The organism is Variovorax boronicumulans (assembly GCF_040544675.1).
Classification (GTDB): Bacteria; Pseudomonadota; Gammaproteobacteria; order Burkholderiales; family Burkholderiaceae_C; genus Variovorax; species Variovorax boronicumulans_D.
Window position 1 is genome coordinate 1 of sequence record NZ_JBEPKK010000010.1, and the last position, 53,602, is coordinate 53,602.

At 66.5% G+C, this 53,602-nt stretch carries 57 protein-coding genes (1 of these 57 cut by a window edge); 39 read left to right on the plus strand and 18 right to left on the minus strand.

What is annotated here, in order from left to right; genetic code table 11:
- Positions 1–107: 107 nt before the first annotated feature.
- From ABIC90_RS17800 to smpB, 3 genes are all read right to left on the minus strand, one after another.
- Positions 108–1,550 carry a hypothetical protein gene (locus tag ABIC90_RS17800; RefSeq protein WP_354356262.1) on the minus strand — a complete coding sequence of 481 codons (1,443 nt, stop codon included), beginning with the start codon at positions 1,548–1,550 and terminating at the stop codon, positions 108–110.
- A gap of 89 nt (positions 1,551–1,639) precedes the next feature.
- Entirely contained in the window at positions 1,640–2,032 is a 393-nt protein-coding gene (locus ABIC90_RS17805) for a COG4315 family predicted lipoprotein (protein WP_354356264.1), read from the minus strand.
- Positions 2,033–2,227: 195 nt separating this feature from the next.
- A complete protein-coding gene (smpB, locus tag ABIC90_RS17810; protein ID WP_198784005.1) occupies positions 2,228–2,704 on the minus strand; it encodes an SsrA-binding protein SmpB in 477 nt (158 codons plus the stop codon).
- 62 nt (positions 2,705–2,766) lie between these two features.
- Between smpB and ABIC90_RS17815 the strand changes: the two genes are divergently transcribed.
- Positions 2,767–3,213 carry a type II toxin-antitoxin system RatA family toxin gene (locus ABIC90_RS17815; protein ID WP_354356266.1) on the plus strand — a complete coding sequence of 149 codons (447 nt, stop codon included), beginning with the start codon at positions 2,767–2,769 and terminating at the stop codon, positions 3,211–3,213.
- Positions 3,213–3,548, plus strand: a complete 336-nt coding sequence (locus ABIC90_RS17820; RefSeq protein WP_354356680.1) for an RnfH family protein — start codon at positions 3,213–3,215, stop codon at positions 3,546–3,548. The genes ABIC90_RS17815 and ABIC90_RS17820 overlap by 1 nt, the downstream gene beginning before the upstream one ends.
- Before the next feature lie 10 nt (positions 3,549–3,558).
- Here the strand turns inward: ABIC90_RS17820 and ABIC90_RS17825 are convergent, their stop codons facing one another.
- Positions 3,559–4,083 (minus strand): DUF4124 domain-containing protein, encoded by a 525-nt coding sequence (locus tag ABIC90_RS17825; RefSeq protein WP_354356268.1) that lies wholly within the window; start codon positions 4,081–4,083, stop codon positions 3,559–3,561.
- 129 nt (positions 4,084–4,212) lie between these two features.
- On the opposite strand from ABIC90_RS17825, the gene guaB reads away from it, so the two are divergent.
- The 4 genes from guaB (at position 4,213) to guaA (ending at position 8,067) form a co-directional block, all read left to right on the plus strand.
- Positions 4,213–5,682 carry an IMP dehydrogenase gene (guaB, locus tag ABIC90_RS17830; RefSeq protein WP_354356270.1) on the plus strand — a complete coding sequence of 490 codons (1,470 nt, stop codon included), beginning with the start codon at positions 4,213–4,215 and terminating at the stop codon, positions 5,680–5,682.
- Between the two features lie 77 nt (positions 5,683–5,759).
- Complete coding sequence (locus ABIC90_RS17835; protein WP_307599618.1) at positions 5,760–6,008, plus strand: type II toxin-antitoxin system Phd/YefM family antitoxin; 249 nt, start codon at positions 5,760–5,762, stop codon at positions 6,006–6,008.
- 11 nt (positions 6,009–6,019) lie between these two features.
- Entirely contained in the window at positions 6,020–6,439 is a 420-nt protein-coding gene (locus ABIC90_RS17840; protein ID WP_354356682.1) for a type II toxin-antitoxin system VapC family toxin, read from the plus strand.
- A gap of 11 nt (positions 6,440–6,450) precedes the next feature.
- A complete protein-coding gene (guaA, locus tag ABIC90_RS17845; RefSeq protein ID WP_354356273.1) occupies positions 6,451–8,067 on the plus strand; it encodes a glutamine-hydrolyzing GMP synthase in 1,617 nt (538 codons plus the stop codon).
- A gap of 154 nt (positions 8,068–8,221) precedes the next feature.
- Here guaA and ABIC90_RS17850 read toward each other — a convergent pair whose 3' ends face one another.
- The 3 genes from ABIC90_RS17850 to ABIC90_RS17860 all read right to left on the minus strand — a co-directional run bounded on the left by ABIC90_RS17850 (position 8,222) and on the right by ABIC90_RS17860 (position 10,643).
- Positions 8,222–9,037, minus strand: coding sequence for a TatD family hydrolase (locus tag ABIC90_RS17850; RefSeq protein WP_354356276.1), 816 nt, complete (start codon positions 9,035–9,037; stop codon positions 8,222–8,224).
- A 152-nt stretch (positions 9,038–9,189) separates the two neighbouring features.
- Positions 9,190–10,035, minus strand: coding sequence for a nucleotidyl transferase AbiEii/AbiGii toxin family protein (locus ABIC90_RS17855; RefSeq protein ID WP_354356278.1), 846 nt, complete (start codon positions 10,033–10,035; stop codon positions 9,190–9,192).
- A complete protein-coding gene (locus tag ABIC90_RS17860) occupies positions 10,032–10,643 on the minus strand; it encodes a type IV toxin-antitoxin system AbiEi family antitoxin domain-containing protein (RefSeq protein WP_354356684.1) in 612 nt (203 codons plus the stop codon). The genes ABIC90_RS17855 and ABIC90_RS17860 overlap by 4 nt, the downstream gene beginning before the upstream one ends.
- A 682-nt stretch (positions 10,644–11,325) precedes the next feature.
- Between ABIC90_RS17860 and ABIC90_RS17865 the strand changes: the two genes are divergently transcribed.
- The 4 genes from ABIC90_RS17865 to ABIC90_RS17880 all read left to right on the plus strand — a co-directional run bounded on the left by ABIC90_RS17865 (position 11,326) and on the right by ABIC90_RS17880 (position 14,929).
- Entirely contained in the window at positions 11,326–11,877 is a 552-nt protein-coding gene (locus tag ABIC90_RS17865; RefSeq protein ID WP_354356280.1) for a hypothetical protein, read from the plus strand.
- Positions 11,861–14,227 carry a TOTE conflict system archaeo-eukaryotic primase domain-containing protein gene (locus tag ABIC90_RS17870; RefSeq protein ID WP_354356282.1) on the plus strand — a complete coding sequence of 789 codons (2,367 nt, stop codon included), beginning with the start codon at positions 11,861–11,863 and terminating at the stop codon, positions 14,225–14,227. Before ABIC90_RS17865 ends, ABIC90_RS17870 begins: the two co-directional genes overlap by 17 nt.
- 127 nt (positions 14,228–14,354) lie before the next feature.
- Positions 14,355–14,648 carry an antitoxin of toxin-antitoxin stability system gene (locus tag ABIC90_RS17875; protein WP_354356284.1) on the plus strand — a complete coding sequence of 98 codons (294 nt, stop codon included), beginning with the start codon at positions 14,355–14,357 and terminating at the stop codon, positions 14,646–14,648.
- A complete protein-coding gene (locus tag ABIC90_RS17880) occupies positions 14,645–14,929 on the plus strand; it encodes a type II toxin-antitoxin system RelE/ParE family toxin (protein WP_354356286.1) in 285 nt (94 codons plus the stop codon). Before ABIC90_RS17875 ends, ABIC90_RS17880 begins: the two co-directional genes overlap by 4 nt.
- 109 nt (positions 14,930–15,038) lie before the next feature.
- Here the strand turns inward: ABIC90_RS17880 and ABIC90_RS17885 are convergent, their stop codons facing one another.
- Complete coding sequence (locus ABIC90_RS17885) at positions 15,039–15,986, minus strand: NADP-dependent oxidoreductase (protein ID WP_354356288.1); 948 nt, start codon at positions 15,984–15,986, stop codon at positions 15,039–15,041.
- 59 nt (positions 15,987–16,045) lie between these two features.
- Between ABIC90_RS17885 and ABIC90_RS17890 the strand changes: the two genes are divergently transcribed.
- Positions 16,046–16,651, plus strand: a complete 606-nt coding sequence (locus ABIC90_RS17890; RefSeq protein WP_354356290.1) for a 2'-5' RNA ligase family protein — start codon at positions 16,046–16,048, stop codon at positions 16,649–16,651.
- 38 nt (positions 16,652–16,689) lie between these two features.
- On the opposite strand, the gene ABIC90_RS17895 is transcribed toward ABIC90_RS17890, so the two are convergent.
- Entirely contained in the window at positions 16,690–17,604 is a 915-nt protein-coding gene (locus tag ABIC90_RS17895; RefSeq protein WP_354356292.1) for a LysR family transcriptional regulator, read from the minus strand.
- Positions 17,605–17,739: 135 nt separating this feature from the next.
- Here ABIC90_RS17895 and ABIC90_RS17900 point away from each other — a divergent pair, with 135 nt between their 5' ends.
- The 7 genes from ABIC90_RS17900 (at position 17,740) to ABIC90_RS17930 (ending at position 22,854) form a co-directional block, all read left to right on the plus strand.
- The gene (locus tag ABIC90_RS17900; RefSeq protein WP_354356294.1) at positions 17,740–18,729 is read left to right on the plus strand and encodes a 2Fe-2S iron-sulfur cluster-binding protein; all 990 of its coding nucleotides are present in this window, start codon (positions 17,740–17,742) and stop codon (positions 18,727–18,729) included.
- 35 nt (positions 18,730–18,764) lie between these two features.
- Complete coding sequence (locus ABIC90_RS17905) at positions 18,765–20,024, plus strand: aromatic ring-hydroxylating dioxygenase subunit alpha (protein WP_354356296.1); 1,260 nt, start codon at positions 18,765–18,767, stop codon at positions 20,022–20,024.
- Positions 20,021–20,506 carry an aromatic-ring-hydroxylating dioxygenase subunit beta gene (locus tag ABIC90_RS17910; protein WP_354356298.1) on the plus strand — a complete coding sequence of 162 codons (486 nt, stop codon included), beginning with the start codon at positions 20,021–20,023 and terminating at the stop codon, positions 20,504–20,506. The genes ABIC90_RS17905 and ABIC90_RS17910 overlap by 4 nt, the downstream gene beginning before the upstream one ends.
- Before the next feature lie 128 nt (positions 20,507–20,634).
- Entirely contained in the window at positions 20,635–21,000 is a 366-nt protein-coding gene (locus tag ABIC90_RS17915) for a chorismate mutase (protein WP_354356300.1), read from the plus strand.
- Positions 20,997–21,956 (plus strand): Bug family tripartite tricarboxylate transporter substrate binding protein, encoded by a 960-nt coding sequence (locus ABIC90_RS17920; RefSeq protein WP_354356302.1) that lies wholly within the window; start codon positions 20,997–20,999, stop codon positions 21,954–21,956. The genes ABIC90_RS17915 and ABIC90_RS17920 overlap by 4 nt, the downstream gene beginning before the upstream one ends.
- Positions 21,957–21,975: 19 nt before the next feature.
- On the plus strand, positions 21,976–22,296 hold the full coding sequence (locus tag ABIC90_RS17925; protein ID WP_354356304.1) for a non-heme iron oxygenase ferredoxin subunit: 321 nt from the start codon (positions 21,976–21,978) through the stop codon (positions 22,294–22,296).
- A gap of 93 nt (positions 22,297–22,389) precedes the next feature.
- A complete protein-coding gene (locus ABIC90_RS17930; protein ID WP_354356306.1) occupies positions 22,390–22,854 on the plus strand; it encodes a RidA family protein in 465 nt (154 codons plus the stop codon).
- A gap of 3 nt (positions 22,855–22,857) precedes the next feature.
- On the opposite strand, the gene ABIC90_RS17935 is transcribed toward ABIC90_RS17930, so the two are convergent.
- Complete coding sequence (locus tag ABIC90_RS17935) at positions 22,858–23,385, minus strand: DinB family protein (RefSeq protein ID WP_354356308.1); 528 nt, start codon at positions 23,383–23,385, stop codon at positions 22,858–22,860.
- 55 nt (positions 23,386–23,440) lie between these two features.
- Complete coding sequence (locus ABIC90_RS17940) at positions 23,441–24,520, minus strand: DUF72 domain-containing protein (RefSeq protein WP_354356310.1); 1,080 nt, start codon at positions 24,518–24,520, stop codon at positions 23,441–23,443.
- Between the two features lie 61 nt (positions 24,521–24,581).
- Between ABIC90_RS17940 and ABIC90_RS17945 the strand changes: the two genes are divergently transcribed.
- The 8 genes from ABIC90_RS17945 (at position 24,582) to ABIC90_RS17980 (ending at position 31,021) form a co-directional block, all read left to right on the plus strand.
- A complete protein-coding gene (locus ABIC90_RS17945) occupies positions 24,582–26,060 on the plus strand; it encodes a sensor histidine kinase (RefSeq protein ID WP_354356312.1) in 1,479 nt (492 codons plus the stop codon).
- On the plus strand, positions 26,057–26,695 hold the full coding sequence (locus tag ABIC90_RS17950; RefSeq protein ID WP_354356314.1) for a response regulator transcription factor: 639 nt from the start codon (positions 26,057–26,059) through the stop codon (positions 26,693–26,695). The genes ABIC90_RS17945 and ABIC90_RS17950 overlap by 4 nt, the downstream gene beginning before the upstream one ends.
- A gap of 144 nt (positions 26,696–26,839) precedes the next feature.
- Positions 26,840–27,334, plus strand: a complete 495-nt coding sequence (locus ABIC90_RS17955) for a GlcG/HbpS family heme-binding protein (protein ID WP_354356316.1) — start codon at positions 26,840–26,842, stop codon at positions 27,332–27,334.
- Between the two features lie 5 nt (positions 27,335–27,339).
- Positions 27,340–28,035, plus strand: coding sequence for an ankyrin repeat domain-containing protein (locus ABIC90_RS17960; protein ID WP_436318221.1), 696 nt, complete (start codon positions 27,340–27,342; stop codon positions 28,033–28,035).
- Between the two features lie 42 nt (positions 28,036–28,077).
- The gene (locus ABIC90_RS17965; RefSeq protein ID WP_354356318.1) at positions 28,078–28,722 is read left to right on the plus strand and encodes an FMN-binding negative transcriptional regulator; all 645 of its coding nucleotides are present in this window, start codon (positions 28,078–28,080) and stop codon (positions 28,720–28,722) included.
- A 1-nt stretch (position 28,723) separates the two neighbouring features.
- Positions 28,724–28,960: a hypothetical protein gene (locus ABIC90_RS17970; protein ID WP_354356320.1), complete on the plus strand. Its 237-nt coding sequence runs from the start codon at positions 28,724–28,726 to the stop codon at positions 28,958–28,960.
- Positions 28,950–30,071, plus strand: coding sequence for a tRNA adenosine(34) deaminase TadA (gene tadA, locus ABIC90_RS17975; protein WP_354356322.1), 1,122 nt, complete (start codon positions 28,950–28,952; stop codon positions 30,069–30,071). Before ABIC90_RS17970 ends, tadA begins: the two co-directional genes overlap by 11 nt.
- Positions 30,068–31,021 carry an LD-carboxypeptidase gene (locus tag ABIC90_RS17980; protein ID WP_354356324.1) on the plus strand — a complete coding sequence of 318 codons (954 nt, stop codon included), beginning with the start codon at positions 30,068–30,070 and terminating at the stop codon, positions 31,019–31,021. The genes tadA and ABIC90_RS17980 overlap by 4 nt, the downstream gene beginning before the upstream one ends.
- 28 nt (positions 31,022–31,049) lie before the next feature.
- On the opposite strand, the gene ABIC90_RS17985 is transcribed toward ABIC90_RS17980, so the two are convergent.
- Positions 31,050–31,394 carry a hypothetical protein gene (locus ABIC90_RS17985; protein WP_354356326.1) on the minus strand — a complete coding sequence of 115 codons (345 nt, stop codon included), beginning with the start codon at positions 31,392–31,394 and terminating at the stop codon, positions 31,050–31,052.
- A gap of 307 nt (positions 31,395–31,701) precedes the next feature.
- Between ABIC90_RS17985 and ABIC90_RS17990 the strand changes: the two genes are divergently transcribed.
- The 5 genes from ABIC90_RS17990 (at position 31,702) to ABIC90_RS18010 (ending at position 37,136) form a co-directional block, all read left to right on the plus strand.
- Positions 31,702–32,652, plus strand: coding sequence for an adenylate/guanylate cyclase domain-containing protein (locus ABIC90_RS17990; protein WP_354356328.1), 951 nt, complete (start codon positions 31,702–31,704; stop codon positions 32,650–32,652).
- A 189-nt stretch (positions 32,653–32,841) separates the two neighbouring features.
- Positions 32,842–34,722, plus strand: a complete 1,881-nt coding sequence (locus ABIC90_RS17995; RefSeq protein ID WP_354356330.1) for a DUF1800 domain-containing protein — start codon at positions 32,842–32,844, stop codon at positions 34,720–34,722.
- A gap of 21 nt (positions 34,723–34,743) precedes the next feature.
- Positions 34,744–36,219, plus strand: coding sequence for a DUF1501 domain-containing protein (locus tag ABIC90_RS18000; protein WP_354356332.1), 1,476 nt, complete (start codon positions 34,744–34,746; stop codon positions 36,217–36,219).
- On the plus strand, positions 36,216–36,440 hold the full coding sequence (locus ABIC90_RS18005) for a hypothetical protein (protein ID WP_354356334.1): 225 nt from the start codon (positions 36,216–36,218) through the stop codon (positions 36,438–36,440). The genes ABIC90_RS18000 and ABIC90_RS18005 overlap by 4 nt, the downstream gene beginning before the upstream one ends.
- A 48-nt stretch (positions 36,441–36,488) precedes the next feature.
- Positions 36,489–37,136 carry a CAP domain-containing protein gene (locus ABIC90_RS18010; RefSeq protein WP_354356336.1) on the plus strand — a complete coding sequence of 216 codons (648 nt, stop codon included), beginning with the start codon at positions 36,489–36,491 and terminating at the stop codon, positions 37,134–37,136.
- Positions 37,137–37,154: 18 nt separating this feature from the next.
- Here the strand turns inward: ABIC90_RS18010 and ABIC90_RS18015 are convergent, their stop codons facing one another.
- The 6 genes from ABIC90_RS18015 to ABIC90_RS18040 form a co-directional block, all read right to left on the minus strand.
- Positions 37,155–37,682, minus strand: coding sequence for a hypothetical protein (locus ABIC90_RS18015; RefSeq protein ID WP_354356338.1), 528 nt, complete (start codon positions 37,680–37,682; stop codon positions 37,155–37,157).
- A gap of 29 nt (positions 37,683–37,711) precedes the next feature.
- Positions 37,712–38,074, minus strand: a complete 363-nt coding sequence (locus ABIC90_RS18020; RefSeq protein WP_354356340.1) for a response regulator — start codon at positions 38,072–38,074, stop codon at positions 37,712–37,714.
- A 74-nt stretch (positions 38,075–38,148) separates the two neighbouring features.
- Positions 38,149–39,396: a hybrid sensor histidine kinase/response regulator gene (locus ABIC90_RS18025; protein ID WP_354356342.1), complete on the minus strand. Its 1,248-nt coding sequence runs from the start codon at positions 39,394–39,396 to the stop codon at positions 38,149–38,151.
- Positions 39,386–39,991: a chemotaxis protein CheB gene (locus tag ABIC90_RS18030; protein ID WP_354356344.1), complete on the minus strand. Its 606-nt coding sequence runs from the start codon at positions 39,989–39,991 to the stop codon at positions 39,386–39,388. The genes ABIC90_RS18025 and ABIC90_RS18030 overlap by 11 nt, the downstream gene beginning before the upstream one ends.
- On the minus strand, positions 39,988–40,770 hold the full coding sequence (locus ABIC90_RS18035) for a CheR family methyltransferase (protein ID WP_354356688.1): 783 nt from the start codon (positions 40,768–40,770) through the stop codon (positions 39,988–39,990). The genes ABIC90_RS18030 and ABIC90_RS18035 overlap by 4 nt, the downstream gene beginning before the upstream one ends.
- A gap of 62 nt (positions 40,771–40,832) precedes the next feature.
- Positions 40,833–44,321: a response regulator gene (locus tag ABIC90_RS18040; protein ID WP_354356345.1), complete on the minus strand. Its 3,489-nt coding sequence runs from the start codon at positions 44,319–44,321 to the stop codon at positions 40,833–40,835.
- A 156-nt stretch (positions 44,322–44,477) separates the two neighbouring features.
- On the opposite strand from ABIC90_RS18040, the gene ABIC90_RS18045 reads away from it, so the two are divergent.
- From ABIC90_RS18045 to ABIC90_RS18080, 8 genes are all read left to right on the plus strand, one after another.
- Positions 44,478–46,823: an ATP-dependent DNA helicase gene (locus ABIC90_RS18045; protein WP_354356346.1), complete on the plus strand. Its 2,346-nt coding sequence runs from the start codon at positions 44,478–44,480 to the stop codon at positions 46,821–46,823.
- A complete protein-coding gene (locus ABIC90_RS18050) occupies positions 46,810–47,100 on the plus strand; it encodes a hypothetical protein (RefSeq protein ID WP_354356347.1) in 291 nt (96 codons plus the stop codon). Before ABIC90_RS18045 ends, ABIC90_RS18050 begins: the two co-directional genes overlap by 14 nt.
- A gap of 152 nt (positions 47,101–47,252) precedes the next feature.
- On the plus strand, positions 47,253–48,143 hold the full coding sequence (locus tag ABIC90_RS18055; protein WP_354356348.1) for a nitrilase family protein: 891 nt from the start codon (positions 47,253–47,255) through the stop codon (positions 48,141–48,143).
- Between the two features lie 67 nt (positions 48,144–48,210).
- Positions 48,211–49,371 (plus strand): substrate-binding protein, encoded by a 1,161-nt coding sequence (locus ABIC90_RS18060; protein ID WP_436318222.1) that lies wholly within the window; start codon positions 48,211–48,213, stop codon positions 49,369–49,371.
- A 33-nt stretch (positions 49,372–49,404) separates the two neighbouring features.
- Complete coding sequence (locus ABIC90_RS18065) at positions 49,405–50,238, plus strand: branched-chain amino acid ABC transporter permease (protein ID WP_354356349.1); 834 nt, start codon at positions 49,405–49,407, stop codon at positions 50,236–50,238.
- Positions 50,239–50,308: 70 nt separating this feature from the next.
- Entirely contained in the window at positions 50,309–52,042 is a 1,734-nt protein-coding gene (locus ABIC90_RS18070) for a branched-chain amino acid ABC transporter ATP-binding protein/permease (protein WP_354356692.1), read from the plus strand.
- Positions 52,039–52,755: a branched-chain amino acid ABC transporter ATP-binding protein gene (locus ABIC90_RS18075; RefSeq protein WP_354356350.1), complete on the plus strand. Its 717-nt coding sequence runs from the start codon at positions 52,039–52,041 to the stop codon at positions 52,753–52,755. Before ABIC90_RS18070 ends, ABIC90_RS18075 begins: the two co-directional genes overlap by 4 nt.
- A gap of 90 nt (positions 52,756–52,845) precedes the next feature.
- Positions 52,846–53,602 carry the 5' portion of a transporter substrate-binding domain-containing protein gene (locus ABIC90_RS18080; protein WP_354356351.1) on the plus strand. It continues 392 nt past the right edge of the window, so 757 of the gene's 1,149 nt are visible here — the first part of the coding sequence; its start codon is at positions 52,846–52,848; the stop codon falls past the right edge of the window.

Here is a 53,602-nt window from a genome sequence, read left to right on the forward strand (position 1 = left end):
CAGTGCGTACGTGGGCGTTGGGCATGGCAGCATCTCCAAGGATGCCTCACCACAAGCAGTTCTCGTGCCTACGAATTAACGGGACAGGACACTAGGCGCCCGAAGACCTACTCCGGTACCGCAACGGCGTCTGTCACGCCCAAACCGATCAGCCGGGCTTCCGTCACTGCACGGGTAAAGCGCCTTGCGAAGTCGTCGCTCATGCGCCAATTGCCGTTGTCCTGAACAAAGGTGAATTCGCCTCTCAGCGGCAGCGACTGCGCGCGGCCGATGGTGACCAACAGGCTGTCGTTGTATTCGACGACCAGCGGACAGACCTGGCTCTTGCCGTCTTCATGCACACGGCAGGGACCGGTAGGCTCAAAGTCGGCGATCTCGCGTTCGCGGTCGGCGTCAGCGATCACGAGGCCGGCGGTGGAACGTTGGCGCGCGCGCTGGCGTTCGAGCTGGCGTTGGAGCATCGCCGCTGCGGGCGAGCTCGACTGCAGGGCGGTCACGCCGTCACGGAAGGCCTTCTCCGCCGCCACGCGCCCGATGGGCTCGGCGTCGTAGAGCGGTTTGCCTTTGGCATCCAGATTGCCGAAGCGAGCCTCCACGATGACCGGGTCGGCGCCGCGCACCGTCATCTTGTCGTCCTCAGCAGAGGCCGGGCCAATCGTGTACGCAATCGGCTTGGTCTCGTCGCCCCGTGTCATTGTCGCCATGCAACCGCGGATGCGTTCGTCCTTGCGGTAGCCGATTTCGCGCAGGCCGCTCAGGCTTGGGATGCCGACCTCGCGCAGGCCCTGGGTGCGTGCGTCGATCGATACGCGGAGCATCAAGCCCTGCAGCGTCTTGCGCGTGGCGTCGGCATCGCAGGCCGGCACGCCCGCCGACGCGAAGAGGTACCAGCCCAGTCCGCCGACGATCGCCAGCGTGACCAGCCCGGAGGTCCACGCACCCCGGCGGTGCTTGCCTTGCGCGGTGGCCCGCCACGCGCTGACGGCCTTTTCGTCGGCCACGATTTTTTCTTGCGCCTCAGCCACGATGCGGGCCCGGTCCGCCGCCATGGCAAAGGCCGGCTCGGCCGCGACCTCTGCGCGTGTGGCCTCGAACAGTTCTTTGTCAAGTGGCCCGTCGGTCACCATCCAGGCCAGCGTGGCGGCCGGTGCGGCGGGCACGCTGCCGACCAGCGGCGTTTCCTCGAGGGCCATGTCCCGCGTCTCGGCATCGACGAGGCCATCGGCGAAGAGCGCGTTCACCGCTTCGTGCGTGATACCGCGATCGCCGAGTTCCACGAACTCTTCGGCGTCGTAGGCGATGTCGGCCGCATCATCGGCGGTGGCGACGGGCGGCGAGGCCTCCTCGAGCCGTTCGACGGTGGCGTCTATTTCTTCCTGGGTGACCAGGCCCTTCACGCACATCCAGGCCAGTGCATGTGCGGGGCGGGGAATCGGCGGGAGCTTGGCGGTTTCGGGATGAGCGAGCACCGCGTCGTGCTGCGCGTCGGTGATCAGGCCGTGAGAGAGAAGGGCGAGGAACGCATCCGGATTCGCAGCTGCAGTATTCATGCGGCGATTCTGCCGTGGCGCACGCGCCAACAAAAAAGGCCCCGGCAGTTGCCGGAGCCTTTGCGATCAAGCGATCACGGTGCAGTCGCTCAGGGGCGGGCGATCTTCCATGCGCCGCCGACGCCGTCGCCGGTCTTGTCCCCGGCCTTCATGTCTTTCACCCAGTAGTACAGCGGCCAGCCCTTGTAGGCCCACTGGCGCTTGCCGTCTTCGCGAATGATGATGGTGTAGCCGCCCATGGGCTTGGCTGCGTCGGCCACCGGCAACGGCGGCCAGTTGGCGGCGCACTGCGCATTGCAGGCGGAAGTGCCGGCACCGGCCGTGTCCTTGTTGAAGGTGTAGAGCGTCATGCCGTTCGGGCCGACGAGCACGCCGTCGGCCGTGCGCGTGGGGGTGTCAGGTGCGCTGGCGGTCTTGTTGGACATGCCACCGCAGCCGGCAAGCAAGGCCGCCGCGAGGATCGAGGCGCTGAGCAATTTCATGCAGTTTCTCCTTCAGTTGAAAAATCGCGAAAACAAGCCATGTGGTTGCGCGATCCGGCAGTTTATGCCGGGCTTGCGACAAATCGCGGTAGGCGAGCGTCGCCAATTCAGCAAAACATCACGTGGCAGGCTTGCCGGCCACCGCACAACCGCCGGCAGTTTGCGATTCACTCCATGCTGGGCAACGAACAGGCGCTATCGGCTGCGGCTCTTCATCGCGCGTTCGACCTCGCGCTTGCCTTCGCGGTCCTTGATGGTGTCGCGCTTGTCGTGCTCGGCCTTGCCCTTGGCCAGGGCGATGTCGCATTTGACCTTGCCGGCCTTCCAGTGCAGGTTGAGCGGCACCAGCGTGTAGCCCTTTTGCTCGACCTTGCCGACCAGGCGGCGGATTTCTTCCTTGTGCAGCAGCAGTTTCTTGGTGCGGATCGAGTCGGGGTTGACGTGCGTCGACGCGCTCTTCAGCGGGTTGATCTGCAGGCCCACCACGTACAGTTCGCCGTCGCGGATCACCACGTAGCCGTCGGTGAGCTGCACCTTGCCTTCGCGCAGCGATTTGACTTCCCAGCCCTCGAGCACCATGCCGGCCTCGAAGCGTTCTTCGAAGAAATAGTTGTACGCGGCCTTCTTGTTGTCGGCAATGCGGGAGGAGTTATCTTGTTTCTTTGTGGCCATGGCTCGAAAAGGTGGGGGCGCATGGCTTCAATACAATCCGTCGCGCACGCTGCACCGATTCTATGAAAACAGTCAACAAGTCCGTCCTCATCTGGTACAGCGCCGAAGAGATGTACGCGCTCGTCACCGATGTGGCGAAATATCCGCAGTTCCTTCCGTGGTGCGACAAGGCCCGCATCCTCGAGGAGGACGAGGCCGGCATGACCGCCGAGGTCGGCCTCGCATTCGGCGGCTTTCACCAGAGCTTCACCACCCGCAACACCCATGTGCCGGGGCGCGAGGTGCAGCTCAAGCTGGTCGACGGGCCGTTCTCCAACCTCGACGGCCAATGGAAGTTCGTGCCCGTGGGCGAGCAGGGCGAGCGCGCCTGCCGCGTCGAGCTGCACATGAGCTATGGCTTCAGCAACTTCGCCCTGCAGGCGATCGTGGGGCCGGTGTTCGACACCATCGCGTCCAGCCTGGTCGAGGCCTTCGTCAAACGCGCCGAACAGGTCTACGGCAGCGCTTGATGATCCAGGTCACGCTGAGCTGCTCGCCCGCGGCGCGCGAGGTGTTCGAGCAGGTCCTCTGCGTTGAACCCGATGCCACCGTGCTCGGTGCGGTGCTGGCCAGCGGTCTGCGCGAGCGCTTTCCCGATCTGGACTGGCGGCACGCCATGACGCCGGGCGTCTGGGGCAGGGCGGTCGAATGGGAGCAGGCGCTGAAGGATGGCGATCGGGTCGAGTTGTGCCGCTCGCTGACGGTCGATCCGAAGGTGGCACGCCGCGAGCGCTTCCAGCGCCAGGGCGCGCGGGGCACAGGCCTCTTCGCCAACCGCCGCAAGGGCGGGAAGGCCGGCTACTGACGCCGCTGGTTTATTTGCAGTCGCTGTCGATGACCGACTGAACGCGCTTCTGCTCGGCGGCGCGGGCGGTGTCGTCCATGATCTCGCGCTCGCCCTTTGAATTCACCTTTGCAATGCGAATGCCGCTGTCGAACGTGGCCTTGCCTTCGCGGGCACGGGCGCAGTTGTCGGCCTTGGCCTTGGCGACCTTGGCCTCTTCGGCCGCGCGCTTGGCCTTCTCGTCGGCCTCGGCCTTCTTGGTTTTCTCCTCGAGTTCCTTGTCGACGCCGCTCGGCTTGGGCGAGGCGGCGCTGTCGCGCGACTTGGGCGCTGCCGCTTCGGTGCCGTCGGCCGCGGGAGCATCCGTCGCACCGGTGGCGGACCGCGGCGGCGGCGTGCCCGAGCGGCGCAGGATGTTCTTCTCGGGAACATCGGGCGGCGGCGCCTGGTCGCTGAAGACCTTCTTGCCGTTCTTGTCGATCCATTGCCATTGCGCGCTCGCCGACAGCGGCAACGCAACGACACATCCCACCAGCAGCCAGTGCATCAATTTCATCCCCGAAGTTTAGCCGGGCCTTACGTTTTGCAACATACACAAAGGGTGCTTTTGCAACGATCCTAAAAAGCCGGTCGCCAGCGAACGGCTCGGGAGCCTCGTTACAATCCGTCTTTTGGAGCTTCACCCATGCGCCTTCTCGGCAAAGCGCTCACCTTCGACGACGTGTTGTTGGTGCCAGCGTTCTCCCAGGTCCTGCCTAAGGACACCTCTCTCGCCACCAAACTCTCCCGCAACATCACGCTGAACCTGCCGCTCGTCTCGGCGGCCATGGACACCGTGACGGAAGCCCGCCTCGCGATCGCCATCGCGCAGGAGGGCGGCATGGGGATCGTGCATAAAAACCTCACCGCCCAACAGCAGGCCGCCGAAGTGGCCCGCGTGAAGCGCTACGAATCGGGCGTGCTGCGCGACCCGGTGGTGATCACGCCGACGCACTCGGTGCGCCAGGTGATGGCGCTGTCCGACCAGCTCGGCATCTCCGGCTTTCCGGTGATCGACGGCGGCAAGGTGGTCGGCATCGTGACGGGGCGCGACCTGCGCTTCGAAACCCGCTACGACGTGCCCGTCAGCGAAATCATGACGCAGCGCGACAAGCTGATCACCGTGCCCGACGGCACCACGCTGGCCGATGCCAAGGCGTTGCTCAACAAGTACAAGCTCGAGCGCCTTCTGGTCATCAACAGCGACTGGGAGCTCAAGGGCCTGATCACCGTCAAGGACATCACCAAGCAAACCAGCTTCCCCAACGCCGCACGCGACGCCAGCGGCCGCCTGCGCGTGGGCGCTGCGGTGGGCGTGGGCGACGGCACCGAAGAGCGCGTCGAAGCCCTGGTGAAGGCCGGCGTCGACGCCATCGTGGTCGACACCGCCCACGGCCACAGCGCCGGCGTGATCGAGCGCGTGCGCTGGGTCAAGCGCAACTATCCGCAGGTCGACGTGATCGGCGGCAACATCGCCACCGGCGACGCGGCGCGCGCGCTGGCCGACGTCGGCGCCGATGCGGTCAAGGTCGGCATCGGCCCGGGCTCCATCTGCACCACCCGCATCGTGGCGGGCGTGGGCGTGCCGCAGATCATGGCGGTCGACAGCGTGGCCACCGCGCTGCACGGCACGGGCATTCCGCTCATCTCCGACGGCGGCGTGCGCTACTCGGGCGACATCGCCAAGGCCATCGCCGCCGGTGCCAGCACCGTGATGATGGGCAGCATGTTCGCCGGCACCGAAGAAGCCCCCGGCGAAATCGTGCTGTACCAGGGCCGCAGCTACAAGAGCTACCGCGGCATGGGCTCCATCGGTGCGATGCAGCAGGGCAGTGCCGACAGGTACTTCCAGGAATCGACCACCGGCAACCCCAACACCGACAAGCTCGTGCCCGAAGGCATCGAAGGCCGCGTGCCCTACAAGGGCTCGATCGTCTCCATCGTCTACCAGATGGCCGGCGGCGTGCGTGCGAGCATGGGCTACTGCGGTTGCGCCACCATCGCGGACATGCAGAACAAGGCGGAGTTCGTCGAGATCACGACGGCCGGCATTCGTGAGAGCCACGTGCACGACGTGCAGATCACGAAGGAAGCCCCGAACTACCGCGCTGAATAGGCCCAATCTGGCCAGACCTTGAAAGTCAGGCCAGACTCGGTTTAGAATTTGGGCCAGATTCAATTTTTCTGGCCCAAATGCAATCCATCGGCATCGCTGAAGCCAAGAACAACTTCTCGGCCCTGATCGACTCGGTCGAAAAGGGCGAGGAGGTTCGCATCACCCGCCACGGCAAAGAAGTGGTGCGCATGCTGCCGGTGCGCCGCAAGCCGGTCATCACCGACGAGCAGATCGCGCGCGAACTCGGCCAGATCGACGCGCTGCACGCCGCCATCCAGCCCGGTCTTTCATTGCGCGCCTTGCTCGACGAAGGTCGGCAATCGTGACAGCCTTCGTTATGGACGCCTCCGTCACCGCCGCCTGGCTCCTGCCCGACCAGGCCAACGAACACACCCGCAAGCTCTACGCCGCCATCCGCCGCGACGAGGTCGAACCGCAGGCGCCCAACGCGTGGCAATGGGAGTGCGCCAACATTCTGGCCAACGGCGTGCGCAGCGGCCGCATTCCCACGTCCGCGGTGGAAGGGCTGTGGAGCGTGCTCGATGCCATCCGCCACCGCGTCGAACTGCACGAACTCGCACCCGCCCAGCACAAGGCCGTGCTCGCGGTGGCCATCGACGCAGGCATCTCGACCTACGACGCGGGCTATCTGTGGCTCGCGAAGTCGCTCAACCTTCCGCTCGCCACGTTCGACGAGCAACTCATCCAGGCAGCGCCCAAGGCGGGCGTGAAGCTGTTCAACATTTCAACGCTCTGAGTCCAACGCCCATGCAACACGACAAGATCCTCATTCTCGACTTCGGCTCGCAAGTCACCCAGCTCATTGCGCGCCGCGTGCGCGAGGCGCATGTGCTGAGCGAAGTGCATCCCTGCGACGTCACCGACGAATGGGTGCGCGAGTACGCGGCTGACGGGCACCTGAAGGGCGTGATCCTTTCGGGCAGCCACGCGAGCGTGTACGAAGAAACCACCGACAAGGCCCCGCAGGCCGTGTTTGACCTCGGTGTGCCCGTGCTCGGCATCTGCTACGGCATGCAGACCATGGCGCACCAGCTCGGCGGCAAGGTCGAAGGCGGCCACAAGCGCGAGTTCGGTTTCGCAGCCGTGCGCGCCCATGGCCACACCGCGCTGCTCAAGGACATCGCCGACTTCACCACGCCCGAAGGCCACGGCATGCTCAATGTGTGGATGAGCCACGGCGACAAGGTCACCGAGCTGCCGCCCGGCTTCAAGCTCATGGCCTCGACCGACAGCTGCCCCATCGCCGGCATGGCCGACGAGGCGCGCCGCTACTACGCGCTGCAGTTCCATCCCGAAGTCACGCACACGGTGCAGGGCAAGGCGATCATCGAACGCTTCGTGCTCGGCATCTGCGAAGCCAAGCCCGATTGGGTCATGCGCGACCACATCGCCGAAGCCGTGCAGAAGATCCGCGAGCAGGTGGGCGATGAAGAAGTCATCCTCGGCCTCTCGGGCGGTGTCGATTCGAGCGTGGCTGCCGCGTTGATTCACCGCGCCATCGGCGACCAGCTCACCTGCGTGTTCGTCGACCACGGCCTGCTGCGCCTGAACGAAGGCGACATGGTCATGGAGATGTTCGAAGGCAAGCTGCACGCGAAGGTGATTCGCGTGGATGCAAGCGACCTGTTCCTCGGCAAGCTGGCGGGCGTGAGCGATCCCGAAGCCAAGCGCAAGATCATCGGCGGTGAGTTCGTCACCGTGTTCAAGCAAGAGGCCGCCAAGTTGAAGGCCGGCGATGGCGGCCACAAGGGCGCGACCTTCCTCGCGCAAGGCACGATCTACCCCGACGTCATCGAATCGGGCGGCGCCAAGAGCAAGAAGGCCGTCACCATCAAGAGCCACCACAACGTCGGCGGCTTGCCCGAGCAACTCGGCTTGAAGCTGCTCGAACCGCTGCGCGATCTCTTCAAGGACGAAGTGCGCGAACTCGGCGTGGCGCTCGGCCTGCCGCCCGAGATGGTGTACCGCCATCCGTTCCCCGGCCCCGGCCTGGGCGTGCGCATCCTGGGCGAAGTGAAGAAGGAATACGCCGATCTACTGCGCCGCGCCGACGCGATCTTCATCGAGGAGCTGCGCAACTTCAAGGACGAGAGCGGCAAGACCTGGTACGACCTCACGAGCCAGGCCTTCACCGTGTTCCTGCCCGTCAAGAGCGTGGGCGTGATGGGCGATGGCCGCACCTACGACTACGTCGTCGCACTGCGCGCGGTGCAGACCAGCGACTTCATGACGGCCGACTGGGCGGAGCTGCCGTACGCGCTGCTCAAGAAGGTGTCGGGGCGGATCATCAACGAAGTGCGTGGCATCAACCGCGTGACTTACGACGTGTCGAGCAAGCCGCCGGCGACGATTGAGTGGGAATGAGGGCGCGAAGAACGCCCATACAAATCAATGGCTTAGATCGAGTCGATCTCGGGGCACGACATCAATGGTGCCTCTCGAGAGCTCAAAGTTGTTGAAAGAGCTGCCGATCCCGCCGCCGACACTTGCGGCACCGGGGTAACAGCTGTAGTTGGGATCAATTGCCTGGAAGGTCGAACATTCGTCGGCTATTGGAACTGCAGGCTCGAATGACCTCGTTGACGTCGCGCCCAATCAGCTCTGCCACGCTGGCGGCGACCCAAGGAAGATTGGCCGGCTCGTTGTGTCCACGACGTTTTTCGGCATTCTTGGGAAACAGATAGGGGGCATCCGTCTCAAGGTGCAGTCGATCCAGCGGTATGGCCGGCAGGGCCTCTCGAAGCGCCTGGCCGCGTTGGAGATCTGTGACCCAGCCCGTGATGCCGATGTCGAGCCCCATCGCGAGAAAGGCTTCTGCTTCCACGCGGTTGCCGGTGAAGCAGTGCACGACGCCTCGCGCTCCGTCGGCAATCACAGGGGCAAGCATGTCGTGGAAATCGGTGAAGGCGTCGCGGCAATGAAGAAAAAGCGGCTTGCCAGTCTCTACAGCCATTGATAGCTGCTGCTCGAACGCCATGCGCTGCGCCTGGGGAGTCGAAAAGTTGCGGTTGTAGTCAAGGCCACACTCTCCAACCGCCACGACCTCCGGGCATGCCCAGAGTTCGGTCAGCTCGCGGAAGGCGCTTGGGTCGTACGACTTTGCGCCGTGGGGGTGCACTCCCGCAGTCGCGAAGACGGTGCCCGGGTTGGCCCTTGCAAGCTCAAGGGCCAGACGACTGGAAGCCACCGATGTGCCTGTCGCGAGGATCTGGCTCACGTTAGCCGCCCGTGCACGCATCAACAATTGATCAGTCAGCGGCACCAACTGCGCCGAGTGGAAGTTGACGCCGATGTCGACCAATTGCGCGCGTTCGAATCTTGATCCTGTGCTCATGCGCCGATGGTATGAGGTGCTGCTGATCGTCCATCTGTGCTCAGATGCGGGACTGTGCTTGAGTGCCGCCGCAGCAGGCACACCCTCGACGTCTTCATCGGCAATCCCGTACAGGATCGTTCCGCCGCCAGCGTTCGCGAAGGCAGTGCAATTCAGAGGACCCCGAGTTTCTGGAACTCGCCGCGCAACAGCGCGACGACCTGGGCGAGGTCAAGGGCCTCGAGTCGGTTCTTTTTCAGGAAGGCGGCCCACTGCCTTTGCTTCGCGGCATCCAGCACGAATGCATCGCTCAAGCCCGAGGGGAGGGTGCTGGGCATCGCGAGTTTCCGCCGATCAAACGTGGCCTCGACTGCGCGGCGCAGTTCGGCGGTTTCCAAGGCATCCTCGCCAAGCAGTACCCAGAGATCGAAGTAGTCCTTCATGCGGGTATTGGCCATGCCGAGCAGGCACACCGCATGAAACTTCTCGGCCACCACCGTGTATTTCGGATAGGAGCGCAGTTGCGGGGCGGGCAGGTCTTCGAGCAGCACCGGGTAGCTGACCGTCTCCGGCGCCGGCGTGACCGCGTCGCCAAAACCGATGTCCACCTGCAGCGCGATGCGCGCACCATCCAGCTTCGCCCGCAGGTCGATCCGCACACCGCCGTAGCCCGCCTCCTTGCGGATCACCGAGCCTTTGGCCGAGGCAGGATCGAATGCGATGCCATCCTCCACCTCGATCTGGCAGATCTCGCGGAAGGCCGCCACGGCGGTGTCGAGATCGTCTGGACCGACGCCCAGCAGGTCCGCATCCCGCGTCGGCCGATGTGGTTGGTCGTACCACAGCGAAAACAGCAGTGCGCCCTTGAGCAGGTAGTTGGCGGCATGCGGCGATACCGACAGCCGGTACAGGAGCCGCTCCAACCCATAGTGAGTCAGCGTCAGGTTGAAGTCCTGCTTCGTGGCATCGGCGCGCTGCTTCAGGCGGGCGCGGATGGAAGCGGCCAGGTTGCGGCTCATGCGATGACGCTTTCCAGATAGGGCCGCATGACATTGGCAACGCGATCCACCGTGGCGTAGTGCCAGAGCGCATCCATGGTCAGCTTGCGCTGCGACCAGCCATCGCGCAGCGCTTCCAGCGCCACGTCCAGGCCGATCTTGTTGCGGTACTTGAAACAGTCGGCCACCGTCTTGGCCGCGTTGAACACCGGGACTTTCACACCGTCGATCTCGACCGGCTCGATGCCCTCGGTCAGAGCGGCGCCCGACATGCGCACCACGCGCAGGGCAGGCTGGTCCAGCCGGGGTGTGGGCGAGTGATGGGGGATCGCCATCCAGACCTCGAAGGGCGCTTGCGTGCCGATGCCATGGACGCGCAGCGCCGACAGCAGGCACACCACGCCACGCGGCACGCGCAGGGCTACCTCGGCCAGAGACCGGTGCTCGCTGAGCGGGCGCCCTGGCAGGCTGTAGACGCCGCGGGCGATGCGCTCAAGCTTGCCGGCTGCAACCAGCCGGCTGAGCACCACGGTCGGAAGGCCCTGCTCAGCCAGATCTCGCGCGCGCAGCAGTGGCCGACGTCCGGCGAACGCGAGGACGGCTTGTTCGAGCGTGGAGTCCGAGCCCATCCCTGAAGTGTGTTGCAATAATTAGTCATTTGTCAATAAAAGACTAGCTAACGCAATGCCATTGAAGGCTGCCTGGAAATGCCGAAGGCGTGAGTTTCGGAACAGCGCTCCCACCGCGTGAGGCGAATCCATCCCGGAAGCCGGGTAGGACACCCTGCCTGCGCCGTCTTGCAGCCAGCGCGTTTAACGCGGGCAAAAATAGAGCCTTGGTTGCTGGCGATCGTTGACGATTGATAGGCAGGAGTGGCTTCCCCGCAAACCGAGCCCATCTCCGGCGCCAGTAAAAGCGCTCGTTTTTCGACGGTAGAAGTGACGGTAAAGCACAATGCCCCAACCCCTCAAACCAAGCGTTTATGCGGGTTTCCAGCCCTCGGAAACCATTGAGTGGGAGTGAGGGGCGCGAAGAACGCCCATATAGATCGATGGCTTAGATCGATCTGATGCCGTTGAGCACGGCATCCATGGTGCTTCTCAAGAATTCCAAGTTGTTGAAAGATATGGCTATTTGTTGCAGCAGGTCCTGCCGAAGGTAAGCGGGAAAGAATGCAGCGTTCCTCCTGACGGCATTTTTGCGTTGCTGGATTGACGCTGATCTTGTGCCGCTATTTGCTCGTGCAGAACGCGGTCGCGTGCTGGCGTCGCAGGGTGCTGCCAAGGAATTGCTGAAACCGGAGGAGTGAGCATGGCTACGAGGAAAGCGCCGAGTTGGAGCGACGTCAAGGACAAGCTCGCCGGCTTCGACCGCCAGGGATTGCTCGGCCTGGTGCAAGACCTCTACGCCGCCAGCAAGGAAAACCAGGTCTTCCTGAATTCCCGGTTCGGTCTCGGCGACGATGTGCTGAAGCCGTACAAGCTGACCATCGACCGCTGGCTTTGGCCAGACATGTTCAAGAACCAGGACACCTCGGTCGCGAAGGCCAAAAAGGCCATCGCGGATTACAGGAAGGCCGTTGGCCGGCCGGAGGGCCTGGTCGAGTTGATGGTGTTCTTCTGCGAGCGCGCGGCGGGCTTCAGCAACGATGTCGGCCTGCAGGACGAGGGTTACTTCGACGCTTTGGTGCGGATGTTTGCACAGGCTTTGAAGGTCATCGGTGCTTTGCCCAAGGATCGTCGGCCCGAACTGCTGGGGCGCCTGGATGCTGTCCGACGCCTCGGCCACAACGTGGGCTACGGCGTCGGTGAAGAGATGGATGATTTGCTGATCGAACATGGATTCGATGGCGCAGCGCGATGAACTCATCGCGCTGCGTGCGGAGAACAGCCGGCTGATCGCGCTGCTCGAATCGCACGGCATCGAATGGCGGGCGCAGCAGCAGTCGTCCCCTCTGCCCGTCGAGCCATCGGGACTGTCCACCGACGAGAAGGTCGCTATCTTCCGACGGCTCTTTCGTGGCCGTACTGATGTGTTCCCCGTCCGATGGGAAAGCAAGACCACGGGCAAATCTGGCTATGCGCCGGCCTGTGCGAATGAGTGGCGCGCCGACGTTTGCGAGAAGCCGCGCATCAAGTGCGGAGACTGCGGGAATCGTCTGCTCGTCCCGCTGTCGGACACGGTGATCTACAACCACCTGGCCGGCGGGCACACGGTCGGGGTGTATCCGCTGTTGGAGGACGATAGCTCCCATTTCCTGGCCGTCGACTTCGACGAGGCCGAGTGGCGGGACGATGCACAAGCGTTCATGTCGTCTTGCGCGGAGCTGGGCGTACCGGCAGCGCTGGAGGTTTCGCGATCCGGCCAGGGCGCCCATGCCTGGGTGTTTTTTGTCCGCCGCGTGTCGGCGCGCGATGTCCGCCGCCTGGGCACGGCGATCATCAGCCACACCTGCGCGCGCACGCGGCAGCTCCGGCTCACGTCCTACGACCGGCTGTTCCCGCATCAGGATTCGATAGCCAAGGGCGGGTTTGGCAACCTGATCGCGCTCCCGCTGCAGAAGGGCCCGAGGCACAAAGGCTTCAGCGTCTTCGTCGACGCCGAGCTGCGCCCCTACCCGAACCAGTGGGCGTTCCTGGCCTCGATCCAGCCCATGGACGTGCACGACATCGAGCCGACCATCCTGCGTGCCACGGGCGGCGTCCATCCGCTGGACGTCACCTTCATTGACGACGAGGACTTGGCTACGCCGTGGACACGCGAGAGCACGGCGTCGAACAAGCTGACAGGGTCGATGCCCCGCTCGCTGACGCTGACCCTTGCCAACCTGATCTACTTCGAGAAGGCGCAACTGCCTCAGCCCTTGGCCAATCGCCTGATCCGCTTGGCGGCGTTCCAGAACCCTGAGTTCTACAAGGCGCAGGCGATGCGAATGTCGGTGTGGGACAAGCCGCGCGTCATCGGCTGCGCCGAGAACTACCCGCAGCACATCGCGTTGCCCCGTGGGTGTCTGGGCGCTGCGCTGTCGTTGCTGCGCGAGAACGGCATCGCCTGCGACCTGCGAGACGAGCGCTTCAGCGGTCAGCCGTTGGACGTATCGTTCGTCGGCAATCTGCGTCCAGATCAGGAGGCCGCTGTCGCCGCGATGCTGTCCTTCGATGCCGGCGTACTGTGCGCCCCAACGGCCTTCGGCAAGACGGTCACTGCTGCCGCGATGATCGCGCGCCGGGGTGTCAACACCCTGGTGCTGGTGCATCGCACCGAGCTGGCGAAGCAGTGGCAGGAGCGGCTCCATGCCTTTCTTGGCGTCGGTAAGGGCGTGGTCGGCACCATTGGCGGCGGCAAGGCCAAGCCGACCGGCAGAATCGACATTGCCGTGATGCAGTCCCTGTCCCGCCAGGGGGAGGTGACCCCACTGGTCGAGGACTACGGCCACGTGATCGTCGACGAGTGCCACCATGTCGGCGCAGCCTCCTTCGTCGCCATCCTCAAGCGGACCAAGGCCAAATATGTGCTGGGCCTGACGGCGACCCCGATCCGACGCGACGGCCAGCAGCCGATCATCTTCATGCAGTGCGGTCCGATTCGCCACACGGCGACCACGCCGGCCGGAGCGCCGCACGACCTGGCGGTGGTGCCGCGGTCCCGCCATGTCCGGATCGATCTGCCGCAGGACGCCGGCATCCAGGACGTCTTCCGGCAACTTGCCAACGATCAGGCCAGGACCGAGGCCATCGCCGCCGAGGTGCGCGACGCCTTCGCGCAGGGGCGCAAGATGCTGGTCCTGACAGAGCGCACGGAACACCTCGACGCAATCGAGGCAGCCCTCGGCGGCCTTGGGTCGGCACTCTTCGTATTGCATGGCCGGATGTCCAGAAAGCGGCGTGCGGCGCTGGTGGCAGGCCTTGAGGCACTGGCGCCCGACGCGCCGCGCGTCCTCCTGGCGACTGGAAAGTTGGTTGGGGAGGGCTTCGACCACCCGCCGTTGGACACGCTGATCCTCGCCATGCCGGTGTCCTGGAAAGGCACGCTGCAGCAGTACGCCGGTCGCCTCCACCGGGAGCATGCCGGCAAGACCGACGTGAAGATCATCGACTTTGTGGACACCGGCCATCCGGCGTTGCTGCGTATGTGGGACAAGCGTCAGCGCGGATACCGGGCAATGGGATATCGGATCGACGCCGAAGCCGGGTCTAACGAACCGCTGTTTTGATGCACTAATGCCGACTCTAGTGCGTTCGATTTTGAGCGAGCGCGCAGCCACTAATCGGCGAAGCAATGCAATAGCAGGTATCGACGTTGTATATACTTTGTAGGTGCCAGAGTTTTCGGAGTACCTCATGTCCAAAGAAGCCATGTTCACCATGAAGCTGGAGCCGGAACTGCGCGACGCCTTCATGGCCGAGGCCGAAGCGAGCCACCGGCCTGCATCGCAGGTGGTGCGCGAACTGATGCGCGAGTTCATCGAGCGGCAACGGCAGGCCCGTGAGTACGACAGCTTCCTGCGCGCCAAGGTCGACACGGCGCGCGCGCAGATCTCGTCCGGTCAATACGCCAGTGACGCCGAGGTCGAGGCGCGCTTTGCCGCTCGCCGCACTGCACTGCGGGACAAAGCCGGCGGCGCTGACGCATGAGGGTCGTGTGGACCCTGTCCGCCGAGCAAGACCGCGCCGACATCGTCGACTTCATCGCGCAGGACAACCCGCTCGCCGCCATCCGCATGGATGAGCTTTTCTCGGCAGCTGTCGGCCGGCTGGCCGAGCACCCCCTGCTGGGACGGGCCGGACAGATCCCGGGCACCCGCGAGTTGGTCCCGCACGAGAGCTATCGGCTGGTCTATGACGTACGGGCCGATATCGTCTGGATCTTGACCTTGGTGCATACCGCTCGCCTGTGGCCACCGACGCGGTCGTGATCGGAGGCTAGCAAAAGCGCTCGGCTTCGACGGTAGATGCTGAGTTGAATGAGATCCGCGGGGAGGATCTCGACATTCACGCCCTTGCAACCAGCGGCGAGCTCGTCAGCTACCTCATTTGCACCACGACCTTGCCCTTGGCGCGCCCGCTCTCGACGTAGGCCAGGGCTTTGTGGGTGTCCTGAAACGGGAATACCTTGTCGACAACCGGGCGGATTGCGCCTGATTCGACGAGGGCGGTGATCTCGCGCAACTGCGCCCCATCGGCCCGCATGAAGACGAACGAGTATTCGCCCCCGATCTTCCTGGCCTTCTTCCTGATGCCGAAACTCAGCAGGCGCAGCACCTGCCGGAGCGGCCAGGCCAGTCCTCGCGCGGCGGCGAACGCCGGCGTGGGCGGACCCGAGATGGAGATGAGATGTCCGCCCGGCTTGAGAACTTGAATGGATTTGTTCAACTCGTCGCTGCCGAGGCTGTTCAGCACCGCGTCGTAGCCGCGAAGCACCGTGGCGAAGTCCTGCTGCTTGTAGTCGATGACGAGGTCCGCGCCCAAGGCCTTCATCCAGGCGATGTTGGCCGTGCTCGTGGTTGTGGCCACGAACGCGCCGAGATGCTTGGCGAGCTGGATGGCGAGGCTGCCGACGCCGCCGGAGCCGGCGTGGATCAGCACCTTCTGCCCCCTTTTCAGCCTGGCGGTTTCGACCAGCGTCTGCCAGGCCGTCAGGGCCGCCAGAGGCAGGGATGCAGCCTCGACCATGCTGAGATTCCCGGGCTTCGGCGCCACCGACGATTCCTTGACGGCAATCAGTTCGGCGAAGGTGCCGATGCGATCGTCGTCAGGGCGTGCATAGACCTCATCACCGGGCTTGAAGTTGCGAACGCGAGCGCCGACCCACAGGACCGTTCCGGCCACGTCATGATGGCGCAGTTGGTCGGCGCCCTGGTGCTGTCGCGGGCCTGTCCTGACGACTCGCCCCTCGCCGATGAGATTCTGGATGTCTGCCGTGCGGCAGCCCTGTCGAGGCTGTCGGCTCCCCTCGATGCGTAGCTGACGCATTCCGATCATCCGCCGCTTCACGACAGGCGGCACGGCTTTCGATACCGGATGATCGACGCATGCCAGAACAGCTTCTTCTCCCCGGAATCGACCCTCCGCCGCGGCCCCTGCCGCGGCCTCGAACCAAGGCACGCCGCAAGGAGCGGCTGCCGCACACGCTTTTCCTTGCGATCTTTCCAAGTGCACAAGATGCCGCATCCATTGCCGCGCTCGGCGCGCAATTCGACGGCCAGCATTCGCTGAAAGCAACGCCGGTCGCTGCGCCTCGCCTGCACGTCACGCTGCACGATCTCGGTGGCTACGAGACGGTGCCGCGCAAGAAGGTGCAGGCGGCATTCGAAGCCGCCGCGACCCTGACACCACCGTCGTTCGACGTCGTCTTCGAGCAGGCCATGACCTATGCCAATGCCAAGGCTTTCGTACTGTGCGGCGAAGAAGGTGTTGCCGCGTTGGCCGAGTTCAGGCAGCGCCTGGGCGAAGCACTCGCCGATGCGGGCTTCAAGCCCGAGCGCAGCTTCACGCCGCACATGACCCTCGCGTACACGCAGCGCAAGGTCGAGAAGCACGCCATCGAACCGGTGCGCTGGACCGCGGGCTCCTTCGCGCTCATCGACAGCCACGTCGGTGAGGGCGTTCACGAAGTGCTTGGGCGGTGGCCCGCATGAGCGAGCCGCCGATAGCGCCGCTCGGAAATGCCGGGCAGTCAGCCCTTGTCCGCAAAGCCGTCGAACAGCACCCCCCGCAACCACTGATTCCCCGGATCGCGGTGCACCTTCGCGTGCCAGAACAGGTTGATCGCAATCTGCGGCAGCGCCACCGGGTGAGGCCGCCACACCAGCCCGAAAGGCTCGGCGATGCTCTGCGCGAGCCGCTCCGGGACGGTGGCGATCATCTCGCTCGAACGCAGGATGTGCCCGATCGCCACGAAGTGCGGCACTTTCAGGCGAATGCGCCGGTGGATGCCCTGCGCGGCCATCACGTCGTCGGCCTTGCCATGGCCTGTGCCGGCGGCCTGCACCAGCACATGGTCCGCCGCGCTGAAATCCTTGAGCGACACGCTGCGCTTGCGCGCGAGCGGATGCGTGCCTGAGAACAGGCACACATAGCGCTGCAGGAACAGCCGGCGCTGGAAGACGCCCGCCTTCAGCTGCGGCAGCAGGCCGATGGCGATGTCCACATGACCGGCCTCCAATTCGTCGCGCAGGTTGGTCGCGGTGTTGTTGCGCAGCGTGCTGATGGTCACGCCCGGTGCGGCGAGCGACAGCGCCTCCATCAGCTTGGGCGTGAAGTAGATCTCGCCGATGTCGGTCATCGCCAGCGTGAAACTGCGCGTGCTCGTGGCGGGGTCGAACACCACCTGCTGGTTGAGCGCCGTGTGCAGCGCGCCCATCGCATAGGCGACCGGCTCGGCCAGCTGCAGCGCGAAGGGCGTGGGCTCCATGCCGCGCGCGGTGCGCAGGAAGAGCTCGTCGCCCAGCAGCTTGCGCAACCGGGCCAGCGCGTTGCTGATGGCGGGCTGCGAGAGCCCCAGCGATTCGGCCACCGCCGAGACGCGTTTCTCGGCCAGCATGCGGTCGAACACCAGCAGCAGGTTGAGGTCGATGTCCTTGAGTTGCATGCCGGACCTTTATTCATATCCGTGATGGAGTCGATTCACCAGATTCTATTGGTCAATCTGCAGGGGCCGCGCATCATCCGCTCCAGAGACAAGCCGGCCCCGACGTCGGCGTCAAAGAAAAGCGAGAGCCCCACGATGGACCTGCACATTCACCCGCTTGCCCGCACCCTCGAGGTCCGCCCCGGCGCGAACCTGCTCGAGGTGCTGCGCGAGCACCATGTGCCGGTGTCGTACAGCTGCATGTCGGGGCGCTGCGGTACCTGCCGCTGCAAGGTGGTTTCGGGCCAGGTGCTCGACTCGGGGCAGGACGCGATCCGGCCCGACGGGCAGGGCGAGCGCTATGTGCTGGCCTGCCAGAGCACGCTGACCGAAAGCTGCACCATCGAGATCCCCGAGCCCGACGAGGTGGTGGTGCATCCGGCGCGCATCCTGAAGGCGACCGTCACGGGCATTGACGTGCTCACGCACGACATCCGGCGGCTGCGGCTCAAGCCCAACAAGCCGCTGGAGTTCTCGCCGGGGCAGTATGCGCAGTTGCAGTTCGCGCCCGACCTTGCGCGACCCTATTCGATGGCTGGCCTCAGTCGCGATGCGGAGCTTGACTTCCACGTGCGCAAGGTCCCGGGCGGACGGGTCACGGCGCACATCTTCGAGCAGCTGCGCGTCGGCGATTCGGTGCGGGTGAGCGGGCCGCTGGGCACCGCATACCTGCGCACGAAGCACCGCGGGCCGATGCTCTGCGCGGCGGGCGGCACCGGGCTGGCGCCCATTCTTTCGATCATGCGCGGCGCCATCGCGGCGGGGCTGATGCAGCCGATCCATCTCTACCTGGGCGTGCGCTCCGATGCCGACGTGTACGGCCTTAGCGAGCTGCGCGAACTGCAGGCGCAGCACCCGGGCCTGAAGGTGCATGTGGTCGTCGTCACCGGCCCCGCGCGTGAGGGCCAGCGCCTGGGCCTCATCACCGATGCCATCCGCGCCGACTGGCCCGGCAGCCTCGACGGCTGGCGCGCTTACCTCTGCGGCTCGCCGCCGATGGTCGAGGCGGTGACGCAGCTTGTGCGCGCCCGCGGCCTCGCGCCCGAGCAGACCCATGCCGATGCCTTCTACCTTCAAGGCACCTGAAGAACAGACAGACAGAAAGAAAAAGGAGACCCACGATGACCACGCAACCCGTGTTCCCCATCGAACTGCAGTGGGAGAGCGACAAGACCAGCCGCATCCCCTTCATGGCCTACACCGACGAGGCGCTGCACAAGAAGGAACTGCAGCGCTTCTTCTACGAAAAGCACTGGTGCTATGTCGGCCTCGAAGCCGAGGTCCCGAACCCGGGCGATTTCAAGCGCACGGCCATCGGCGAACGCTCGGTGATCCTCTCGCGCGACGAAGCGGGCGTGCTCCATGTGTTCGAGAACGTCTGCGCGCACCGCGGCATGCAGTTCTGCCGCGAGCGCCATGGCAACAAGAAGGAATTCGTCTGCCCCTACCACCAGTGGAACTACACGCTCAAGGGCGACCTGCAGGGCGTGCCGTTCCGCCGCGGCGTGAAGCAGGACGGAAAGGTCCACGGCGGCATGCCGGCGGACTTCAAGACCGAGGAGAACGGGCTCAACAAGCTCAAGGTGGCCTCGCGCGGCGGCGTGGTGTTCGCGTCGTTCGACCATGAGATCGAATCGTTCGAAGACTTTCTCGGCCCCGACATCCTTCACTACTTCGACCGCCTGTTCGACGGGCGCAAGCTCACCATCCTCGGCTACAGCCGCCAGCGCATTCCGGGCAACTGGAAGCTGATGCAGGAGAACATCAAGGACCCGTACCACCCCGGCCTCTTGCACACCTGGTTCGTGACCTTCGGGCTCTGGCGCGCGGACAACAAATCGGAGCTCAAGATGGACGAACGCGGCCGCCACGCCGCCATGATCTCCACACGCGGCAATGCGGGCAAGGCCGCGCAGGTGACGCAGGTGTCCAGCTTCAAGGAGAGCATGCAGCTCAAGGACCCGCGCTTCCTGGACATCGTGCCCGAGCCCTGGTGGGGCGGTCCGACGGCGGTGATGATGACGCTGTTTCCGAGCCTGATCCTGCAGCAGCAGGTCAACAGCGTGTCGACCCGGCACATCCAGCCGGTGGGTCACGACGCCTTCGATTTCGTGTGGACGCATTTCGGCTTCGAGGACGACACCGAAGAGATGACGCAGCGCCGCCTGCGGCAGGCCAACCTGTTCGGGCCGGCGGGCTTCGTCTCGGCCGACGACGGTGAGGTGATCGAGTTTTCGCAAGAGGGCTTCGAGCAGAAGCCCTATCACCGCACGCTCGCCGAGCTGGGCGGCCGTGAGGTGGAGAACACCGACCACATGGTGACCGAGACGCTGATTCGCGGCATGTACCGCTACTGGCGCGAAGTGATGGAGGCCGCATGACGAAGAAACTCGATGCCGACGTCTATCTCGAACTGGCCGGGCTCTACGCGGCCTACGCGCATGCGGTCGATTCAGGCAAGTGGGACTTGTGGCCCGCGTTCTTCATCGAAGAATGCAGCTATCGCCTTCAACCGCGGGAGAACCACGAGCGCAACCTGCCGCTGGCCACGCTGTCGTTCGAGAGCCGAGGCATGCTGGAAGACCGCGTCTATGGCATTCAGGAGACGCTGTTCCACGACCCGTACTACCAGCGGCACGTGGTCGGGTTGCCGGTGGTGCACGCGGTCGATGACGACGGCGCGATTCACAGCGAAGCCAATTACGCGGTGTTCCGCACCAAGCTCGACGACCCCTCGACCGTGTTCAACGTCGGCCGCTACATCGACAAAGTAGTACCTACCCCAGAAGGCCTGAAGTTCGCCTCGCGCCTCTGCGTCTTCGACAGCGAAATGATCCCGAACTCCATCATTTATCCGATATAAGGCTCACCCCCAGGCTTGCCCACTTCGTGTGGCCTCCAACCCCCTGCCGGGGGCAATACCAGCGGCCCGGCAAAGCCGGTTCCGCGGTATTCCTTGAACAGATCATTGAGCAACGAGAGACAGCGAACATGCAAAAAGAACCCGAGACACACGGCGCGCCCCTGCGCCGCTTCACCGATCCGGCGTACCAGCCACTGTGCAACGACCTCGCCGAGGTGCGCGAGAACATCGACCGGCTCGACCGCCAGATCGTCGCGCTGCTGGCCGAGCGCGGCCGCTACGTGAAGGACGCGGCGCGCTTCAAGCGCGATGCCTTCCAGGTGTCGGCGCCGCAGCGCCAGCAGGAGGTGATCGACAAGGTGAGGGCACTGGCCGAGAAGGAGGGCGCCTATCCCGAAGTGGTCGAGGCGGCCTACCGCGCGCTCATCGCCGGCTTCATCGCGCGCGAACAGGGAGACCATCAAGGCATGGTCGATGTGGAGGCGAAGCCATGAAGCGCGCCATCGTTCTCGCCACCCTGGCATTGGCGGCCGGCGCGCATGCGCAGGACTGGCCGCAGCGCCCCGTGCGCATCGTCGTGCCGTTCGCAGCCGGCTCCTCGCCCGACATCCTCGCGCGCATCGTCAACGACAAGCTCGCGGCGCGCATCGGCCAGCCGCTCATCGTCGACAACAAGCCCGGCGCGGGCGGCAACACCGGCACCGACCAGGCGAGCAAGTCGCAGCCCGATGGCTACACCTTCCTGCTCTCGGTGAATGCGCCGCTGGTCTACAACACGGTGCTCTACAAGAACCTGCCATACGACCCGTTCAAGGACCTGGTGCCGGTGTCGCTCGCGGCGACCACGCCCAATGTGTGCGCGGTCTCGAATTCGATGAACGTCGATTCGGTCAAGGGCTGGCTCGCGGCGATGAAGCAGAACCCGGGCAAGTTCAACTTCGCCTCGACGGGCAACGGCTCGATCTCGCACCTGGGCGTGGAGCTCATCAAGCTCAAGACCCAGTCGTTCGCGGTGCACATCCCGTATGCGTCGTCGGGGCAGGCGGTCACCGCGATCATCCAGGGCGATGTGCAGTACGCCTGCCTGCCGCCGGTCACCGTGATGCCGCAGGCCAAGGCTGGCCGGCTCAAGGCACTGGCCGTGACGTCCGCCGAACGCTCGGCCCTGCTGCCCGAGTTGCCCACGCTGCGCGAGTCGGGCCTGCCCGACATCCAGGCCGTGCCGTGGTTCGCGTACATGGCGCCCAAGGGCACGCCGCCCGAGGTGGTGCAGCGCATGAGCCGCGAGATTGCCGCGGTGCTGAAAGACCCCGAGACGCTCAAGCGCCTGCAGACCGCGTACTTCGATCCCGTGGGCAGCACTCCCGAGGCGCTGGCCAAGTTCATGGGCGAAGAGCTGGTCCGCTGGAAGCCGGTGATCCAGCGCGCCGGCCTCGAGCCCGACAACTGAAGAGCGAAGGAAAAAACACATGAGCGCGATGACATGGATCGACGCTGCGGCGGTCGATGACGTTCCCGCCGACGACGTGGTCGGCATCGAGGTGCAGGGCCGCGACGTCGCCCTCTACGGCACCGAGGACGGCATCCACGCGACCGACAACATCTGCACGCACGGGCATGCGCGGCTGTGCGACGGATTCCTCGAAGGCCATGAGATTGAATGCCCGCTGCACCAAGGCCGCTTCGACGTGCGCACGGGCAAGGCGATGTGCGCGCCGCTCACCGAAGACCTGCGCAGCTATCCAGTGAAGATCGAAGGCGGTCGGGTGTTCCTGGCGTTCGAGGTGTAGCCGGCGATCTGTTCCGTATGCGAGCGAGGCGATCTGTATCTGTTTTTCACGCGCAGCGTTGGCGAAAATCGCGCTCCGTTTCATGGAACACATATGACGACAGCGCCAAGCCGAGACCAGATTGCCGATCAGATTGCCGCCGAGCTGGGCCACAGCTTTGCCGGCGAGATGCTTGCGGGCGGGCACTACGTGCCCATCGTGCGCGACGGCCACACGATCTACACCAGCGGGCAGGTGCCGCGCGTGGGCGATGCGGTGTCGCTCGAGAAGGCCCGCGAAGGAGCGCAGATCTGCGCGCTGCGCTGCCTCACGCTGCTGCGCCGCGAACTCGGGTCGCTCGACGGCGTGGAGAAGGTGTTGCGCGTGGGCGTATTCGTCCAGTGCACCGCCGATTTCACGCAACAAAGCGAGGTGGCCGATGCGGCTTCCGATCTTCTGCACCGCGTGTTCGGCGATGCTGGCGTGCATGTGCGCACGGCGGTTGGGGTCTACCAGTTGCCCAAGAACGCGAGCGTCGAGCTGGAGATGACGGCAGTCGCCAAAGGCGACAAGGCCTGAGGTCTACGCGGCCTGAGGCTGAGCAGCTTGCAGCCGGCGCGAGGGATCAGTGCTGTGCAAGTACGCCGCAAAGGTGTCCCGGGGCAGGCCGATGGCATGTTGCCTCATGAGCCGCCCGACCTCGCCACGGTGGTAGCCGCCGTGGGTGACCACATGGGTCAGCATCTCCTCGCGCGTCATGCGGCCCTTGTCGCCGTCGGTGAAGCTGAAGGGCACGGAGTCGGCCAGTTGTTCCGGCGTCACGGTTTCCAGGTAGCCGAGATACCAGCGGTCCAGGGTCGCAACGGCTGCGCGCAGGTCCTGCAGTGAGGGCGTGTCCGGCGTGTTGCTGGCGGCAAAGCCGTGCGGTGTGCCGGTGAGGTGTGCGGCGAAGATCTGGTCGACCACGTGGCAGTGGTTCATGAGGCGGATGGCGTTGTGCCGCGCGTCCTGGTGTCGCTCCGGGTCGAAGACCTCCATCTTTTCCAGCAGTTCGTCGTTGGCCCAGGCGCGATAGTTGAAGAGGGTGCGAAGCAGTGACAGGGAGCTCATAACCGGTGTTTCTGTGGTGAGGGGCGGGGCATGCTACGTGAATAGGATTTCCTGTCTACCCCTTGCGCAGTTCCAGATCGACGATGTCCCGCGCGAGCGAGGCGATGGTCAGCGGCGCACACCCTTCGGCGTTGTTGCTCACTGTGACGAAGGCGTTCTGGCCCGCGCGCGTGGTGCCGGCAATCACCTTGACCAACGCCGCGCGTGTCTCGGGATCAGGATCGACGATCTTGTCGAACGGGCCGTAGAGCTTTTCCGCATCTTCGTACCCGAAGCGGCCGTGGCGGCGGTGCAGGTTCCAGCGGCACACCAGCGGCCCGGGCCACAGCGCGCGCAGCATCGGCAACTGGTCTTCGATCGGCGGCATCTTGGCGTGCAGGCCCATGCAGAAGGTCGCGCCCACGCTGCGCAGCATGTCGGCGAAAGCGGGGCAGAGCAGTTGCGGGTCGCGCACCTCGACGGCGATGACGGCGTCGGGCGCCGCCTGCTTCAGGCCGGGCAGTGCTTCGAGCATGTCGCCGATGCGCGCGAGCAATGCGGGCTGGTCGGCCAGCAGTTGCGAGGGGATCGGGCTCAGCTGGAATACCAGCGCGCCGATGCGGTCGCCCAGGCCTTCGAGCGCGGGCTGCACGAACTCCTGGATCGCAATCTCGCTGTTGAGGAACACCGGGTTGACCTGCGTGCCGCGGCCGCTTTCGTCGCGCACGGTGGCATCGGTCACGAGGCTCGGCGCCTTCACCACGAAGCGGAAGTCGGCGGGCACCATCGCTGCATAGCGGGCGTACTGGCTCGCGGTGAGGGCGCGGTAGAAGTTGCGGTCCAGGCTCACGGTGCGGAACAGCGGGTGCTGTGCCAGGGCAGAGAGGCCGCTCTTCGAGAGCACGGTCTCGGCGTATTCGCCGTCCCACACGAGGTTGGCCCAGCCGGGGTAGCTCCAGGAGGAGGTGCCCAGCCGCAGGTTGGGTGAGAGCGCCGAAGCGAGCGCTACAAGTGCCGGATCGGCAGGCATCGGCGCCACGGTAGCGCCGCGCGACTTCTTCTTCGCGGGCGCCTCGGCCTCTGGCGGCGGCGGGGCCGCGAGCACCTCTTGCGGGCGCGGAAGATCGGGAAAAAGGGAGTCCTGTACTTCGCTCATGCTGGGGCCGCATTCTCGGCCAACACCGGGTCGCCTCGCAGCGGCGGGCACAATCCGCGCCATGAAACAGTGGTTGCGTTCGCAGGGTGGCTGGTGGCTGGCATGGCTGGCCCTCACGGCCGTGGGCGCCGTGTGGCTGGCGCGCGCCGAGCTCGCGCAGTTGCACCAGGACTTCGAAACCGACGCGCGCATTGCGCACCGCCTCATGAGCCAGCAGGTGGTGCAGTACGACGCGGTCCTGGCCACGCTCGCGCTGCTGGAGCCCGGTGCCGATGCAGGGCAGCCGGAGCAGCGTCTTCCTTCGGTCTACGCGTCCATCCTGAAGGTGCAGCGCCGTGCGCGCGACGAGGCATGGCCGGACGAAAAGCCGCCCGGCGCCCTGGTCGCCGCCGAGGCACGCTCGCGCAGCCAGCACCGGGCGGACCTTGCATCGCTCAATCTTGCGCAAGGCCGCTACCAGCTCGTGATGGGCGCCACACCGTTCAGCTACGCACTCGACATCGACCTGGCCGGCTCCGTGCCGTGGCGCGACTGGCCGATGAACCCGCAGCGCAGCCCGGTGCGCGTGAGCCTGCAGCGGGACGGGCAGCAACTGGTGCTGCAGCCGGGCGTGCCGGCCGCGAACGGCTGGCGCTTCGAGCTGCGCAAGGCGCTTGCCTCGCCGAGCCAGCCCTTCGAGCTGGTGGCCGAACGCCAGGTGGGCTGGGGCGAGCTGCCGTGGCGCAGCATTGCGGGCTGGGCCGTCGCCGTGGCGCTGCTGCTGGGCGGCTTGTGGGCGGCCCAACGTCAACGCATTGCGCGTCGCCGCGCCGAGGAGCTGCTGCGGCTCGGGCAGGTCGCGCGGCTCAATGCGCTGGGTGAGTTGTCCGCAGGCCTGGCGCATGAACTCAACCAGCCGCTGACGGCCGTGCTCGCGAATGCCCAGGCCGCGCGACGCCTGCTCGACGACGACCCGCCCGATCTGGCCACCGCGCGCGACGCGATGGGGCAGGCCGTGGTGCAGGCCCGCCGCGCGGCCGATGTGGTGGGCCGGTTGCGCCGCGTGATCGAACGGCCCGAGGCCGGCGGCGATGTGAAGCCGCTGGTGCTGCAGGAGGTGGTGCGCAGCGCGATGCATCTGCTGGCGCCCGAATTCGCGCAGCGCGGGGTTGCCGCCCAGTTCGATGCCGCCGCGCAGGCGCCGGTGCGTGTGCAGGCCGAAGCCGTGGCGCTGGAGCAGATCGTGCACAACCTGCTGATGAATGCATTGCAGGCGCTGGACCTGGTGCCCGCCGCCGAACGCCGGCTCGTGGTGTCGGTCGGGCGCAATGGGCAGGAGGGCGTGCTGACCGTGACCGACAACGGACGCGGCATCTCGCCCGATGCGATGCCGCGTCTCTTCGAGCCCTTCTTCAGCACGCGCGAAGGCGGGCTGGGCTTGGGCCTGAGCCTGAGCGAAACGCTGGCAAGCGGCATGGGCGGCAGCCTGAGTGCAGCCAATGCGACGCCGCGCGGTGCGCGATTCACCTTGCTGCTGCCGCTGGTGGTGCCATCGACATGAACACCTCGGTCACCCATCAACCCCAGTCACCGCTGGTCCACCTGATCGACGACGACCAGGCCGTGCGCGAAAGCCTCTCCCTGCTGATCGGCACCGTCGGCCTGCGCGAACAGAGCTGGGCCGATCCGCAGGCTTTCATCGACGGCTTCGACCGCGCGAGCGTCGGCGCCATCGTGTTGGACGTGCGCATGCCCGGCATCAGCGGGCTCACCGTGCTCGACAGGCTGATGGCCCAGGGCGTCGACCAGCCCGTGATCATGCTGACCGGCCACGGCACGGTCGAGATGTGCCGCCGCGCCTTCAAGGCCGGCGCGGCGGAGTTTCTGGAGAAGCCCGTGGACGACGAGCAACTGCTCGAAGCGCTGCAGCAGGCGGTGCGCCAGCATGTGCGCACGCGCGAACGTTCGCAGGCCGACCACGCGGCGCGCGAGCGCGTGGCGCAACTGTCCGAGCGCGAACGCGAGGTGCTGGCCTTCATCGTGCAGGGTCTCACCAACAAGGAGATCGCCCGCACGCTGGCGCTGTCGCCGCGCACGGTGGAGACGCACCGCGCCAACCTGTTCGCCAAGCTCGGCTGCGATTCGCTCGCGCAGCTGATCCGGTGCTACGCGGTGCTGGTGGCGCCGCAAGACTGAAACCCCTCGCTCCGTAGTTCTACGGAGCGCCGGGCGTAGCCGTACGAATGGTCGCGGCGCACGGCTTTTTCTAAAGTGGCGCAGCCGTCGGCAACAACAGTGCTGGCCGGCGCAATTACCCTGCATCCACTGGAGAAACAAGAAATGCGTTCCACCCTTTGCCTCGCCGTCCTGCTCGCCGCATCGGCCGTTCAAGCCCAAACGCCGGCGCCCGCCGTGCGCACCGAAAAGAACATCTCGCTCGCACTGGCCAACCAGATCGCGGCCGAAGCCGTGGCCGCCTGCGCCGCCAACGGCTACAACGTGGCGGCCACCGTGGTCGACCGCGCCGGCACCGTGCGCGCCGTGCAGCGTGCCGACAACGCCGGCCCGCACACGCTGGCCTCCAGCGAGCGCAAGGCCTGGACCTCGGCATCGGCGAAGAACGCGACGCAGGCCATGATGGAAGGCGCGCAGAAGAATGCGGGCGCGGCCAACCTCGTGTACCTGCCGGGCTTCCTCCTGCTGGGCGGCGGCGTGCCGGTGAAGTCGGGCAATGAAGTGATCGGCGCCGTGGGCGTGGGCGGTGCACCGGGCGGCCACCTGGACGAGCAGTGCGCCAACGCGGCGCTCGACAAGGTCAAGGGCCTCTTGGGCTGATGGCGATGAAGCGCGGTCTCTGGACGGGGGTGTTGGCGATGGCGCTCGGGCTGGGCGTATCGCCCGGCGTGTCGGCCCAGGTGCCGCCGCTCGCGGCCGAGGTGCTGGCCTATGAAGGGCTGCACAAGGCAGCCTGGCATGGCGACCTGCCGAAGCTGAAAACGCTGATCGCCTCGGGCGCCGGCCTCGATGCGCGCGATGCGAAGGGCCGCACGCCTTTGCATGTCGCAACCTATGCGCGGCAGCGCGAGGCGGTGGCGCTGCTCGCCAAGGCGGGCGCAAATGTCGACCTGCTCGAAGACGACCGCTATGACGCGGTGACCATCGCAGCGGTCGCCGACGACGTCCCCACGCTCACGCTGCTGCTGTCGCTCGGCGCCAAGGCCGGGCAGACGACGAGCCGCTACGACGGCACCGCGCTCATCGCCGCCGCGCATCTGGGGCATGACGAAGTGGTGCGCCGGCTGATTGCGGCCGGGGCGCCGCTGGACCATGTCAACAACCTGCACTGGACGGCGCTGATCGAATCGATCGTGCTGGGCGACGGCGGCCCGCGCCATCAGCGCACGCTGGCCGCGCTGGTCGATGCCGGCGCGAGCCTGAAGCTCACGGACCGCCAGGGCAACACACCGCTGCAACTGGCCCGGGCACGCGGGTACACCGCGATGGTCAAGCGCCTGGAGGAGGCTCGCGCAAGGTAGGCAGGCTCGGGGACAATCGGGCCTCGCCACGAGGAAAAACCCATGTACATGCCCCCGCCGTTCAACGCCAAGGACCCGGCCATCGCGCTGGAACTGATGCGCTCGCACCCGTTCGCGAGCCTGATCTCCAACGACGACGAAGGCCTGCCGTTCGTCACGCACCTGCCGCTGGTGGCCGAGCAGCGAGAGGGCGACGAACTGGTGCTGCTGGGGCATTGCGCCAAGCCGAATCCGCATTGGCGCTACCTGCAGGCGCGGCCTCGGGCGGTCGTCACTTTTCTCGGGCCGCACTCGTACCTGTCGCCGGCGGTCTACCCCGACCTGGCGCGCGTGCCGACGTGGAACTACCTGGCCGTTCATTGCACCGTCGAGGCGAGGCTGATCGAAGAGCCCATGGAGAAGGACGCCTTGCTGAAAAAACTCATCGGCGACCACGAACCCGGCTATGCGCAGCAATGGCGGGACCTGGGCGAGGAGTTCCAGCTCAAGATGCTGGCCGGCATCGTCGGCTTCGAAATGCGCGTGACCGCGCTGCAATGCAAGGTCAAGCTCAACCAGCATCGCAAGGAGTCGCATGCGGCGATGCGCGCGGTCTACGGCGCGGGCACGCCGGACGAGCAGGCGCTGGCGGCGTGGATGGACCGGCTCGGCATGAACGCCGAAGCTCCTGCTGCACAAGGACACTGAGATGCGCATTTTTGGATTGCTGGGCCTGGTGCTGGCACTCGTCATCGTCGGACTGATCGCCAAGAAGCAGATGACGACCGCGGCGGTGCCGGCCTTGCCCAGCGCACCCGGCGCAACGGCTACCGCCCCCGGCGAAGCGCCCGCCGATGTGCGCACGCAGAGCGAACAGGTCCAGCAACAGGTCAAGGACGCGCTGGACGCCGCTGCGCAGGCGCGCAAGATGCCGGATGACAACTGAGTCCGCACCGGCCGCCGGCACCGGCGACACACGCTGGATGGCGCTCGCCCTGGCCGAAGCGCGTCTGGCGGCGGAGGCCGGCGAGGTGCCGGTGGGCGCGGTGCTGGTCAAGGACGGCCAGCTCATCGCCACCGGCCGCAACACACCCGTGGCGCAGCACGACCCGAGCGCGCACGCCGAGATCAACGCCCTGCGCGCCGGTGCCGCCGTGCTGGGCAACTACCGGCTCGACGGCTGCGAGCTTTTCGTCACGCTGGAGCCCTGTGCCATGTGCGCGGGCGCCATGCTGCATTCGCGGCTGACTCGCGTGGTGTTCGGTGCACCCGACGCGAAGACCGGCGCGGCCGGCTCGGTGCTCGATCTTTTCGCCGAGCCGCGGCTGAACCACCGCACGCAAGTGCAGGGCGGCGTGCTGGCCGACGAATGCGCGGCCGTGCTGCAAGCGTTTTTTCAGCAGCGCCGGAGCGTGGCGCGCGAGCAAGCCCAGCCCTTGCGCGACGATGCGCTGCGCACGCCCGCCGAGCGCTTTGCCGCGCTGGGCGACTACGCCTTCGCGCCGCATCACGTCCAGGACCTGGCGGCCTTGCAAGGCTGGCGCCTGCACTACGTCGATGAAGCCGGGCCGCCGGGCAAGGACGGCCGGCTGGCGTGCTGCCTGTGCCTGCACGGCCCGGGCGAATGGGGCTACTTCTTTCGTCATCTGGTCGGCTTTCAGGGGCTGCGCACGCTGGTGCCCGACCTGATCGGTTTCGGCAAGAGCGACAAGCCCAAGCGCGACGCCGCGCACAGCCTCGAATGGCATCGCGACGTGCTGCTCGAATGGCTGGACCGCGTGCAGCCGGGTCCGATGGTGCTGGTGCACAGCGCCTCGGCCTCGGGTCTTGCATCGCTGGTGCGGGCCGGCGCTGGCGATCGCTTCGTGGCGGTGCTCGCTGCGCCCGATGCCGGCGAGCGCATCAAGGACGCATGGCGCGCACCGTACCCCGACCGCGGCTACGAAGCCGCTCTGCGCGCGCTGGGGCCCATCGCTTCGTCGTCGGGTCCAGGGGACGTGCAGGCCGCTGTGCTCGCGGGCGTCGCGCGCGAGGCGATGGGATACTCGGCCTCGTGACCAAACACATCTATATCTACTCTCCCTCCAGCGCGATCCGCGACAAGGCCGCTTTCCGCCGCGGTGTCGCGAGGCTCAAGGCGCTGGGTCACGACGTCGAAGTCGACGAAGCCGCACTCTCCGTGCACCAGCGTTTTGCCGGCGACGATGCCACCCGCCTGGCCGCCATTTCGCGGGCCGCGGCGAGCGGCGCGAACATCGCGCTCATCGCGCGCGGCGGCTACGGGCTCACCCGCATCCTCGACCAGATTCCGTACAAGGCCGTGGCCAAGGCGATCGGCAAAGGCACCGAGTTCGTCGGCTGCAGCGACTTCACCGCGCTGCAGAACGCGCTGCTCGCCAAGACCGGCGGCGTCACATGGTCCGGCCCCGCGGTCGGCGAAGACTTCGGTGCCGAAGCCGGCGCGGACGACATCATGGAAGCCTGCTTCGACGACCTCCTGAGCGGGCAAGGCGAGGGCACCGGCTGGCGCATGCCGGTGCGCGATGCCGAACTCAAGGTCAAGCCGGTTCAAGACGCGGTGCTGTGGGGCGGCAATCTCTGCGTGCTCACCAGCCTCCTGGGTACCCCGTACTTTCCGGCGGTCGACAAGGGCGTGCTGTTCATCGAGGACACCAACGAACATCCCTACCGCATCGAACGCATGCTCGACCAGCTCAAGATGGCCGGCGTGCTGGCGCGGCAGAAAGCGATCGTGTTCGGCCAGTTCACCGGCATCCGCAAGGTGCCGGGCTACGACCGCGGCTTCGGGCTCGATGCGGTGGTCGAGCGGCTGCGTGCCTCACTCAAGGTTCAGGTGCTCACAGGCCTGCCGTTCGGCCATGTGCCGACCAAGGTGCTGCTGCCGGTGGGCGCCAGGGTGGCGCTGGCTGCCGAGGGGCGCGATGTGTTTCTGGTCTGGGGGCATCGTCATGCCCATGCGCACGATCATCACGACCACGCCCATTGAACGGGGCCCGTTCGCGCCCGCCCGGTGGTCAGCTGTTGTTGCCGCCGGTGAAACGCTGGTGCGCGCGCGGACCCATGGAGCCGGGCAGGCGGCCGTTGAACATGCTGTTGATGCTTTTCATCTGGCGTCGCGCGGCGGACTCGCCGTCGATGGCGCTCAGTGCGCTCATCACATCCTGGCGCAGGTACCACAGGGCTTCCACATCGGTCGCAAAACGCACGCGCTGGCTGATGCGCTGGATCGAATGGCCGCCGTGGGCCTGCAGCACCGACAGCATCGCCGTGCGTATACGCCCCAATTGGCTCTCCGACGGCTGGCGAGAGCCGAAGCCGGGCACGTTCAGCAAACGAAGAATGCGACGGAAGAGCGCCATGTGACAGAAAGCGTATTGCCGGAAGCCAGGATGGCCGCTACCTTAAGCCTCCGTTAACGGTTGCACAAGTTCCGGAACAATGTTTCTTGTCTGCAAACAACATACTTTACGTATCACTTTTACCAATTGCTTGCAGATTATTTCTAAAGTATTACGTCTATTGATCCAATTCCCAGCCATCCACTTCCGGAACGACCTGCGTATACATCCATGAACAAAGATGTCGTCTGTCGCCAAGGGCTAGTTAGGCGTTTGCCAGTGCAGCGACCTACGATCCAGCGGTTGCCAAAAAAAGATTCATAACAGTATGGGTGTCAGTTCCACAGTCGTATTCGCGGACTTGACGGGTAGCACCAGGGTGTTCGAGGCTATCGGGAACGCACGGGCCACCGAGACGGTGACGCGGCTGACCCAATGGATCGGCGGCGTCTGCCAGGCTCACGGCGGCCGGGTGGTGAAGTCGCTCGGAGACGGCGTGTTCGCCATCTTCACCAGCGGCGCCGCGGCCACGCACGCGGTGATCGAGCTGCAGCGCTACCACCAGAAACGCCTGCAGGCCTGGCCCGCGCCGTTGCGCATGGCGCTTCAGATCGGAGTGGCCAGCGGCGACGTGGTCGAGGTGGAGGGCGATTGCTTCGGCGATGCCGTGAACCTGGCCTCCAGGCTCAGCGACCTCGCCGGACCGGGGCAGATCTGGGTGACCGACACCGTGATCTCCCAGCTGCGCGAGGGCGCCGTGCAGCACCGCGACCTGGGCCTGATCAACATCCGCGGGCGCAGCGAGATGTCGGTGGTGCACCGCATCGACTGGCAGGAAGAGGTGACCTCGTTTCTTACCGTGCCGGCCGCGCTGGCGCCGCTGCCCCGTTCGGCCGATTCCTCGTTTGGGCAGATCGAGTTGTCGTGGCTCGACGTGCGCTCGATGTTCAGCGTCGAACAGTTGCCGATTCACCTGGGGCGCGTCGACGATGCGCAGTTCGTGGTCAACGACCCGCGCGTCTCGCGGCTGCATGCGCGCATCGAGATGCGGCACGGCAGCTGCGTGCTGATCGACGTGAGCACCTATGGAACCTGGGTGCGCTTTCATGGCAACGGCGGCCCCAGCACCGAGATCGCGTTGCGCCGCGAAGAATGCGTGCTGCATGGCCGGGGAGAAATCGGCCTGGGTGCGCCGCTGAGCGACTACAGCGCGCCCACCATCGCGTTCAACACGACTGGCGGCGACGTGACCTTGTCTCGCCGCGAAATCGCACGCTGATCGCCCAAGCCCTTCGGCACGAGGCCTTTCGAGCTGCCATTTTTGTTTTAGAAGTGACTAAAAAGTCACAAAAAGCGCACAAATTGCAACAGACTCCCTGTTCATGACGGGCTTCTCACGATTTTTCGCAGGGCACAGCATTTGCCTTGAATCGCCCAGCGGCGCTTAACGCCGCAGGAGCGAGGAACCATGGTGGAAGAACGGATCGACGCCGGCCGCGCGAGCGTGGCCGACGATCTGGCGTGTTTGAACGCGCCGGCGACGACAACAAGCACGAGAGCGGGCAACCCCGCCGCACAAGCCCTACCGGCGGCGTCTTCGGCACAACTGCCCTTGAAGACGCTGGCGGCGTTTTCCATCTCCGCCGCGCTGGCAGCCTGCGGCGGCGGGGGTGGCGGAAGCGGGGGCGGTGGGGGCGTCGCTTTTCCAATCGGCGGCGGCGGCGGGGGCGGGGGCGGGGGCGGCGGCAGTGGAGATCTTCTGCCGGACACCGGCCCCTACCACCACCCGCAGGCCAAGACCGACGAAGAAGCCGCGCGCTTCCTGTTGCAGGCCCAGCTCTCTGCCTCGGAAGCCGAGATCGCCGATGTGCGTGCCAAGGGCTACCTGCCCTGGATCAGCGAGCAGTTCGGCGCGGCGCGCACGCAGTCGGCCTGGGAGTGGCTGGACAGCAAGCCCTTCGATACTGCCGACATCGATGCCGCCGTCTGGCGCCAGCTGATGGTGTCGACCGACCCGATGCGCAAGCGCATGGCGCTCGCGCTCAGCGAGATCTTCGTGGTCTCGGCCAACGAGATCGGCTCGAGCTGGCCTCACTTCATGATGACCCAGTACTTCGACACGCTGGTGGCCGGCGTCACCGGCAACTTCCGCACCCTGCTGGAAGACGTGACGCTGAACCCCGCGATGGGCTTCTACCTGAACACCCGCGACAACCGCAAGGAAGATGGCCGCGGCCGGCAGCCCGACGAAAACTATGCGCGCGAGGTCATGCAGCTCATGACCATCGGGCTGTCGCAGCTCAACCCCGACGGCACGACCAGGAACGGTGGCGACGGGGAACCGCTGGACAGCTACACGCAGGACGACGTGACCAACCTGGCGCGCGTATTCACCGGCTATGTGCTGGACATCCGCGGCGCGGAGCGCACCGGCTTCACGCCGCCCACCGGGGGCGGCCCCCGAGACACCAAGGACTGGACCACGCGCCCCATGTCCTTTGTGGCCGCGAATCACTCGATGCTGGAGGCCCGCTTCCTCGGCGCCACCGTGCCCGGCGGCACGCCCGGCCCGGAGGCGCTGAAGATCGCGCTGGACACGCTCTTCAACCATCCGAACGTCGGCCCCTTCATCGGCAAGCAACTGATCCAGCGGCTGGTGACCAGCAACCCCAGCCCGGCCTACGTCGAGCGCGTGGCCGGCGTCTTTGCCAACAACGGCGCGGGCGTGCGCGGCGACATGAAAAGCGTGTTCGCCGCGGTGCTGCTGGACGACGAGGCGCGCGGCCCGGGCGGCCTGGCCGATCCGAACTTCGGGCGTCTGCGCGAACCGATGCTGCGGCTGGTGCAATGGGGTCGCACCTGCGGCATCGCCTCGGCCACCGATGCCTGGAAGATCGGCATCACCTCGGACCCCAGCTTCGGCCTCGGCCAAAGCCCGCTGCGCTCGCCCTCGGTGTTCAACTTCTTCCGACCCGGCTACGTGCCGCCGGCGACCGCCATCGCAACCCACAAGCTGGTGGCCCCCGAGTTCCAGCTGGTGACCGAAACCAGCGTGGGCGGTTATCTCAACTTCATGCAGCAGGTGATCCAGAACGGGTTCAGCAGCAAGGACGTGATGGCGAACTACACAGCCGAAAAGGCGCTGGTGCTCGACCCCGCGGCGCTGGTGCGGCGGCTCAACCTGCTGTTGACCGCCAACCAGCTCTCGGCCGCCACCGTGAGCCTCATCACCAATGCGCTCGCCACGCCGGCCCTCACGGCAGCGAGCAGCGACAACGCCAAGCTCAACCGGATCTACGCCGCCGTGCTGCTGGTGATGGGTTCGTCCGAATACCTTGTGCAGAAATAGACAACGCGGGACCCGACACCCATGTACCTCATCAACCCTGTCCAGCACACGCGGCGCGCGTTCCTGCGCCGCTCGGGCCAGCTCGCCATGGCCGGCACCGCGCTGCCGTTTGCGCTCAACCTCGCCGCCATGGGCGAAGCCGCCGCGCAGGGCGCGCCCGGCGACGACTACAAGGCGCTGGTCTGCGTCTTTCTGTTCGGCGGCAACGACTACGCGAACACCGTGGTCACCTACGACACCGACAGCTACGGCAAATACAGCACCATCCGCGGCGGCGACGGGGAGGCCGGCGGCGGCATCGCCATCCCGCGCGCCGCGCTGGCCGCGACCGAGCTCAAGCCCACGCAGGCGCTGCCCGGCGGCCGCAGCTACGCGCTGCATCCGTCGATGACGCGGCTGGCCGATCTCTTCAACACCGAGGGCAAGGTGGCGGTGCAGCTGAACGTCGGCCCGCTGATCAAGCCGCTGACGCGCGCGCAATACAGCAGCAGCAACCGCCGCGACTTTCCGGTGCCGCCCAAGCTGTTCTCGCACAACGACCAGCAGTCGGTGTGGCAGTCGTCCTCGCCCGAGGGCTCCACCGTCGGCTGGGGCGGCAACCTGGGCGACCTGGCGCTGTCGGCCAACGGCGGCTCGATGTTCACCTGCATGTCGGTGGCGGGCAACGCCGTGTTCCTCTCGGGCGACCAGGCGCTGCAGTACCAGGTGGGAACCGGCGGCGCGGTGCGCATCAACAGCGTGAGCGGCACGGGCGGCAATCTCTTCAACTCGGCCGCGGTGAAGGCCGCGATGCAGCAGATCGCGCAGCGCGAGAGCGGCCACATGCTGGAGGACGAATACACCCGGGTCATCCGGCGCGCGATCACCGCCGAGGGCACGATCACCGGGGCCATCCAGCAGGACTTTCCGGCCGGCACCTTCCCGGACAAGAACAACCTGGCCGACCAGCTCAAGATGGTGGCGCGCCTGATCCGCGGGCGCGGCGCGCTGGGCATCAGGCGCCAGGTGTTCTTCGTGTCGATGGGAGGCTTCGACCTGCACGACGACCTGATCGCTCGCCAGCCTGGGCTGATGCAGAAGCTGTCGGAGGCGATGGCGGACTTTCACAAGCAGATGGGTGCGCTCGGCGTGGCCAACAACGTCACGGCCTTCACCGCGTCGGACTTCGGCCGCACCTTGTCGAGCAACAGCAACGGCTCCGACCACGGCTGGGGCGGCCACCATTTCGTGGTCGGCGGCGCGGTCAAGGGCAAGGCGATCTACGGCACCGCGCCGTCGGTGAGCATCACCAACACCGCGAACGACGCCGACCAGTGGCACGTGGGCCAGGGGCGCCTGCTGCCGACCACCTCGGTGGACCAGTACGCGGCCACGCTGGCGCGCTGGTTCGGCGTGCCGGACAACCAGCTCGACGGCATCCTGCCCAACCTGAAGAACTTCGGCATGACCGCGCCCAGCGGCATCGCCTATCCGCGCGACGTGGGGTTCATGGCATGACCGTCGTGCCGTTCACCCGGGTCGAGGCCGCCATCGCGGCCGTCGAAGGCTTCGATCGCGACCTGCGCAAATTCGACCTCGCCGTGGCGGACAGCCTGCAGGACCCCATCGGGCTGCAGATGGCACAGATCACCGACCGCGCGCTCGCCCGCGGCTGGGAGCCGATCAGCTTCGTGCAGAAGAACGGTTTCAGGCTGTATCGCTACAAGGCGATGCGCTGAGCCTCACGTATTCTCTTTTTCTCCTTCATCACCAGCACCCGGGAAACCATGCGTCTGAAATTTCGTTGCGCCGCCATCGGCACCCTCGGGGCCCTTGCCGGCCTGTTGCTTGCATCGTGCGGTGGAGGAGGGGGTGGCGGCGGTGGCGCAGGCGTGCCGATCGGGTTGGGCGTGCCGGCTGCATCCGCACCGGCGCCCGCACCGGCACCTACTGCCGATCCAGCGCCTGCACCCGCGCCTTCGCCTAGCCTTGCCGCCCTGCAGAGCTGCGGCCTGCCGGATTTCGTTCAGGACACGGTCACGCGCGTCAACCAGTTCCGCAGCGAGGCCCGCACCTGCGGCACCACGCAATTCCCGGCGGCTGCGCCTCTGGCGTGGAATGCCCAGCTCGACGCGGCGGCGGCGCGCCATTCGCTGGACATGGTCGCAAACAATTTCTTCAGTCACACCGGCTCGGACGGCAGCACCGTCGGCAGCCGCGCGACGGCCGCGGGCTACACATGGTCGGGCGTCGGCGAAAACATCGCGGCCGGGCAGGAGAGCGTGGCGTCGGCCATGAACTCATGGCAGAACAGCGAAGGCCATTGCCGCAACCTGATGGGCGCGAACTACAAGAACATCGCGCTGGCCTGCGTGCGCGGCGGCACGTCGAACACCTATTCCCACTATTGGACGATGGTGCTCGCAACGCCTTGATGCGTGGGGGCCCGCGCCTCAGTCCAGGCGCATGGGCCGAGACAGCTCCAGCGTGCGCTGGCCGATGCGGTCCGTCACCTTGGCCAGCACGCTGTAGACCCCGGCTTCGTCGCTGGGGCCGAATGCAAAGTTCATGGTGGCGGCGCCCAGCACCAAAGTGGCCGGGGGCGGCTCGGAGGTCCATAGCGGTCCGCCTCCGGCGGGGATGCGTTGCCCGCGGGGCGTGGCGACGAAGAATTCGACCACCACATCGCACTGGCCGGTGGCGTTCGGCACGCAGCCGCGCAGGATCAGCATGGCGCTGGACTTGACGCCGCGCGCCGCGCTGTCGGTGGTACGCAGCACAGGCTTGCGGCTGGTGTTGTTCCAGGCCTGGCGGAGTTCGGCTTCGTCGGGGGTGACGATCAACTGCGCCATGAAGTCGCCGTCGCTGCGCATCGATTCGGTATCGGGAATCGGCTTGCCGGTGCCGTCCACCCATCCCGCTGCCGACGCGAGCGGCACCAGCAGCGCCAACACCACACATGCGAGAGCGGGGCGGCGCATCGTCATGGTGTCTTGCGCTTGGCCAGGGCCTAGCGCAGAGGCTGCGCCAGGATGCGATCGAGCTGGTCGATGTCGATCGGTTTCTGCAGATGGTGGTCGAACAGACCCTCGGCCGATTCGCCGCCTGCGTCCTGCGCCGAGAAGCCCGAGATCGCCACCAGGAGCCGCGGCGTGCCTTCGGCCGTGCTGCTGCGCAGCCTGCGCGCCACCTCGGTGCCCGGAAAATCGGGCAGCGTGAGGTCGATCAGCGCCGCATCGAAATGCTCCACGGCCGCCGCGTCCATCGCCTGCTGCGCCGTGTAGGTGCAGCGGGCCGTGTGGTCCTGCAGCGTGAGGAGTTCCTGCAACAGGTCGGCGGCGGCTTCGTTGTCGTCCACGATCAGCACGTTCACAGCGGTTTTTCTTTCAGGGTAAGTCGGAGGTAGCAGTATCGACGCCGCCTTCACGCCGTGCCGTCAGCGTATTCCTACGCATTCATCCGGGCTGGCGGTGGCGGGCTCGCCGTGTCGGCGCGCAGCGGCAACTCGACCACGAAGGTGGACCCTTCGCCGGGCACGCTTTGCACCTCTATCTGCCCCTGGTGCAGCCCGACGATCTTGCGCGTGATGTACAGCCCCAGGCCCAGGCCGGCCGCGTGCTTGCGGCTGTCGGCGGTGCGCTCGAACTGCTCGAAGATGCGCTCGTGGTCCTCCGGCGCGATGCCGATGCCGTGGTCGCGCACGCTCACGCGGGCCACCGGGGCGGCCTGTTCAGCACTCTGGGCTTGCTCCACCACCATCTCCACCGGCTTGCCGCCGCCGTAGCGCAGTGCGTTGGTCAGGAGGTTGGTCAGCACCTGTTCGATGCGGAACTCGTCCCATACGCCATGCAGTTCGGCCGGCGCCCGCAGCGTGATGGCCGCGCCCGCGGCCTCGGCCTGATGGCGCAGGCTCTCGACCACGGCGCGCGACAGCACCGCGAGATCCACCGGCTTGGTCTGGATCGAGAGCGCATCGCGCCGCATGCGCGTGACGTCCAGCATGTCGTCGATCAGCCGCACCATGTTGCGGATCTGCCGCTGGTCGCGCTCGATCATCGTGGGCAGGCGGTCGGGCGCGAAATGGGCGAGGTTGCCCTTGGACAGGTGCAACTGCCGCAGCTGCGCTTCCAGGTAGAGCGTGTTGAGCGGCGTGCGCAACTCGTGCGACACCATCGACATGAAGTCGTCGCGCATGCGCACCGCGCGCTCCAGCTCCTGCTGCGTTTGCTGCAATTGCTGCACCAGCTCTTCCTGCTTGCGGTGCGCGGCCGCGAGCGATTCCATCTCGTGGCGCAGCGCCTTCCTGTGCTGGTACAGGTCGACGAACACGTTCACCTTGCTGACCACCGCATGCGGGTCCAGCGGCTTGTGCAGGAAGTCGACCGCGCCGCTCTCGTAGCCCTGGAAGGCGTAGTTCAGCTCGCGCCCCGCGGCGCTCACGAAGATGATGGGGATGTGCCGCGTGCGCTCGGTGCCGCGCATCAGCTCGGCCAGCTCGAAGCCGTTCATGTCGGGCATCTGCACATCCAGGATGGCCAGCGCGAACTCGTGCTCCAGCAGCAGCGCGAGTGCCTCTTCGGCCGAACCGGCGCGGGACACGATGCGGTCCGGCGCGCGGATCAGCGCTTCCAGCGCCAGCAGGTTCTCCGGCAGGTCATCGACGATCAGCAGCTTGCTCTTGACGTCAATGGGCATGGGCGGCCTCCAGTTGCAAAAGCACCGTGCGAAGCTCGCGCAGGGGCAGCACATGGTCGGGGGCGTGGCGCGCGATGGCGGCGAGGGGCATGATGGAAATCAGGGCTTCTTTGGGGTCTTGCACGGCGGTGAGGCCGCCGGCCAGGTGAATGCGATGCAGGCCTTGGGCGCCGTCTTCGTTGGCGCCCGTCAGCAGAAAACCGGCCAGCGCGGGGCCGTAGGCGTCGGCGGCGGAGGTCATCAGCACATCGATGGAAGGGCGCGAAAACAGCACCGGCGGCTCGCAACTGAGCGAGAAGCAGCGTTCGCGCTCGATCGACAGGTGGTAGCCCGGCGGCGCGAAGTAGAGGCGGCCGCCCGACAGCGGCATCTTGTCGCCGGCCTCGTGCACCGGAATCGGCAGGCGCTGGCGAAAGATGTCGGCCAGGTGGCTTGCATGGTCTTCGGGCAGGTGCAACACCACCGTCATCGGAATGCGCCAGCTCGCGGGCAGGCCTTCGAGCAGCACGAAGAGCGCATCGATGCCGCCGGCCGAGGCGCCCAGCACGACGGCTTCCACGCGCTTGCGAGCGAAGGGGAGGGACGGCTTGCTCATGTCGCCTTGCGGTAGATGCGCTCGGCGCGCGCGTGGGGCGCAAAGCGGTCCGCATATGCCGAGAAGTCGATGCTTTCCTTCGAGCCCAACCCGAGGAAGCCGCGGTGCGACAGCGACTCGTGGAACAGCCCGAGCGCGCGGTCCTGCAACTGGCGGTTGAAGTAGATGAGCACGTTGCGGCACGACACCAGCTGCGTCTCGGCGAACACACTGTCGGTCGCCAGGCTGTGGTCGGCAAAGATCACGTCCGCGCACAGCGACGGGTCGAAGCGCGCCGCGTCGTAGGCCGCGGTGTAGTAGTCGGAGAACGCACTGCGTCCGCCCGCGCGCTGGTAGTTGGTGGTGTAGCCGCGGATGGCTTCGAGCGGAAAGATGCCCTGGCGCGCCTTTTCCAGCGAGGCGGGGTTGATGTCGGTGGCGTAGATCTGGGTGCGTTCCAGAAGGCCTTCCTCGCGCAGCAGGATGGCGAGCGAAAACACCTCTTCGCCGGTGCTGCAGCCCGCCACCCACACCTTGACGGACGGGTAGGTGTGCAGGATGGGCACCACATGCTGGCGCAGCGCCAGAAAGTAGGTCGGGTCGCGAAACATCTCGCTCACCGGGATCGTCAGGAACTGCAGCAGCCGGCCGAACAGCACCGCGTCGCGCAGCACCTTGTCCTGCAGCGCCGAGATGCTCGGCAGCGCCAGCTGCTCCAGCGCATACAGCACGCGGCGCTTCTGCGAGGCGGTGGTGTAGTTGCGGAAGTCGTAGCTGTACTTGAGGTAGATGGCCTCCATCAGGAGGCGCAGCTCGATCTCGGTGTCGGAGAGCGGCTGAAGCGGTGAGGGCTGTTTTTCTGTCACAGGCGCTCCATCTTCGGCATCCACACCCGCAGCAGCGAGAACAGGCGCTCCAGGTCGACCGGCTTGGCCAGGTAGTCGTTGGCGCCCGCGGCCAGGCATTGCTCGCGGTCGTCCTTCATGGCCTTGGCGGTGATGGCGATCACCGGCATCTTCTCGAAGCGCGGGTCGGCGCGCATGCGGCGCGTGGCTTCCAGGCCGTCCATCTCCGGCATCATCACGTCCATCAGCACCAGGTCGATTTCGCGCACCTGGTCGAGCTTTTCGAGCGCCTCGCGGCCGTTGCGGCCGATCTCCACCACCGCGCCGCGCTGCTCCAGCGCACTGGTGAGCGCAAAGATGTTGCGCACGTCGTCGTCCACCAGCAGGATGGTGCGGCCTTCGAAGATGCGGTCGCGTCCGCGCGCGGTCTTCAGCATGCCCTGGCGTTCGGTGGAAAGCTCGGCTTCCACCTTGTGCAGGAACAGCGTCACCTCGTCGAGCAGGCGCTCCGGCGAGCGGGCGCCCTTGATGATGATCGAGCGCGAATAGCGCTGCAGCTCGGTTTCTTCGTCGCGCGTGAGATTGCGCCCGGTGTACACGATGACCGGCGGGAACGACACGATCTCTTCCGCCGCCATCGCCTTGAGCAGCTCGCTGCCCTGCATGTCGGGCAGCTTCAGGTCGGTGATCATGCAGTCGAACACGCGGGTGCGCAGCAGCTCCAGCGCCTCTTCGCCCGAGCCGACGGCCACGATCTCGATGTCGTCGTCGCCGATGAGGTGGATCACGCTCTCGCGCTGCAGCTCATCGTCTTCCACCAGCAGCACGACCTTGACCTTCTGCGTGAGCTTGTCCTCCAGCCGGCCGAACACCTTCATGAGCTCGTCGCGCGTGGCCGGCTTCAGCGCGAAGCCGATGGCGCCCAGGTGCAGCGCCGCGGCCTGCGCGTTCTCGGCGGCCGAGACGACGTGGATCGGAATGTGGCGCGTGTGCGGCGAATCCTTGAGCTTCTGCAGCACGTCCAGGCCCGTGCTGTCGGGCAGGCGCATGTCCAGCAGGATGGCATCGGGCACGAACTGCGTGGCCAGCTCGAAGCCGTCGGCCGCGCCGTGCGCCACCAGGCAGCGGTAGCCCAGCTCGTGCGCCAGGTCGTAGAGGATGTGCGCGAATTGCGGCTCGTCCTCGATCACCAGCACCCGGCGCACCTGGTCGCGCGGCACCGCGCGGTCGTCGGCGAACTGGGGCGCCGGCACCACCGCCTTCGGAGCGGGCGCCTGCGGCACCGGAGTCGCAGCGGTGGCGCGATGGCCCGGCGTGTAGGCCGCGGCCATCTTCGGCGGGGCCGCCTGCAGCTCCGACGCCTGCGGCGCGCGCGCCGGCAGCTGCAGGACAAAGGTGCTGCCCTTGCCCGGTTCGCTCTGCACGGTGAGCGTGCCGCCCAGAAGGTGGGTGAGGTCGCGCGAGATCGACAGGCCCAGGCCCGTGCCGCCGTAGCGCCGGCTGGTGGTGCCGTCGGCCTGGCGGAAGGCCTCGAAGATCAGCTCGTGCTGCTGCGGATCGATGCCGATCCCCGAGTCGGACACCGCAAAGCTCGCGCCGCCGTCGGCAGTGGGTGCCACCACCACCGCCACCTCGCCGCGTTCGGTGAACTTGATCGCGTTCGACAACAGGTTCTTCAGCACCTGCTCGACGCGTTGCCGGTCGGTGACCAGCGAGGCCGGCGCGCCGGTCTGGATCTCCAGCCTGAAGCTCAGCCGCTTCTCCATCGCCAGCGGCCTGAACGTGCTTTCCAGGCTTTGCGCCAGCCGGCTGATCGCCACGTCTTCGGGCACCACCTCGAGCTTGCCGGCCTCGACCTTGGCGATGTCCAGGATGTCGTTGATCAGCACCAGCAGGTCGTTGCCCGACGAGTAGATCGACTCGGCAAATTTCACCTGCTCCAGCGTCAGGTTGCCCTGCGGGTTGTCGCCCAGGAGCTTGGCCAGGATCAGCGCGCTGTTGAGCGGCGTGCGCAGCTCATGCGACATGTTCGCGAGGAACTCCGACTTGTAGCGGCTTGCGCGCTGCAGTTCGTCGGCACGGTCTTCCAGGTCGCGCTGCACGCGGCGCAGCGCGGTGTTGCGCTGGTCGAGTGCCTCGGTGCGCTCGGAGAGCTGGCTGTTGGTCTGCTCCAGCTCGGCCTGCTGGTTCTCCAGCATGGCCTGCGAGGCGCGCAGCGCGCGCGACTGTTCTTCGAGCTCTTCGTTGGCGGTGCGCAGCTCTTCCTGCTGCACCTGCAGTTCCTCGTTGAGCTGCTGCGTCTCGGCCAGCACGTCCTGCAGCTGTTCGCGGTAGCGCGCCGCCGCCAGCGAAGTGCCGATGTCGTCGCACACCACGTCGAGCAACTGGCTCGCGCGCTCGTCGGGTGCGCCGGGCAGGCCCAGCTCGATCACGCCGTTGACGATGCCGTCGCTCATCACCGGCATCAGCAGCACGGTTCTGGGTGCCATGTCGCCCAGGCCCGTGTTCACGCGCAGGTAGGTGGCGTCGATCGGGTCGATGAGCATGCGGCGCCGCTCGGCCGCCGCCTGGCCGATCAGGCTCTCGGTGGGAGAAAACACCTGGGGCGAGGCTTCCGCGTCACCCGAAAAACCGTAGCTCGCCGCCCGGCGCAGCGGCCCGTGCCGCTCGCGCACGTACATCGCGCCGACCGCGCTGCCCAGATGCCGCGAGAAGAAAGCCAGGATCTTGCGGCCCATGTCGGGCGCGCTCAGCTCGCCGACCAGTTCGCCCACCAGCTCGGTCTGTGCGCTGCGCAGCCAGGCCTCTTCGGACAGCCGCTCGGAATGCTCGGCCTGCTCCTTGAGCACCACGTCGTAGCTGTCCGACAGCCGCACCAGCTGGCGCCGGCCGAAATACGCGACCAGCCCCGTCAGCACCAGCGTGAACAGCAGGAACAGGCCCACCGTCCACCACGCGGTGCGGTTGGCATCGTTGTTGCGCTGGAAGCGCAGCGACTGCTCGGTGTCCATGAACGCGGTGAACTCCATGCGCATGTCGTCGGTCAGGCGCTTGCCCCGGCCCAGCCGCACCTGGGCCTGCGCGTCCTGGCCGGCCCGCCGCGCTTCGATGAGGCTGCGCGCAAACTCGATCCAGGTGGCCTGGACCGCGGCGATCCGGTCGATGCGCTCCACCTGCTGCCGGTTGTCGGACACCAGTTCGCGCAGCGCGGCCGTGTCGCTCTTGATGCGGGGCAGGGCGCTCTGGTAAGGCTCCAGAAAAGTCTCGTCCCCCCTGATCAGGAAGCCGCGCAAGCCGGTTTCCATGTCGATGCTGCGCCGCTGCAGTTCGCTGGCCGCGCGGGTCACGCGGTCGGTGTGTTCCACCATTCCGATGGTCGACAGCAGGAACAGGATGAGGCCGACGAACACCACGGCGCCGAAGAGGCCTCCCAGCAGCGGGAGCTTGAGATTTCGGCTCAGCAGGCGGTCGAAGTCGTCGGGGTCAATGGCAGCAGCAGTTTTCATCGGCACATTTGTAAGCAAAACCCTTCAAGTTTTGCCGAAATCGGAAGCTCGTCTTGTAGTCGTAGACCCCGAGACGGGGATTGATGGCGCCCGGATGGCGCTCTCGCCACAGCGAAACGGCTGGCTATACTGTAATTGCATACAGTCATCGCGAGAATGTCAACGCGTCCTTCTAACAGTCCAGGTGTCACGGCGCCTGCCGCGCACGTCGTTTCCGTCAAGGCGCTCTGCGCCTTCGGCGCGAAGGCGGGCGACCTGGACCTGCGCTTCGTGCCCGCGCCCAGCGCGCTCGAAGGCATGGCCGGCCATGCGCTGGTGCAGGGCCGGCGCGGAAGCGACTACCAAAGCGAGGTCTCGCTGGACACCCTGTGCGGCAGCCTGCGGGTGCGCGGCCGCGCCGACGGCTACGAGGCCGACGAACCGCGGGTGGAAGAAATCAAGACCTTCCGCGGCGACTTCGATGCCATTCGCGGCAACCACCGCGCCCTGCACTGGGCGCAGGCCCGCACCTACGGCTGGATGCTGTGCGAACTGCACGGCCACGAGGCCATGACGGTCGCGCTGGTCTACCTCGACATCGCCAGCGGCGAGGAAACCGTGCTGCACGAGCGGCACACCCGCCAATCGCTGCGGGAGCACTTCGAATCGTTGTGCGGCCTCTACAGCGTGTGGGCCGCGCAGGAGGCCGCGCACCGGGCCGCGCTCGACGCCGCCCTGGGCCAGCTGACGTTCCCGCACCAGGCCTTTCGCACCGGACAGCGCGAACTGGCCGAAGCCGTCTATCGCGCCGCCGTCGGCGGCCGCTGCCTGATGGCCCAGGCGCCCACCGGCATCGGCAAGACGCTGGCTACGCTGTTTCCGCTGCTCAAGGCGCGGGCGGCACACAAGCTGGACAAGATCTTCTTCCTCACCGCCAAGACCTCCGGCCGGCCGGTGGCGCTCGACGCGCTTCGGGTGCTGGGCAATGGCTGCGGCAGGAGCTGCGACAACGGCGGTGAAGGGGCCGGTGCGCAGCCGCGCGTGCTCGAACTCGCTGCCCGCGAAAAAGTCTGCGAATACCCCGACCGCGCCTGCAACGGCGATTCATGCCCCCTCGCCAAGGGCTTCTACGACCGCCTGCCCGCTGCCCGCGCCGAAGCTGCGGAGACCGGCTGGCTCGACCGGCCGGCGCTGCGGCAGGTCGCGCTGCAGCACCAGGTGTGCCCCTATTTCCTCGCGCAGGAAATGGCCCACTGGAGCGACGTGATCGTGGGCGACTACAACTACTACTTCGACGGCAGCGCCTTCCTTTTCGCCACCATGAAAGACGCCGGCTGGCGCGTCGCCGTGCTGGTCGACGAAGCCCACAACCTGCTGGAGCGCGCACGCGGCATGTACACCGCGCAGCTGGAAGGCGGTGCGCTCGAGGAGGCGCACCGCGCCGCACCCGCCGCGGTGCGCGGGCCGCTGGCGCGGCTCTTCCGCGAGTGGGACACCGTGCAGCAGCTGCAGGAAGCCGACTACGAAACCGCCGACGAGATGCCCGAGCGCTTCGTGCGCACCCTGCAGGCGGCCAACACCGCCATGGCAGAGCACTTCGCGGCCACGCCCGAGGCGGCGCAAGGGCCGCTGCAGCGTTTTTTCTTCGACGCGCTGCACTTCGCACGGCTGGCCGAGGTGTTCGGCGACCACTCGGTGTTCGAACGCACGCTCGGGCCCACCCAGCAGGCGCGCACCCTGGCCATCCGCAACTTGGTGCCCGCGCCGTTCCTGGAAAGCCGCTTTGCCGACGCGGCCTCGGTCACCTGCTTCTCGGGCACGCTGTCGCCGTTCTCCTTCTACCGCGACGCGCTCGGCCTGCCGGCGGACACGGCGCTGCTCGATGTGGCGTCTCCCTTCAGCAGCCGGCAGTTGCGTGTCGAAGTGGCGATGGATGTCTCCACCCGCTTTCGCGACCGCGCCGGGTCGCTGCGCAACGTCGCGGACATCATCGGCGCCCAGTTCGAACGCATGCCCGGCAACTACCTGGCCTTCTTCAGCAGCTTCGATTACCTGGAAAACGCCCGCGCGGCCTTCGCGGCCCAGCACCCCGGTGTACCGGTGTGGGCGCAGACGCGGGGCATGCGCGAAGCCGATCGCCACGGCTTCATCGCGCGCTTCGAGGAGGGTGGCCGGGGCATCGGCTTCGCGGTGCTGGGCGGCGCCTTCGGCGAAGGCATCGACCTGCCGGGCAGCCGCCTCGTCGGCGCCTTCGTCGCGAGCCTGGGCCTGCCGCAGTACAACGCGCTCAATGAGATCACGCGCGAGCGCATGCAGTCGCGCTTCGGCAAGGGCTACGAGTACACCTACCTTTACCCGGGGCTGCAGAAGGTGGTGCAGGCGGCCGGGCGCGTGATCCGCACCGAAGAAGACCGCGGCGTGCTGCATCTGCTGGACGACCGCTTTGCGCGCGCCGAGATCCGGGAGCTGCTGCCGCGCTGGTGGCATGTGCAGGTGGGCGGGAGCGGCAATGCGCGCCGCTAGGCGCCTCGAGCACGCGGGACAGGACGACCTGTTCGGCGAGGCACCCACGTCCGTCATCGAAGGGCTGCGTTACGAGCGCGAGTTCCTGTCGACGGAAGAAGCGCCGCTGCCCGAGGCGCTGCACTTGCGCGGCCCGGCACGGTGGGCCTGGCAGCACGCCATCGCGCCGACCGAGGCCCTGCGGTACTCGATCACGTTGCGCACGCGGTCCCGCAGACGCCCGCGACAGCACACCAGCGCATCGCGCTTTTTGCGCGCCGAAGAAAATTCCAATTGACACCGCGAATACCTTCTTCTAATCTCCGACCCCACGACAGCACTCGTCCTTGAGTGCGTCGGGCAGCAACATCGCTGCTTCACATACCGGCTATGAAAGCCCTCGAACAACGCGCAAGCGGGGTCGAGGGCTTTTTGCTTTTTGGAGCTTGAATGACAGTGCAGGAAGAAGAAGGCCTGGGATTTCCGGACCTCGTCGTCGCGAGTGTGCAGATGGAGCCGCACGTGGGCCACACGGCCGCCAACGTCGCGCGCTCGGTGCAATTGATCGAGCAGGCCGCGGCGCAGGGCGCATCGCTCGTGGTGTTGCCCGAACTGGCCAACAGCGGCTACGTGTTCGCCAGCCGCGCCGAGGCCTTCGCGCTGGCCGAGCCGGTGCCCGACGGTCCGAGCACGCAGGCCTGGGCCGATGCGGCCCGGCGCTGCAATGTGCATGTGATCGCGGGCATTGCCGAGCGCGAGGACGATCGCCTCTACAACGCGGCCGCGGTGCTCGGCCCGCGCGGCTGGCTCGGCACCTACCGCAAGCTGCACCTCTGGGGCGACGAACACCTGTTCTTCGAACCGGGCAACAAGGGGCTGCCGGTGTTCCATACCGAGCTTGGCCGGCTGGGCGTGATGATCTGCTACGACGGCTGGTTCCCCGAGGCCTATCGCCTGCTTGCCATGCAGGGCGTCGACATCGTCTGCATGCCGACCAACTGGGTGCCCATGCCGCAGCAACCCGCGGACCGCCCGGCCATGGCCACCACGCTCGCGATGGCCAGCGCGCACAGCAACGGCATGAACATCGTCTGCGCCAATCGCACGGGCACCGAGCGCGGCCAGCCCTTCGTCGGGCAGAGCCTGATCGTGGGCGCGCAGGGCTGGCCGTTGGCGGGGCCCGCCTCGCACGATGGCGAGGAAGTTCTCTATGCCCGCATCAACCTCAAGGCATCGCGCCAAGCGCGCCACCTGAACGCGTTCAACGACGTGCTGCGCGACCGCCGCGACGACATCTACGACCCCATGCTGGGCACCGGCTGGCCGCTTCCGCGGCACTGACCGCCCCGCGCTTTTCTGCTCCCACCCACCTCCAACTTTTCCATCGAACCTCCAGAGGACCTTGAACATGAAGATCACATCACTCCTGCGCCTGGGCGCCATGACGACGGCCGCTTTGCTGGCCGCCAATGTCCAGGCCGCCGATCCCCTCCGCATCGGCGTGGCGGTCGGACTGTCGGGCGCCAACAGCGTCGTGGCGCCCGCCGCAGTGCAGTCTTCCCAGCTCGCGGTCGACGAGATCAACGCGGCCGGCGGCATTCTCGGCCGCAAGGTCGAACTGGAGATCGTGGACGACGCCTCCGGCGCCGTCGGTGCGCAGAAGGCCTTCGACACGCTGGTGTTCCAGAAGAAGGTGGCCGCCATCATCGCGATGGAAAACAGCGCGGCGCGCAATGCCGCGCTGCCGGTGGTGAGCAAGGGCAAGGTGCCCTACATCTACACCTCGTTCTACGAGGGTCGCTCGTGCAACAACTGGATGTACGTGAACGGCTGGGTGCCCGAGCAGCAGGTCGCGCCGGTGGTCGATTACTTCCAGAAGAGCAAAAGCGCCAAGACCTTCTTCCTGGTCGGCAACGACTACGCCTTCGGCCGCGGCATGCTCGACTTCACCCGCAAGTACATCGAGCAGAAGGGCGGCAAGGTGGTGGGCGAGGAATACCTGCCGATCGACGGCAGCGACTGGACCTCGGTGATCTCCAAGCTGCGCGCCGCCAAGCCCGACGCGCTCATCAGCGCCACCGCGGGCGGCGCGCCCAACGTGTCGCTGGCCAAGCAGCTAAAGGGCGCGGGCCTGACGCTGCCCTATGGCAACCTCGCGATCGACGAGGGCACGGCAAAGACCATGGGCGATGTGGCCAGCGGCATGTACATGTCGGCCTCCTACCTGACGGGCATCGACATCCCCGAGAACAAGAAGTTTCTCGACGCGATGAAGAAGAAGTTCGGCGCCGACCTGAAGACGCCCAACGAGTTGTCGGAGCCGCAGTACGAGGCCTTCTTCCTCTACAAGGCCGCCGTTGAAAAAGCCGGATCGACCGATGCGGCCAAGGTGGTCAAGGCGCTCGGCGAGGTGTCGTTCACCGGCCCGCGCGGTGCGGTGTCGATGAACAGGAGCCGCCACACGCCGCTGTCGATGCGCTTGGGCCAAGTGCAGGCAGACGGATCGATCAAGATCCTCGAAACCTTCGCGAGCGTCGATCCCGGCGCCCAGTGCCCGAACCTGAAATAACGTCGCAGACAACGAAGAGACAAAGGCCGCCACATGGTGCTGTTGCTGGATTTGCTCACGACCGCCGCGATGCTCTTCATCGTCACCGCCGGGCTGATGATGATTTTCGGGGTCATGAAGATCGTCAATTTCGCCCACGGCGCGCTGCTCACGCTGGGCGGCTATGCAAGCTACGTGGTGACGCAGCTCAAGCTCGACCCGTGGCTGAGCTGGCCTCTGGCGCTGGCGGTCGGCGTGGTGGCGGGCATGGCGGTGGAATGGCTGATCGTGAAGCCGCTCTACAAGCGGCCGCTCGACGCCATCCTCGCGACCTGGGGGCTGGGCATTGTCATCGGGCAACTGATCGTGATGGCGTTCGGGCGCGAGGTTCAGTTCGTCGACGCGCCGCTCGCGGGCACCTGGTCGGTCGGCGGCGTGGACTATTCGGCCTATCGCCTGCTGCTGGTGCCGGTCGCCATCGCGCTGTGCCTGCTGCTCTCCGCGCTGCTGAACGGCACGCGCTTCGGCATCCGCACGCGGGCGGTGATCATGAACGAGGAACTGGCCAGCGGCCTGGGCATCCACGCGGGCCGCGTGCGCTTCATCACCTTCAGCCTGGGTGCAGGGCTGGGCACGCTGGCGGGCACGATGATCACGCCGCTGTCCAGCGTCGATCCGAACATGGGGCTGCCCTGGCTGGTGAGCGCCTTCATGCTGGTGATGGTGTCGGGCCATTCGATGACCAGCCTGCTGCTGACCTGCGTGGTGTTCGGGGCCTGCCAGGTGCTGGTGAGCACGTATGCCAATCCGGTGCTGGGCGGCTTGACCATCGCGGTGCTCGCGGCGGTCACGCTGCGCATCCGTCCGAAGGGGTTTGCCCGTGGCTGAGAACACTGCAATGGCTTCCGCCGCATCTTCTTCGCTGCGCGCCACGTTGCGCTCGGGGCGCGGGCTCTCGATGCTGGGCGGCATCGGCCTGCTGCTGATCGTGGCAGGCCCCTGGGTGTTCGACACCTACCTGCTCAACATCCTGGTGAAGGCCTTCTTCTTCGCCATCGCCGCGATCACGGTCGATGTGCTGTGGGGCTACACCGGCTACCTGAGCTTCGGCCAGTCGGCCTTCTTCGGCATCGGCGCCTATGCGGCGGGGCTGGTGTTCACGCACAGCGGTTTCAGCGTTTCGACGGCGCTGCTGGCGATGGGCGCTGCCATCGCCGTCAGCGCGGCGGTCGGGGCACTGGTGGGCTGGCTGTCGTTCTACCGGGGCGCCTCGCCGTTCTTCGCGACGGTCATCTCGCTGGTGTTGCCCATCGTGCTCACGCAACTGCTGCTGTCGGGCGGCCAGTGGACGGGCTCCAGCTCGGGCCTGACCGGCTACGAGAGCTTCGACCTCTCCATCGAGGCCTGGTACTGGGTGGCCGGCGGCATGCTCGTGCTGTTCGGCCTCTTGGGCTGGCTGCTGGTGCACAGCGACGCCGGGCGGGTGCTGGCCGCCATTCGCGACAACGAATCGCGCTGCACCTACCTCGGCATTCCGACCGCGATGGTCAAGATCTTGCTGCTGACCGTCATGGCGATGGTCGCGGGCATCGCGGGCTTCGGCTATGGCGCATTCAGCGGCGTGGTCGCGCCCGAGCTCACCGGCTTCGCGCTGGGCACCGAGCTGATCATCTGGGTCGCGCTGGGTGGGCGGGGCACGCTCTGGGGGCCGTTGATCGGCGCGGTGCTGATCAACGTGGCCACGGCCTATCTCAGCGGCAGCATGCCGTTCGCGTGGCAGCTGATCGTCGGCGTGGCTTTCGTGTTGGTCATCGTGCTGCTGCCGCAGGGGCTGGTGCCGTTGCTGCTCAAGCCCTTTGGGCTGGGCCGCATCGCGGCCCGCGTTCCGGTGCTCCGAGCACGCGAGGCCAGGAGCGCAGAGGCACAGGCAGCGGTGCCGGCCCTGTCCATGCAGCAGGTGGCGAAGCACTACGGTGCGCTCAAGGTGCTGCAAGGCATCGACCTGGAAGCGCGCGCCGGCGAGCTGGTCGGGCTGATCGGGCCGAACGGCGCGGGCAAGACCACGCTGATGCGCTGCATGAGCGACGGGGCCGAGCGCAGCGCCGGCACCGTGAAGCTGTGCGGCCACGACATCCGCGACCTGCCGCCCGAGGCCTGCGTGCGCTTCGGGCTGGGGCGCAAGTTCCAGAACGCCAACATCTTCGAGTCGCTGACGGTGGCACAGTGCCTGCGTATCGCGGGCACCTTGCTCGAGAGGCCTTCGCTGGTGCGGCAGGATGCCGCGCTGCGCCTGCCGGCCTATGCGCTCGACGTGGTCCGCACCACAGGGCTCGACGCCAAGCTGGCCACCGTCGCGCGCGACCTCTCGCATGGCGAACAGCAGGCGCTCGAACTCGCGATGGTGCTGGCGCTGGAGCCGCGCATCGTGCTGCTCGACGAGCCGACCGCGGGCCTGACCCAGACCGAACGCTCGCAGATCGGTGAAGTGCTGGCCTCGCTCGCGCACCGGCATGGCCTGTGCTGCCTGCTGGTGGAGCACGACCTCGATTTCGTCGAACAGATCGCCACCCGCATCGTGGTGCTGCACCAGGGAACCATCGTGATGCAGGGCAGCTTCGAGGAGGTGGTGAATTCGCCGCTGGTGAAGACCATCTACGCCGGCAGCGCACACGCACCGCAGGAGGCCGCATGAGCGAGAAGAGCCCCCAGGCGTTGCGGTTGGAACGCCTGAGCAGCGGCTACGGAGCCTCTTTGGTGCTGCGCGGCCTGTCGCTGGACGTCGCGGCCGGCGAGGCCGTGGCGCTCCTGGGCAAGAACGGCATGGGCAAGAGCACGCTGCTCAAGACGGTGATGGGCTACCTGCCCAAGAAGGGCGGCCACGTTCACCTGAACGGGCAGGACATCACGCGGCAGCCGCCGCACCGCATCGCACGCCAGGGCATCGCCTATGCGGCGCAGGAGCAGGCGTTGTTCGCGGACCTGAGCATCCGCGACAACCTGCGGCTGGGCCTTGAGAAGGAGTCCGTGTTCGACGAGCGCTTTGCGGACATCGAGCCGCTGTTTCCGGTCTTCAAGACCCGGCTGAAGCAGGACGCCGGCACGCTCTCGGGCGGCGAGCAGAAAATGCTGCTGCTCGCCCGTGCGCTGATGATGCGGCCCTCGATGATCCTGCTGGACGAGATCACCGAAGGGCTGCAACCCTCGGTCATCGACCGGCTGGCCCGCGCGCTGCTGGACGAGCGCGCCCGGCGCGGCACCGCGATGCTGATCGTGGAGCAGAACGTGCCGTTCGCGCTCCAGGTGGCAGACCGCTACGTGGTGCTCAAGCAGGGCGAGCTGGTGGATGAAGGCAATGCCAAGGCCGGTGGCGCCGCCGCGTCGGTCTTCGACCACCTGAGGGTTTGACTTTGAACTTGGGGCGCCGAAGATGGACGCGGGGGCATGAAGGCACGGATTCTGCTGGTGCCTTCCCGAATGACGATGGAGAGAAAGCCGATGACCACTGAAAAACCCGCCCCCGCCGAAGACGGCTGGCGCATCGGCGTGCTGCATTCGCGCTCTGGCGCGACCGGCGTGACCGAGTCGGAGCACTTTTTCGGGACGGCGCTGGCCATCGAGGAAATCAACGGCCTCGGCGGCGTGCTCGACCGCCCGCTGCTGCCGGTGGCCTACGACCCCAAGGGCGATGCCGACGAATACCGGCGGCTCGCGACCCGGCTGCTGCTGGAGGACGAGGTCAACGTGATCTTCGGCTGCTCGCGCTCGTCCAGCCGCAAGGCCGTGCTGCCGGTAATCGAGCGCAACAACGCGCTGCTCTGGTATTGCTCCTTCTACGAAGGCTTCGAATACTCGTCGAACGTCATCTACACCGGCGCGGTGCCCAACCAGAACAGCGTGCAGCTCGCGGCCTACCTGCTGAAAAACCGGGGCCGGCGCTTCTTCCTGATCGGTGCCGACTACATCTTTCCGCGCGAATCGAACCGCGTGATGCGCGAGATGGTCGAGCAGCACGGCGGCGAGATCCTCGATGAGGTCTATGTGCCGCTGGAGGCCACCGAGGCGCAATTGCAGGACGTGATGCGCGACATCGCCGACGTGCAGCCCGACGTCATCTTCTGCACCATCGTCGGCCAGTCGGCCCGGCGCCTGTACCAGATCTACCGCGAGCACGGGCTCGATCCTCAGCGCATGCCCATCGCCAGCCTGTCGATGGTGGAGGAAGAGGTTCGCATGACCGGCGCCGAGGCCTGCG

What these genes read in the sequence shown, in the direction of transcription:
- ABIC90_RS17800 (WP_354356262.1), bottom strand. Translation starts at nt 1,550, where the DNA reads ATGAATACTGCAGCTGCGAATCCGGATGCGTTCCTCGCCCTTCTCTCT.
- ABIC90_RS17805 (WP_354356264.1), bottom strand. Translation starts at nt 2,032, where the DNA reads ATGAAATTGCTCAGCGCCTCGATCCTCGCGGCGGCCTTGCTTGCCGGC.
- smpB (WP_198784005.1), bottom strand. Translation starts at nt 2,704, where the DNA reads ATGGCCACAAAGAAACAAGATAACTCCTCCCGCATTGCCGACAACAAG.
- ABIC90_RS17815 (WP_354356266.1), top strand. Translation starts at nt 2,767, where the DNA reads ATGAAAACAGTCAACAAGTCCGTCCTCATCTGGTACAGCGCCGAAGAG.
- ABIC90_RS17820 (WP_354356680.1), top strand. Translation starts at nt 3,213, where the DNA reads ATGATCCAGGTCACGCTGAGCTGCTCGCCCGCGGCGCGCGAGGTGTTC.
- ABIC90_RS17825 (WP_354356268.1), bottom strand. Translation starts at nt 4,083, where the DNA reads ATGAAATTGATGCACTGGCTGCTGGTGGGATGTGTCGTTGCGTTGCCG.
- guaB (WP_354356270.1), top strand. Translation starts at nt 4,213, where the DNA reads ATGCGCCTTCTCGGCAAAGCGCTCACCTTCGACGACGTGTTGTTGGTG.
- ABIC90_RS17835 (WP_307599618.1), top strand. Translation starts at nt 5,760, where the DNA reads ATGCAATCCATCGGCATCGCTGAAGCCAAGAACAACTTCTCGGCCCTG.
- ABIC90_RS17840 (WP_354356682.1), top strand. Translation starts at nt 6,020, where the DNA reads ATGGACGCCTCCGTCACCGCCGCCTGGCTCCTGCCCGACCAGGCCAAC.
- guaA (WP_354356273.1), top strand. Translation starts at nt 6,451, where the DNA reads ATGCAACACGACAAGATCCTCATTCTCGACTTCGGCTCGCAAGTCACC.
- ABIC90_RS17850 (WP_354356276.1), bottom strand. Translation starts at nt 9,037, where the DNA reads ATGAGCACAGGATCAAGATTCGAACGCGCGCAATTGGTCGACATCGGC.
- ABIC90_RS17855 (WP_354356278.1), bottom strand. Translation starts at nt 10,035, where the DNA reads ATGAGCCGCAACCTGGCCGCTTCCATCCGCGCCCGCCTGAAGCAGCGC.
- ABIC90_RS17860 (WP_354356684.1), bottom strand. Translation starts at nt 10,643, where the DNA reads ATGGGCTCGGACTCCACGCTCGAACAAGCCGTCCTCGCGTTCGCCGGA.
- ABIC90_RS17865 (WP_354356280.1), top strand. Translation starts at nt 11,326, where the DNA reads ATGGCTACGAGGAAAGCGCCGAGTTGGAGCGACGTCAAGGACAAGCTC.
- ABIC90_RS17870 (WP_354356282.1), top strand. Translation starts at nt 11,861, where the DNA reads ATGGCGCAGCGCGATGAACTCATCGCGCTGCGTGCGGAGAACAGCCGG.
- ABIC90_RS17875 (WP_354356284.1), top strand. Translation starts at nt 14,355, where the DNA reads ATGTCCAAAGAAGCCATGTTCACCATGAAGCTGGAGCCGGAACTGCGC.
- ABIC90_RS17880 (WP_354356286.1), top strand. Translation starts at nt 14,645, where the DNA reads ATGAGGGTCGTGTGGACCCTGTCCGCCGAGCAAGACCGCGCCGACATC.
- ABIC90_RS17885 (WP_354356288.1), bottom strand. Translation starts at nt 15,986, where the DNA reads ATGCGTCAGCTACGCATCGAGGGGAGCCGACAGCCTCGACAGGGCTGC.
- ABIC90_RS17890 (WP_354356290.1), top strand. Translation starts at nt 16,046, where the DNA reads ATGCCAGAACAGCTTCTTCTCCCCGGAATCGACCCTCCGCCGCGGCCC.
- ABIC90_RS17895 (WP_354356292.1), bottom strand. Translation starts at nt 17,604, where the DNA reads ATGCAACTCAAGGACATCGACCTCAACCTGCTGCTGGTGTTCGACCGC.
- ABIC90_RS17900 (WP_354356294.1), top strand. Translation starts at nt 17,740, where the DNA reads ATGGACCTGCACATTCACCCGCTTGCCCGCACCCTCGAGGTCCGCCCC.
- ABIC90_RS17905 (WP_354356296.1), top strand. Translation starts at nt 18,765, where the DNA reads ATGACCACGCAACCCGTGTTCCCCATCGAACTGCAGTGGGAGAGCGAC.
- ABIC90_RS17910 (WP_354356298.1), top strand. Translation starts at nt 20,021, where the DNA reads ATGACGAAGAAACTCGATGCCGACGTCTATCTCGAACTGGCCGGGCTC.
- ABIC90_RS17915 (WP_354356300.1), top strand. Translation starts at nt 20,635, where the DNA reads ATGCAAAAAGAACCCGAGACACACGGCGCGCCCCTGCGCCGCTTCACC.
- ABIC90_RS17920 (WP_354356302.1), top strand. Translation starts at nt 20,997, where the DNA reads ATGAAGCGCGCCATCGTTCTCGCCACCCTGGCATTGGCGGCCGGCGCG.
- ABIC90_RS17925 (WP_354356304.1), top strand. Translation starts at nt 21,976, where the DNA reads ATGAGCGCGATGACATGGATCGACGCTGCGGCGGTCGATGACGTTCCC.
- ABIC90_RS17930 (WP_354356306.1), top strand. Translation starts at nt 22,390, where the DNA reads ATGACGACAGCGCCAAGCCGAGACCAGATTGCCGATCAGATTGCCGCC.
- ABIC90_RS17935 (WP_354356308.1), bottom strand. Translation starts at nt 23,385, where the DNA reads ATGAGCTCCCTGTCACTGCTTCGCACCCTCTTCAACTATCGCGCCTGG.
- ABIC90_RS17940 (WP_354356310.1), bottom strand. Translation starts at nt 24,520, where the DNA reads ATGAGCGAAGTACAGGACTCCCTTTTTCCCGATCTTCCGCGCCCGCAA.
- ABIC90_RS17945 (WP_354356312.1), top strand. Translation starts at nt 24,582, where the DNA reads ATGAAACAGTGGTTGCGTTCGCAGGGTGGCTGGTGGCTGGCATGGCTG.
- ABIC90_RS17950 (WP_354356314.1), top strand. Translation starts at nt 26,057, where the DNA reads ATGAACACCTCGGTCACCCATCAACCCCAGTCACCGCTGGTCCACCTG.
- ABIC90_RS17955 (WP_354356316.1), top strand. Translation starts at nt 26,840, where the DNA reads ATGCGTTCCACCCTTTGCCTCGCCGTCCTGCTCGCCGCATCGGCCGTT.
- ABIC90_RS17960 (WP_436318221.1), top strand. Translation starts at nt 27,340, where the DNA reads ATGAAGCGCGGTCTCTGGACGGGGGTGTTGGCGATGGCGCTCGGGCTG.
- ABIC90_RS17965 (WP_354356318.1), top strand. Translation starts at nt 28,078, where the DNA reads ATGTACATGCCCCCGCCGTTCAACGCCAAGGACCCGGCCATCGCGCTG.
- ABIC90_RS17970 (WP_354356320.1), top strand. Translation starts at nt 28,724, where the DNA reads ATGCGCATTTTTGGATTGCTGGGCCTGGTGCTGGCACTCGTCATCGTC.
- tadA (WP_354356322.1), top strand. Translation starts at nt 28,950, where the DNA reads ATGACAACTGAGTCCGCACCGGCCGCCGGCACCGGCGACACACGCTGG.
- ABIC90_RS17985 (WP_354356326.1), bottom strand. Translation starts at nt 31,394, where the DNA reads ATGGCGCTCTTCCGTCGCATTCTTCGTTTGCTGAACGTGCCCGGCTTC.
- ABIC90_RS17990 (WP_354356328.1), top strand. Translation starts at nt 31,702, where the DNA reads ATGGGTGTCAGTTCCACAGTCGTATTCGCGGACTTGACGGGTAGCACC.
- ABIC90_RS17995 (WP_354356330.1), top strand. Translation starts at nt 32,842, where the DNA reads ATGGTGGAAGAACGGATCGACGCCGGCCGCGCGAGCGTGGCCGACGAT.
- ABIC90_RS18000 (WP_354356332.1), top strand. Translation starts at nt 34,744, where the DNA reads ATGTACCTCATCAACCCTGTCCAGCACACGCGGCGCGCGTTCCTGCGC.
- ABIC90_RS18005 (WP_354356334.1), top strand. Translation starts at nt 36,216, where the DNA reads ATGACCGTCGTGCCGTTCACCCGGGTCGAGGCCGCCATCGCGGCCGTC.
- ABIC90_RS18010 (WP_354356336.1), top strand. Translation starts at nt 36,489, where the DNA reads ATGCGTCTGAAATTTCGTTGCGCCGCCATCGGCACCCTCGGGGCCCTT.
- ABIC90_RS18015 (WP_354356338.1), bottom strand. Translation starts at nt 37,682, where the DNA reads ATGCGCCGCCCCGCTCTCGCATGTGTGGTGTTGGCGCTGCTGGTGCCG.
- ABIC90_RS18025 (WP_354356342.1), bottom strand. Translation starts at nt 39,396, where the DNA reads ATGCCCATTGACGTCAAGAGCAAGCTGCTGATCGTCGATGACCTGCCG.
- ABIC90_RS18030 (WP_354356344.1), bottom strand. Translation starts at nt 39,991, where the DNA reads ATGAGCAAGCCGTCCCTCCCCTTCGCTCGCAAGCGCGTGGAAGCCGTC.
- ABIC90_RS18035 (WP_354356688.1), bottom strand. Translation starts at nt 40,770, where the DNA reads ATGGAGGCCATCTACCTCAAGTACAGCTACGACTTCCGCAACTACACC.
- ABIC90_RS18040 (WP_354356345.1), bottom strand. Translation starts at nt 44,321, where the DNA reads ATGAAAACTGCTGCTGCCATTGACCCCGACGACTTCGACCGCCTGCTG.
- ABIC90_RS18045 (WP_354356346.1), top strand. Translation starts at nt 44,478, where the DNA reads ATGTCAACGCGTCCTTCTAACAGTCCAGGTGTCACGGCGCCTGCCGCG.
- ABIC90_RS18050 (WP_354356347.1), top strand. Translation starts at nt 46,810, where the DNA reads ATGCGCGCCGCTAGGCGCCTCGAGCACGCGGGACAGGACGACCTGTTC.
- ABIC90_RS18055 (WP_354356348.1), top strand. Translation starts at nt 47,253, where the DNA reads ATGACAGTGCAGGAAGAAGAAGGCCTGGGATTTCCGGACCTCGTCGTC.
- ABIC90_RS18060 (WP_436318222.1), top strand. Translation starts at nt 48,211, where the DNA reads ATGAAGATCACATCACTCCTGCGCCTGGGCGCCATGACGACGGCCGCT.
- ABIC90_RS18065 (WP_354356349.1), top strand. Translation starts at nt 49,405, where the DNA reads ATGGTGCTGTTGCTGGATTTGCTCACGACCGCCGCGATGCTCTTCATC.
- ABIC90_RS18070 (WP_354356692.1), top strand. Translation starts at nt 50,309, where the DNA reads ATGCTGGGCGGCATCGGCCTGCTGCTGATCGTGGCAGGCCCCTGGGTG.
- ABIC90_RS18075 (WP_354356350.1), top strand. Translation starts at nt 52,039, where the DNA reads ATGAGCGAGAAGAGCCCCCAGGCGTTGCGGTTGGAACGCCTGAGCAGC.